This is a genomic window from Ralstonia psammae (assembly GCF_958405935.1).
GTDB lineage: Bacteria > Pseudomonadota > Gammaproteobacteria > Burkholderiales > Burkholderiaceae > Ralstonia > Ralstonia psammae.
Genome location: NZ_CATZBU010000005.1, coordinates 340,193 through 386,929 on the forward strand (window position 1 = coordinate 340,193; position 46,737 = coordinate 386,929).

The window sequence follows — 46,737 nt, forward strand, 5'->3', positions numbered from 1 at the left end:
TTCTTCAGCGGAATCAGTTCGGTCTCGCCGGCCACGGGCGTGTCGATCGACGCGATGATGCGGCCGATGCGGCGCAGGTTGTCGGCGTAATCGGTAATGACCAGCGTGTTGTTGGCCGGGTAGGCGGTGATCGTGTTGTTGGGCGCGATCATCGGGCGCAGCACCGGCACCAGGTTGTTGGCCGATTCATGCTGCAGGCGGAAGACCTGGGTAACGACCTGCTCCCCGCCGCGTGAGCCTGCCGCGCCCACGCTGGTGGGCGAGCCCTGCAGCTTGGCGTCGGCTTCCGGCACGACCTTGGTGAAACCGTTGCCCTCGACAATCGCGTAGCCCTGCATGCGCAGGATCGAGCCCAGCGATTCCAGCGCCTGCGAGCGCGTCACCGGCTTCTCGGTGACGAGGTTGACGGTACCCTTCACGCGCGGGTCGACGATGAAGTTCTTGCCGGTCGCCTGGCCCACGGCCTTGACCACAGACTCCAGATCCGCGTTGACAAAATTCAGCGAGACCTCATCCCCTGGGTTGCCGGCGGTACCGTTCTGGGCAGATGCGGCGCTCGGCGGGGCAGCAAAGACTGGCATCGAGCCGGCCACCATTGTTGCGCAGCATGCCAGGACGATGGCGCGAACGGTGAGTCGGGAAGAGGCGTTGTACATGGTCTCGTTCATGGTTGTCGGCACACTGGCTCGCGCGCCGGCTTGAGGATCAAAAGCGGAGTCGATGGTGCGACCCGTCGCGCGGGCCCAGCAGACTCAACAGGCCAATCAATTGCGGTTCCGACTCCGGCGTGGCACTGGCCACTCCGTCAAAATGCGCGCTGGGCCCCAGGGTGCCCTGGCCCTGCAGAGTGAGCGGTCCGGCCAGCGTCGACAGCGACAACTGCATCGGTGCGCCGCTCACGCCGCCAAACGACACCACGGCCCGGTAACTGCCCAGCGGCCGTACCCGGCTGAGGCTGGATGATACCTGCTCAAGCGTGACAGTCAGCGCGCCCTGCGCGGTGTCTGGTTGGCCTTTTCCAAGGCCGAATTGGCCCGAGAGCGGCGTCCACTGCGCCCGCAGCCGGCCGTCCATCTTGAGCGTGTTGAACGGCGCGCCAATACCTTCCAGCAACGATGCCGGCAACGCGACCGTGCCCGCCTCTGCTTCCCAATGCTCCGGCGTGACCGTCAGCATGACCGGCTTCTCCAGCGCGCGATCGTGCTCCAGGTGCGCGCGCAGCGTGCCGGTCAGCAGCGGCAGCATGTCGATCGACCACGACAGCCGACCGGGCAGCACGGTCGCATCGGCGCCCCCGTTGCCGGCGGTCAGCGCCAGTGTTGCGCTGCCATGCCAGATACTGCCCTGGCTGTCGGCCAGCAACACGCGGTGCCCGGTGGCCGCGGCGACGCGCTCGGCCGCCCACGCAGCCGGATATTGCGCCACCACGGTCACGCCCACGGCCAGCAGCGCCACGCCACACCACAACACGCGCCAGCCGAGGCTCGTGCGCTCGTCGGACTCGGCACGGCGGCGCAGGCGCAGCGGCGGCAGCGATTCAATCCCCATCGGCACGATCGGACCCGTCAGCGGCCCGTGGCGGCGGGGCCTTGCAGCGTCGCCGTCACGTTGACCAGGGCCGTCGCGCCCACATACTTGATGTTCGTGTCGATCACCTTCATGCGCTGCGCCTGGCGCACCTCCTGCAGCCATTCGGCGACGGCGCCAAAGGGCACCTTGTCCAGTTGCACCTGCACGCTCTCGCCCGACATCGCCATCCGCGTGGCCTTCAGGCCGTGGCTGGTGAGGCTTGCGTTGAGCGCTTGCTGCAGTTCCGCGCCGCGCGGTACGGGCGCGGCGGCAATGGCTGACAGGCCGCGCGCTTCCTGGCCCAGCGTTTCCATCTCGGCGAGTTGGCTGCGCATCTGCGGCAGGGCTTTCTCGATGCGGCGCTGGCCTTCAAAGGCCGGCTCCCATAGCGCCAGGTAGACGATCACGAGCAACAGCACAACGCTGCCACCAGCCAGGATGCGGCGTTCACGCGGTTCGCGCTGCATCCAGAACGTCGTGGCCGCATCGCGCACCGAGTCCGGCACGCCAATGCGCGGCAGGCGGCGGGACGACGATCGGGAGGAGGGGGAGGAAGTCGCCATGGGGGAGTCGTTATTGGGCGATGGAGACCGTCCAGCGCGAGCCGGGTACGGTGGCTTCAGCGCCGCGTGGGGCCTCGGCGGTGTCCATGTTCAGGCCGACATTGCGGGCGGCGGTGCGCAGGCTGGCGGTGTCGGTGCCATCCTTGAGCGTGACCGTGAGCGCGCGGCCGTGGTAATCGAGCGCGAGCAGCGCATCCGGCGCAAGGCTCGTGGCAGCCTGGGCAAAGCGATCGGCCAGCGGCAGGAAGTCTTCCGGCGCCGACTTGCCAGCGGCCAGGCGCAGCTGCTCAACCTGGCGGCGCATCTGCGCGGGCGGGTCGAGGATCACCGGCGTATTCGGGAATGCCGTCTGCAACTGCGCGCGCATGGCGGTATCGAGCCGCTTCTGCTCGGCGCGCAGCGTGAGCCAGCGCGCGTTCATGCCGATGAGTTGCACGACCACCAGCAGCACGGCCAGTGCGATCGGCAGGCGCCAGAGGCTCCAGTCCATGCTGGCCACGCCGCCGCGCGCAAAGTCGAACTGGCAGAGATCGGCCTCGCCAGAGGCCAGCGCGTCGCGTGCGCCGGCCGCCCAGGTGGACCAGTCCAGCGTAGCGGTCGCGGGGTCTGCCGACAGACCAGGCGCCAGCTCACGCAGCGCGGGCGAGACCATCAGCGTGGCGGGCGTGGGTGCAATGCCGAGCCAGCTGCCGACGTTGGCCGGCAACAGCCGCAGGCCATAGCCCTCGGCGCGGCCGGTGCGTACGGTGATGTCGACGGCCACGGGCGCGTCCGGGTCGGACGGTGGCGCAGCGTCGAGCGCGATGGTTGCCGGTACGACCGCCCCCCCGGTTTCAGCAACAGGCGCTTCGGCTGCAGGTTCAGCGGAAGCATCGAGCGACGGCTCCGCACGTGCGATGTCGTTGATCGATTCCGCAGTCGGTACTACGGCAGCGGCAGGCGTTTCAAACGGCACGCAAAGCTGTGCGGGCAGCAGATGGCAACTGCGGTGCTTGTGGCCGGCAAAGGTATCGAGAATGAAGCGGACCCACGCGCGGTCGGCGATCATCAGCGCGCGCGATTGCGGCTCGCGGGGTGCACGCCAGCCACGCGCCGGTGCCTCTCCCAAGCGCGGGCCGAGGGCGATGTGGCATTGCTGCGCGTCCTGCACGAGGCGGTCTTCCACCAGGTTGGGCAGGGCCAGACGCAGTTTGGGCAGCGCCAGCGGCGGCACGTTGGCCGGCACCAGCAGCACATCGGTGGCGGGCAGCAAGAGGACCAGGCGATCGGCCGCGGGCAGTTCGTCGGTGCGCGACGTGCCTTCGCGCTGGACGCGTTGCGGCCCGTGCGCGCCTTCTTCACGCACCAGCGCGAAGGGCACGGAGGCGAGCGCGCCCGCCGACCAACGTTCGGGCGATTGAATGGGCCGGTGCGGCAGGCGCACGTACAGGGAGGTCGTCAAACCGCTCCTCTATTGATCTTGAGAGTGTGAATGCGAACTGCCAACGGAAGCGCCGGATTGCGCAAGACCCGCGATGCTGAACGATGCGGATGACAATACGGCGAAGGCCAGGGTCTGTCTACAAGCGGCACGTCCGCACGTAGAGGGGTGTTGCGCCGCCGTCATGACGGAATCTCGTCAACGCGGCGGACCCAGACGATGCGGGTCGCATTATTGTTGATCGGATCGCCACGTGAAACAAGCGCCACTTCCCCGATGCGGGCGCGCTCGTGGCGGGCCATGCCGTAGACCAGAAAATAGTGGGTCTGCACGTCCAGCAGGTTGGCCGCCGCGGTGGTGTCGACCCCGGGCGCGATGCCGCGCAACTGGTTGGTAACGTCGCCGATGTTGCGAAAGTACGCGCGGTCGCGCGCCTGCACCAGCGCGCGGGCGCGGTCCAGGCTCAGGTTCGGGATGACGGCGGCCAGCACTTCGGCGCTGGCCGTGTTGGCGTTGATCTGCGTGCGGGTCGGCAGCACGACCACATAGGGGCGCAGCTTGGCGACCATGTCCGCCGTGTAGCCGGGAATCGTCAGCAGGCTGGCCACGTCGTCCAGCGGTCGTGGCCCGTTGCTGTTGCCCCCGCTACCCCCGGTGCTGTCTTCGCCGCCTTGCTGGCCGCCCTGCATGCCTTCGATCGACTGGAAGCCCCCCAGCATCTGCGCCAGGTACGTCGCCGTGACATTGGCCAGGCTCGGGTCGATGTTGAGCGACTGCAGCAGCAGACCGTAAGCCTTGATGGCGTCCTTGTCGCGGCCGGTAATGAGGGTGCGGGCGCCCAGCGTTTGCGCCGTCAGAAGGTTCATCAGGTTGAAGCGTGCCTGGGCATCGAAGATGCGGCCCGACAGGTATGACTCTTCGCCGGCCGTGTCCGTGCGCAGCGAGCTGCCGAGGAAGTCCGACAGCTTGGTCTCCTGGATCGGTACGGCCCAGATTTCCCCCAGGTGGTCGACGGCGCCGGTGCGGCGCTGGTCGTCGCGCAGGATGAGGCGCGCCCAGTCGATCCCCGCCCGCGCGATCCACGTGGCCTGCGCTTTCAGGCGCTGGTTTTCCACCGCGCGGATCTCCACCTGCTGGCGCCACAGCATGCCCGACACGATCACCACGGCCAACGTCACCACCAGCAGCGCCGTGATGATGGCCGCGCCGCGCTGGCGCGCAGTGCGTTGGGCAAGTCGGCGGGAGCATCGCGTCATGTCAAAGCCCCGTCATGCAGATGCGCGTGAAGCGCTGCGGCGTGCCCTGCGGCGTCATGCGCACGAGCAATGCCAGTTCCACCGCGCGCACCGAGGCGGCCGGCACCACCACGCCCGGGCTATTGGCCGACGGCGCCGACGCGCTGGGCGTGGACGCCGACGGCAAGCCTGTGAGGGTGGTGGTGTTGCTGCCGGCGGGGAACAGTGCCGCCGACAGCGCGCCCGTGTTGTCCATCCAGCCACCGGGTTCGATCCAGGCCCGCGCGCTGATGCTGTCGACGTTGGTGGCGAGCAGGTAGCGCGCGGCGCCCACGCCGCCCTGGCGCAGGTTGTCTAGTGCGTTGCGCAGGTCGCCGCGGTTGGTGATCGGTTGGGTTTGGAGGCGTTCAAGCCGGCCATCGACGATGCGATAGAGCACCACTTGCCACGCGGGGGGCTGGCCGTCGTCGCGGCGGTCGCGCACCATCAGCACGCGGTTGGCGTCCACCTCCACGGGCGAGCGCGACAGCGTGTTCGGATCGGCCAGCTGAGTGCAATCGGCATCGAACTGGGCGTAGGCGGTCTTGAGGGCTTCGATGCGTTCGTCGCGTTGGGCCAGCGCCTCGTGCGTGCGGGTCATGCTGTCCAGCCCGCGCCAGGCGATCACGGCCAGTATGGCCAGCAGCGTGATCGCCACCAGCAGTTCGAGCAGGGTGAAGCCGCGCGCCGAACGATTAGAAGACATTGCGCGCATCGTTCGGCAATAGAGTCACGAGCCATGCCAGCCGCACGGATTTGGACGCATCCGGATAGACGGACACCTCCACGCGGCGGAACACCGGGTTTGGCGTGGTCGCGATGGTCTCTTCGCACCACAGTTGCGTATCGCCTTGCGGGCAGGCAAAACCGCGCGCGCCAGGGTCGGGGAAAGTCCGTGCCAGGCGCAGGTTGGCCAGATGGTTCTCGGCGCTCCAGGTGGCGATCATGCTCGTCTGCAGGGAATCGCTGGCGGTGGTCATGCTGCCCATGGCGCGCATGGTGGCGGTGAGCGCCACGGCCACGATGGTCAGCGCCACCAGCACCTCGAGCAGGGTGAAGCCGCGCGCGCGTGCGGGGCGGAGGAGGTGGCTGCGCGTCATTGCGTTTCCGTCTGCGTCAACACGCGCGGGCCGCCGTCGGACACCACGTCCACGCGCGAGCCCTGCGAGGTCAGCGCCACGCGCCACGGCAGGCCGATCGCCTCGCGGCCGAACACCAACCGCTGCGGCGCGCCCGGCACTGCGGCGGCACCGGCGACGATCTGTACGGTGTCCATGCCTTGGCGCCAGTGGCCCGGCGCCAGTACGTCACGCGTGAGCAGGCGCCAGCCGGAGGGCGTTGATTCGTAGAAGCGCCAGCCCTGCGCATCGCCTTCCCACGCCACGGGGCGCGAGGTGAGCTGCGCCTCTTCCTGTGCCAGTTCGATCAGGCGGGCCAGCTTCTGCGCGTCATCGGCCAGTTGCGAGCGCGGGTTGGGCGTCGCGTTCACGGCCACCACGGCCAGCACGATGCCGATGATGACCACCACCACCAGCAACTCCAGCAGGGTGAAGCCGGGAGCCTGCCGGCAGCGGCGCGGATGGCCGAACATGGCGAATGGGCGGGCGGCTGGGGTGACTGAGGCGGCTTAGTTGTCCCAGTTGCCGATATCGGCGTCGTTGCCCGTGCCGCCGGCCTGGCCGTCGGCGCCGAAGCTGAAGACGTCCACTTCACCGCGCACGCCCGGGTTCAGATATTGGTACGGGTGGCCCCACGGGTCTTTGGGCAGGCGTTCCAGATAGCCACCGCCCTTCCAGTTGTTGGGGATCGGCTCGGTGGTCGGCTTGGCGACCAGCGCACCGATCCCCTGTTCGGTCGTGGGGTAGCGGCCGTTGTCCAGGCGATAGAGCTTGAGCGCCTGCGAAATGGAAGCGATGTCCTGTTTGGCGGCGATGATGCGCGCCTCGTCAGGGCGGCTCATGATCTTCGGCACCACCAGCGCGGCGAGGATGCCCAGGATCACCACCACCACCATGATTTCGATCAGGGTGAAGCCGCGCGCTGCTTGTCGGGCGAGGGCGTGCTGGCGGAAGGAGGAGCGAAGTTGGCCTTGCATCATGGCGACGGAGTTGGCAATAAGGGGAGGAGACACAGTATATCCGTGACATATGACCATATATCGCGTGGCGGGGTCATGCTGCGTTGGGTCTAGAGCCGCCCCTCCAAGCTGTTCACCGAACCGGCATGAAGGGCGGATAGAATCGGCGTATTCCTACGGTGCCTTGCCCCATTTCATGAACGCTCGACAGTCGTCCCGCCTGCTCAGCCTTGTACTGTTTGCTGCCCTGTGTGCGCTCCTCACGCACTGGGTGCTGACGCTGTCGTCGCTGCGCTCGCTGGGCGCGCCGCGCGAGGCGCGTGTGGCGCAGACCGATGCGCTGGAGACCGGCGCGGCCGTCACGCTCTTCGGCGGTGGCCCGCAAAACGGCCCGCGCGATGTGCAGGTGATGGGTGTGGTGGCCGATCTGGCCGATGGTTCCGGCGCAGCCATCGTGTCGGTGGACGGTGGCGCACCGCAGGCCGTGCGGGCCGGCAAGTCGCTGTCGTCCAACCTCAAGCTGGTGGAAATCAGGGCGCGATCGGTGGTGATCGAGCGTAACGGCACGCGCCAGGAGATTCCGTTGCCGGCCAGCGCCGTGGCGGGGGTGTCGCCGGCCAATCGCAATGCGCCGCCGATGCCGCTGCCGCCTGCAGGTGCCGCAGCCCCGCTATCGACTCCCGCCGCGCCACCCGCGCCGCCAGTTGCCAACAACCCCGCCAATACCGCCATGCCGGGGGCCATGCTGCCCATTGCGCCCGCGCAGATCAACACGGGTGACGAGCCTGCCAACCAGGGCGGCGGCATCGTCGGGCCGCGCCACCGTGCCGCCGCCGCTGCACGCAAGGGCGATACCCCCCAGCCGGGCGCCGACCAATAGGCAGTTAGCGCTCTGCCATGCGTTGGCTGGCGCATATTACAGCGGGTGTCATCGGGGTAACAGCGTGTAAAAGCCGGCAACGCGCCGGCATTGTGGGGTTCTAATCCGCTACACAGTCCATGTGAAAAGGAGCTGACCATGACCAACAAACGTGCTGTCCAAGCCTTCCTCGCCACCTCGGCCCTGTTCCTGGCCATGTCTGGCATGAACGCCCGCGCCCAGGATGCCAGTGCCCCCGCCGCCAGCGCACAGGCGCCGGCCACCGCCACGGCACCGGCTGCGCCGCAAAGCAACGCCCGCGCCGGCAGGCCGGGCCACCACGGTGGCTTCAAGGCCATCGATACCAACGGCGACGGCCAGGTCTCGCGCGACGAGGCGAAGGGCCACGCGTGGCTTGAAAAGAACTTCGACCAGATCGATACCAACCACGACGGCCAACTCAGCAAGGACGAACTGGCCGCTTGGCACAAGGCCCACAAGGGCGAGATGCATGAAAAGATGGCGCAACGCTTCGACGCCAAGTTCAAGGCGGCCGACAAGGACAACGACGGCTCCCTGACCAAGGACGAAGTGCAGGCTGGCATGCCGCGCCTGGCCAAGAGCTTCGACCAGATCGATGCCAACCATGACGGCAAGATCACCGAAGACGAGATCCGCGCCTACATGAAGGCCCGTCACGATGCCCGCAAGGCGCAGAAGAACACCCCGGCAGCCGCAGCCATGCCGGGCGGCCCGTCGGCGACCAAGGGCGAGTGAACCTCCGCACCCGCGGTTTCTGTTGCCAGCGAGCGGCGCCTTCGGGCGCCGTTTTTGTTGCTCGCGCCCACATCATTCATCAGGCGCAAGACCGACGTGGGTCGGTTTTGCGCTACCGGGCCATGTCAGTGCAGCACGCGACCAGGCCGCACAACGCCCATAAAGAAACACCCCGATGGCGAACCATCGGGGTGCGGGTACAGCTTGCCTGAAGTTGAGGGCGTCAGGCGGGCTGATCGTCGGCCTTGAGCACGCCGCGGCGCATCTGGTCGAGTTCGATCGACTCGAACAGCGCCTTGAAGTTGCCTTCGCCAAAGCCTTGGTTGCCCTTGCGCTGGATGAACTCGAAGAAGATGGGCCCAAGCTGGTTCTCGGAGAAGATCTGCAGCAGCAGATCGCCCGGGGCACCGTCGATCAGGATCTTGCGCTTCTTCAGTTCCGCCACGTCTTCGCCATGGCCGGGGATGCGCTTGTCGACCAGCTCGTAGTACGTGTCGATGGTGTCCAGCAGCGTGATGCCCTTGCCGCGCAGTGCGTCCACCGTGGCGAGCAGATTGGTCGAACCCAGCGCGATGTGCTGGATGCCCTCGCCGTGGTACATGTCCAGATACTCCTGGATCTGACCGGCCTTCTCCGTCCCTTCCTCGTTGATGGGGATGCGGATGTTGCCGCACGGGCTTGTCATCGCCTTGCTCTTCACGCCCGTGACTTGGCCTTCGATGTCGAAGTAGCGCACTTCACGGAAGTTGAAGAAGCGCTCGTAAAACTCGGCCCATTCCTTCATCCGGCCACGGTAGACGTTGTGCGTGAGGTGGTCGATGTAGGTCAGGCCGTGCCCGGTGGGGTTCGGGTTGGCGCCCGCGATGGGCACGAAATCGACGTCGTAGATGCTGATGTTGCCGATGTCGCCAGCCTTGGCGTCGTTCTTGCCGGTCCAGCGGTCCACCAGGTAGATCAGCGAATCGCCGATGCCCTTGATGGCCGGAATATTCAGCTCCATCGGGCCGCTGTGGGTGTCGAAGCCCCAGGCGCCCAGCTCCAGCGCGCGCTTGTAGGCGAACGCGGCGTCTTGCACGCGAAACGCGATCGCGCAGATCGACGGACCGTGCAGACGCGCAAAGCGCTGGGCGAACGAATCCGGCTCGGCGTTGATGATGAAGTTGATCTCGCCCTGGCGATACAGCGTCACGTTCTTGTGGCGGTGCTTCGCGATGGCGGTAAAGCCCATGTTCTCGAACAGCTTGCCCATGGCAACGGGGTCCGGCGCGGCGTACTCGATAAACTCGAAGCCGGCGGTGCCCATCGGGTTTTCCCAAGGCGTGAATTGCATGGCGTGTCTCCTGCGGGGGCGGGCGCTGTGAGGCGCTCAGGTCTTTGACGATCCTCGCAGTGTAGGAGTGTCCATCCAAGCAAAAATTGCGAAGTTGTGCCCACCTTGCTAAATTTGCGCAAGAAAATTGCCGAATTAATTGGTGCGGAGCAACAAAATGAATAAAGTGGAACTCGACAAGATCGACCGCAAGATCCTGGAAGTCCTGCAGAACAACGGCCGCCTCACCAACCTGGAAGTCGCCGAGCGGGTGAACCTGTCGCCCAGCCCGTGTTTGCGACGCATCCGCCGCCTGGAGGAATCCGGCGTGATCCGCCAATACGCCGCGCTGCTCGACCCGACCAAGATCGGGCTGGGGCTTTCGGCGTACATCAACGTGCGGCTAGAGAAGCAGGGCGGCGCGCCCAAGGGCAAGGGGCCGTCAGACATCTTCCGCGCGGCCGTGGCGACGTGGCCCGAGGTGGTCACGTGCTACGCCATGACCGGCGAGATGGACTACCTGCTCAAGGTGTTCGTGGAAGACATGGAGCACTTCGCGCGCTTCATCCGCGATCAACTGCTCGCGCACCCGGCGGTGATCGATGTGAAGAGCAGCTTTGCGCTGGAGCGGATTAAAGATACGACGGCGTTGCCGGTGGTGATTTGAGTGAACGTGATGCCTGCAATGTTCTTGCTCAACCTGCAGGTGAACGAATTCGCTTATTGCGTGGACCATCTGCTTGCCCAGGGTGCGCGCGCGTAGGTGCTTCATTCCTTAGGGAAGAACCTGACACTTGGGGCAAGGGCGTTTGATCCCACTTCTTCGCTGAACTAGATGCCTGCCTCCGCCATCACCAGATTCGCATCCCGCACCAACCGCGACTTCCCATCCGCCTCTTTCCGCAGAGTCGTCAGCGTCTGGCCCGAGCGCCGCATCGCCTTCCCATCGGGCGTTGTGATGACGATGCGCAGCGCGTTGCGCAGATAGGCGATGTCGCCAAACAGCTGCACCTCCTGAATATCGCTCGTGCTGTCGACCTGCATGTCCTTCATGCCGCGGGCCATCTTGGCCAAGGCCTCCTTGCCGAAGGGCAGCTGGCCGGGCGTGAGAAACAGCACGTCGTTGGTCATGAGGCCGAGCACGGTATCCACGTCGCCGGTCTTGCTGGCGGCGAACCAGGTGTCCACTACGTTGCGGATGGCACGTTCGTCGTCGGGCATGGCGGTGCGGGTGTCGGTGAAAGAGCGGCCTTTCACGCTACACCGCGGGCTCGACCGGTGGCGCCACGCGGCGCTTGATGAAGACCGCAGGCGATAACACCGGGATATGCCTGGCACGCAGCGTGACCAGCCAGTCGCCCACGGCGTCTTCGCAGGTGAGGCGGAAATGGTTTGCGTCGAGCCACTCGACGTCGTCCAGCCAGAACGTGTAGTACGCCGCGCCGATGGTGCCGGTGCTGACCGCGCGTGAAAGGTCGGGCGCGATGAGTGTGATGGAGACCGCCTCTTCAAACGGACAGTCGTAATTGGTGATGAGGACGAAGCCGAGGTCGGTCTGGTACTGCCGCAGCAGCTCGTAGCCGGGGATGGTGAGTGTGGGGTGCGGCACGCCGTCGACGATCACGCGCGTGCGCATGGGCCACTGCTCATACGGGCCGCTGTGTTTCTCCAGGGCGAAGCGTTGGAGCGGCTGCATGGCGGCGGCGCGGTACGTGCGTTATTCCTTGCGCATGCCGCACAGGGCGACCTGGCGTGCGGGGTCGGCGGAATCCTTCCAGCCGGGTTCTTCGCACTTCTGGTAAGCCTCCATCGTTTGGTAGCCCTTCACGCTCCAGGAGAACTCGCTGTAGTGCGAGACCTCGATGACGGCGAGCCCGCAGCGCTTGCGGTGGTCTTCAATCTTGAACGCCGCGTGCGGGTGGTCGCCCGACAGGTCCTGCTCGATCACCCTGTAGCGCGTTGGGCCGCACTTGAAGAAGCTGGCATTCCACTCGATGGTCTTCGGCCGAAGGAACAATGCTCCGTAGCAGGCACGGCCATCACCGCGAAAGGTTCCGGTCAGGGCATCTGCAGCCATGGCCGATTGCGCGGCCAGCAGCGACACGGCGATGAGGAGGCGACCTACTTGCATGCAGCGGTTCCGATCTTTGGGATGAGCGTGAGCACGTAATCGAGCTTCCGGATATAGGCGGCGTCGCCCTGGTTGTACAGCACGGCAATGTTTTGCATCGTCACCGGCCGCCAGCCGGTAATCACCTTGCGCATGGCGGCTTTGCGGTATTTGAGCACCTGTCCGGGTTTGAGTGTTGCGGCAGTCGGATTGAGCACGCGCATCTCCGCCAGGGTTGAACCTTGAGCGCGGGCGATCTTGTCGAGGCTGTCGCCCGCTTTGACGCTGACCTCATAGATCTTCTCGTCGGCATCGCGCACGCTGCGGACGTCGAACTTTGCCATGCGCGTGAGCAGGTAGCCGACACCCGCACGAATGTTCCAGGCCGGCACCGTTCGGGCCAGGGCGGCATTTAACCGAGTGCGGATGGTCAGCGGCAGGATCAGGTCGCTGCCTTCCTCGCCGCGCAGCAGGGTATTCAGGCCGGGGTCCCCCAGGTTGCCGATCTGCATGGGCTTGGTCGGCCACGCCTCCGAACCCGGTCCGGTCTCGACCCACACCATCGCCTTGACGATCTGCCAGTCCAGCGGCAGATAACCGGCGTTGCCCATCAGGTAGCGGTTGTATTCCGCCACGGCAGACCGGATATCGCAGTCGTAGCCGTTCCAGCGGTCGGGGTGCTGGGCGGAGGTGTTGACGTAGTCCTGCCAGCGCTCGAAATCGGTTTTCGGTTTGGCTTGGGCCTGGGTGACCATGTGCCCCTCCGTGGTTGCTTGACCTGTGGAGGGGCATGGTAGCCAGCGCCGGCTGGCCGCGTGTTAACGGCTGTTGATGTACCTTGCCGGCGGCTGGCGATCATCAGCGGTGGCGGGGCAGGCGTTACTGCTTGGGCGACGGGTCGTCCTGCGGGTTGACGTATTTGACGTCCAGCGGCCCCGTGCCATGAATCTGCACCACCGTCGCCGTTTTGGTGAAGGCGTAATGGTGCATGCCGCCCGGCAGGTTATGAAAACCGCCGGTCTTGAGCGCATGCGCGGCGCCCATATCCATGGTGTCGCCGCTGCCGAGGTAGAGCGTGCCCGAGATCACCGTAAGGTTCTCGGTCTGGGTGTGCCAGTGCGGCGGTACCTTGTAGCCGCCCGGTGCTTTCAGGCGGATGACGTAGGGGCCGTCCTTGCCGGGGTCGCCGTAGAGCACCGCCAGCTTGGCGCCCTTGGGCAAGCTGGGCGGTGCGTCGACCCACTTCAGGGCGGATGGGTTGATCATCGACATATCACCCATGGCCGCGTCCTGGGCGGCAGCGGGTGCGGCGCCCAGGCAGAGCAGCATGGCTGCTGTCGGCAGCATCAATTGCACAGATGGTGTCTTCATCGTCGTCTCCTTCGTGCCTCGGCATCGGCTCGCGGGCAACGCAGATGGCCGCCGCTGGAGAGCGAGGGGTGCCTCATCCTCATCGTAGAGAAGGCACCCGTGCGGCTGACAAGCACGCAATTGCCCTAGGCGGAGCTAGTCCGCAACTTCAAACGCAGCCGGGTCAGCCAGTGCCTCCAGCCGATGCGGGGCCGCGGGTTTGGCCGCCGCCGTCATCGCTTGCAACATGAGCCGCTCACGCAGGCTGCCCAGAAAGTCAGCGCGGTGGCGGCGCAAGACGAAATCACGGTAGTTGTCGGCTTCCAGCGCACGCCACGCTGCTTGGCGGGCCGCTTCGGAGTGCATGCGCGCGGCTTCCAGTGCGCGGGTTTCGATCTGGGCGTTGGCGGCCGTCAACGGGGCATAGCCGTAGCGGGCCATGTCGTCGCGCGCCAGGGTTTCGATGAGCGTGATCTCGTCCATCGACAGCTGCTGGTGGAACTTGTCGATATTGGCGGTGATGGGCGCAAAGCAGTTGGACGTCCACAACGCTGACAGCCGCGAAATCTGCCGCGCTTCGGCCGAGCGCGAGACATCCAGCATCTGCGGGAGGAAATCGATCTCCAGGAAATCGCATACGCGGCGCAACGTGGCTTCCTGATCGATCAGGAAATCTTCATAGCGGATGGTGCACGTGCGCTCCGGATGCCGGGCGACGAGCGCGTTGGCGGCGCGGTGCGCGGCCACCCAGGTCTGGGCGTTCAGCAGCGTGTCGAAGTCGTGGATGATCGCGCGGTTCATTGACGCGACTTGCGCGCGCGGGTCCCGCACCACGTTCAGGAAGCGCATGTCCGGAAACAGTGTCATCAGCTCGGCGGCGTAGTGCACGCTGTCGAGCGATTTGTCCATGACCACGCGGGCGCCGTGCCGTGCGCCCGCCCGCAGCAGCAGTTCCCAAACCGCGCGATGCACGCTGCGCGGTTGGTCGCGCAGGGCTTCGAACACTTCCACCGGATCAAACACCATGTCGGGCCACTTCACCATGCTCGCTGCCTGCAGGCCGATCACGTCGGTCACGAGGCGGAAGTAGGCGCGATCGTCCTGCAGGTTGCCGTACAGCGGCACCAGCGGCATGAAGTCGACAATGTGCAGCGGGTACGGCGCGTAGAACGCGGGGTTGAAATTCAGCCGCAGGCGCAGCGCGTGGCTGCCGCAGCGGCGCAGCGGAATCATCAGGACGGGGCGCGCAAGGGCGGTCATCGAACGGTCTCCGGTTGACGGGTGTCGAGCCAGGCAGACACGTGCTCGTGCAGCGCCGCCGTGGCCGCCAGCAGCGGCATGGCGGCGGTATCCAGCCGCAGCGACGGCGCTTGCGGCGCTTCATATGGCGACGACACGCCGGTGAACTGCGGGATCTGCCCGCCGCGTGCCCGGGCGTACAGCCCCTTCGGGTCGCGGGCCTCGCACACATCGAGCGCGGTGCAGACGTGCACTTCCACAAATCGGTCTGCGCCGATGATCTCGCGCGCCATCTCGCGATCGGCACGCAGCGGCGAGATGAACGCGGTAACGACGATCAGGCCGACGTCGTTCATGAGGCGCGCCACTTCGGCGGCGCGGCGCAGGTTCTCGGTGCGGTCGGCTTCGGTAAAGCCGAGATCGTGGTTCAGGTGGTGGCGTAGGTTGTCGCCATCCAGCACGGCGCAGCGCTGGCATGTTTCATACAAGCGCTTTTCCAGCGCATAGGCGAGGGTGGATTTGCCCGCGCCGCTCAGGCCCGTGAGCCACAGCGTGAGCGGTGCATGGCCGAACTGATGCGCGCGGGCTTCGTCAGCCACGGTACCAGCATGCCAATACACGTTGCGTGCGGCGGGGCTCGCACAGGAAGAGAGGGCAGATTTCATCGCGGCGTCCTCCGCATCAGGCCGGCAACAGGGCGGGCGCGTGGTAGCCGATGCGCGGTGCTGGGGCTGATGCCATCGCCTGGTTTGCCAGCTTGAACACGCTAACCACGCCCACCAGTCGGCTCGACTGCTCGCGCATCGATTCCGCCGCGGCAGCGGCTTCTTCAACGAGTGCGGCGTTCTGCTGCGTGACTTCGTCCATCTGCGTGATGGCACGGTGGATCTGGTCGATGCCGCTGGCCTGTTCGTCGGTCGCGCCCATGATTTCGGTCACGATGGCGGTTACACGGTGGATGCTGGTCACCACGTCCTGCATGGTGGTGCCGGCTTGTTCGACGAGCGTGTTGCCCGCGGCCACGTGGTTGACCGAATCGCCGATCAGCAGCTTGATCTCCTTGGCGGCGGCAGCCGAGCGCTGTGCCAGCCCGCGCACCTCGCTGGCGACCACTGCAAAACCGCGCCCCTGCTCGCCCGCGCGCGCCGCTTCCACGGCCGCATTGAGCGCAAGGATGTTGGTCTGGAACGCAATGCTGTCGATCACGCCGATGATCTCGCTCACCTTGCGTGCCGATTCGCTGATCGCGCCCATCGTGTCCACCACGCGTGCCACCACCGTGCCGCCTTGCGTCGCCACCTCGGCTGCCGTGGCGGCGAGCTGGTTGGCGTGCCGCGCGTGCTCGGCGTTCTGCTTGACGGTGGCGTTGAGTTCTTCCATCGACGCGGCGCATTCCTCCAGCGCGGAGGCCTGTTCCTGCGTGCGCGTCGAGAGGTCGAAATTGCCGGTGGCGATCTGCTCCGATGCCGTGGCAAGCGTGTCGGTGCTGGTGTGCACCTGTTCGGCAATCGTGGCGAGGCTGTCGCGCATGCGCTTCATGGCGTGCATGAGGCTCGCTTCATTGTCGCTTCGCGTGGGGATGGCCACGGCCAGATTGCCCCCCGCGATCTGGCTGGCAATGTCGGCTACCGTGCCGGGCTCGCCGCCGAGCTTGCGCAGCAGTCCGCGCGTGATTAGGGCGCTGGCCGTCAGACTCACGAGCAGCGCCAGCCCGCTCAGGGCGAGCAGCCAGTTGCGGCTGTCGACATAGCTCGATTTGGCCTTGGCGGTGTTTTCATCGTTGAGCTTCTCTTCAAACGCCTGCAGCTTGCCGAGCAGATCCCACCAGGCGCGCTGCACGGGGCGGAATTCGAAACGCAGCACCTTGTACGCCTCTTCCTTGCGGCCGGCCGCGATCAGCGCCTTGACGCGTGTTGCGAACGGCGCGGCCAATTCAGCCTGCTGCCGGATTTGCGCGAGCAGCGTTTTTTCTTCGACGGTGGTGTCGGCCAACGTGTCGAACATGCGGCCGAGCTTGCCGTCGGCTTCGCTGTACAGGCCCTCCTGCTTTTCAACGCGGCTCAGCTCGATCTGGATTTCGTCATGCTGCTCCAGCAGCACGATATTCCGATAAGCCAATGCCCGTTCGGTGACGCTCGAATACATTTTTGTGGCGAGCTTGGCTTCCACGGCGTTAATTTCCGTGGTGTCTTCCAGCAGTCGCCGAAAATCCGACATGCGCTGCAGGCTGAATGCCATGAGCAGCACGAGCAGCCCCATCGTTAAGCCAAAACCCCACGCCAGTTGGGTGGCCACCTTCATTTGAGAGAAGCGCATGGTTGTCCCCGTCTTAATCGATAACGACTGCTTTATCGAGCGAGATGGAGAGGGCTTGAGAGATTTAATTCAAATTACTCAATCCGTGTAATGGCGCGTCGAATGGGCATCACAAAATTAAGGGAAGAAAATCGATGCGGCTTTTTGCAGATATTATTTTGATGAAATGGCTTGCACTAAATTGCGGGCAATCAAAACGCGTCACGCAAAACAAAAACGCCCGGTGGAAGCCAGGCGTTTCTTGCGGAGCGCGATGCAATCACACGGTGCGCTTTTGCGGCACCAGCGAGCGCCAGAAGCGCTGGCCGAACCGGCGAACGTCGCGCAGGTTGCGCTTGAGCATGTAATCGAGATCAGCGACTTGTTCGTCGATGGCTTCCGTCAGCAGGCTCATCGTGTCGGCCGGGGGCAATTCGAGGTAGGCATCGGCCTCGCCATAGGCGTACTGCACGCGCATGCCGGCCTTCTTGGCGATGTGCATCATGGCCGCGTTGCGCGACAGGCAGTGCATGTACAGCGTGCGCACCTTGGTGTTCTGGCCGTGCATGGCCGCACGCTGGAACAGCGCGCTGCCCACCCCCTTGCCGCGTGCCGATTCCGACACCGACACGCCGAACTCCGCCACGCGCCCTTGCGGGTTGTCGCGCAGGTAGGCCAAGTGGCCCACGCCCGTCAGCTCCAGGCGCTCGTTGTAGACGCCAAAGACCTTGTCGTGGTCAAAATCGATGCTGTCGACGTACGCTTCGATGACGTGATCCCGCACCACCTGGCCAAAACGCAGCAGGCGGTCTTCCTCGCCCAGGGCGAGCAGGTGTTTGAGCAGGCGCGACCGGTGGTGCGCGGCAAGCTCGCGCACCAGCACGGTGGAACGCGGCGCACCTTGCGCGGCTTCCGTTTTGTCGATGTCGTCCTGGGTGACGACGCCGATGGCCTTGCTCAGTTCGAGCGGGTTCACGACATGGTTCCTGTTCTGATCGCGCCTTCAGTGGAGGGCGGCGAAGTGATGAGTCGGAGGTGCGGATGGCACCTCCGGGGCACTCAATCGGGTGCAACTGAGTGTTGTGCAATGCACCATAGTATTGTAGTGCAATCAGGGTTTCCCCGTAAGTCTGGTGTCAGACTTTCCACGGGATTTCCCAATAAATCATTGATTTAGCACAGCCGAGCCCGGCTTCCAGGGTTGTGGCGTGGTAACAACGCAGATGCTGCGCTGCGAAAAAGCGCGGCAAGAAGCGCTTTTCAAGTGCCGCGTGCGTTGCATCACGCCCCGAACTGCGATCCCGTTCGTCGCGCCGCTCAACAATAGCCGTGCGAAGATGCGCCATCAAGACGCCCCAGCCTCCTGATTTTCCATGACGCCCTCGCGCATTCTTGTGATCTACGCGCATCCTGCGCCGCGCCGTTCGCGCGCCAACAAGCCGCTCGCGCGTGCGCTGGCCAGCTTGCCCGGCGTGGCCATGCACGACCTGTATTGGCACTATCCGGATTTCGACATCGACGTGCGTGCTGAGCAGGAGGCGGTAGAAGCCGCAGAACTGATCATCTTCCAGTTTCCGGTGCAGTGGTACGCCACGCCGTCGCTGCTCAAGGAGTGGATCGACGTGGTGTTGGAGATGGGCTGGGCGTACGGGCCGGGCGGCACGGCGCTGCGCGGCAAGCATCTGATGGTGCTTGCCACCACGGGCGGCCGCGCGCATTCCTACAACCCGGATGGCGTCCACGGCCACGCGTTCGACATGTTCCTGCTGCCGCTGCAGCAGACCGCCGCGCTGTGCGGCATGCAATGGCAGCCGCCGCACGTGCTGCACGACGCCGACGATGTGTCCGCCGAGATGATCAACGCCCACATCGAGCAGGTGCGCGCCGCGCTCCAACCCTGGCTGCCGACCGGCGACGACTCCGTCGCCTGACGTTTCTGATTGATCCCTTCCTTGCCCATGCAATCGCACGATCTGCTCGTCAATTTTGTCATCTACCTGGCTGCGGCCGTGGCGGCGGTACCGCTGGCGCGCCGGCTGGGCCTGGGCTCGGTGCTCGGCTATCTGTTGGCCGGGGTGATCGTCGGGCCGTGGGGCTTGCGGCTCATCACCAATGTGCAATCGATTCTGGATTTCTCCGAATTCGGTGTGGTGCTGATGATGTTTGTGATTGGCCTGGAGCTGGAGCCGGCGCGGCTGTGGTCGCTGCGGCGCAGCATCTTCGGCTACGGCGGGCTGCAGATCGCGGTGTGCGCGTTGATGGTGGGGCTAGCCGTCATGGCGGTGGGCCACCCGTGGCGGGCGGCTGTGGTGGCGGGGCTGGGGCTGGCGCTGTCGTCCACGGCCATCGCGCTGGCCACGCTCTCCGAGCGCAACCTCATGCGCACGCCGGCGGGCACGGCCAGCTTTGGCATTCTGCTGTTCCAGGACATTGCGGCCATCCCGATGATCGCGCTGCTGCCGCTGTTGGCGCCCGAACCCGGCGATGCTGCGGGCGGCGACCACTGGCTTGCGGCGCTCAAGGCGGTGGGCGTGGTGGCAGCCGTGATCTTTGGCGGGCGCACCGTGCTGCGACCCGTGCTGCGCGCTATCGCCCGCACCAACATGCGCGAGATGTTCACCTCGTTCTCGCTGCTGCTGGTGGTGGGCATTGCGCTGCTGATGCACAGCGTGGGCCTGTCGATGGCGCTGGGCGCCTTCATTGCCGGCGTGCTGCTGGCCGATTCCGAATACCGTCACGCGTTGGAAACCGACATTGAGCCGTTCAAGGGGCTCCTGCTCGGCCTGTTTTTCCTGGCCGTCGGCATGTCGATCGACTTTGGCGTGCTGATGCGCCAGCCGCTGGCGGTGATCGGCCTGGTCGCGGTGTTCCTGGCGGTGAAGATTGGTGCGCTGCGCCTGCTCGCCACACGCTTTGGCATTGCGCGCGGGCAGGCCTGGCTGTTTGCGTTCCTGCTGTCGCAGGGCGGTGAATTCGCGTTCGTGGTGTTTGGGCCGGGCGTGGCGGGCAACGTGCTGGGCGCGGAGACGGCCGCGGCGCTCAACCTCGTGGTGGCGCTGTCGATGGCCGCGACGCCATTGCTGCTGCTTCTGCACGACAAGGTGCTGGTACCGCGCCTCATGGATGCCAAAAAGCGCGCGCCCGACGCCATCGAACCGCAGGAGAACGAGGTCATCATCGCCGGCTTCGGCCGCTTCGGGCAGATTGTCGGCCGCATGCTCTACAGCCAGGGCTATAGCGCCACCGTGCTCGACCACGACCCGGACCAGATCGACATGCTGCGCCGCTTCGGCTTCAAGGTCTTCTACGGCGACGCCACGCGCATGGACCTGCTGGAAACCGCCGGCGCCGACAAGGCCCGCATGATGGTGGTCGCCATCGACGACATGGAGACCAACCTGGAGGTGGTCGACCGCGTGCGCGAGCGCTTTCCGCACCTGAAGCTGTACGTGCGCGCGCGCAACGTGTCGCACGTGTACCAACTGCGCGACCGTGGCGTCGAGGTGATCGAGCGCGAGATGTTCGAGGGTTCGCTCATGCTCAGCCGCCGCGTGCTGGAAGGCCTGGGCAAGGAGCCATACGAAGCGCACCGCATCGCGCAGACGTTCCGCCGCCACACGCTCAATTCAATGGAACAGGTCTACCCGGTTTACCGCGATCAGAAGAAGCTCGTCTCCCTTGCGCAGCAAGGGCGCGACGAACTGGCCGAGATGTTCCAGCGCGACCGCACGCAGCGCAAACGCCTGCGCGAATCCGGCATGCCGTGGGGTGAGGGCGATGTCCACAGCGATGAGGAAGGCTCGCCGCCCGACGCCGATCTTGCCAATGAAGTCGACGTCCCCGTCGATTGCCCTGCGCGCGCTGGCATCCGCCGAGACGACTGACGCGCGCCGCGTGAACAAACAAAAAGGAGCGCTTTCGGCGCTCCTTCGGGCAGATCGGCAGGATTGCGCGGCGCTTACACGGCCACGCTCACATTGCGTCGCAGCTCGCAGGTGCTGAGCGAATCGGCCTCGCCGCGCAGCAGCAACTGGCCGTTGCCGACCAGTTCACGGCAGCGCCAGAAGACGAACCAGTCGCTGGCGAGCAGCCCGTCGATGGCGCCCATGATGCTGCTGACCACATCCCGTGCGCTGGCCCAGTCGGTGGGCACGTGCTCCAGGATCACTTCATCCACCGTGCCATACGACACCGGCACCAGCGTGTTGCCCTTCCACAGCCGCGTATCGGCGTTCTCGCGCACGGTCTGCTGCCATTCGTAGGCCAGGCGGCCGATGCGCAGCACCGACACCGGTGCGATGGTCGAAAACCGCCGCGCGAGGCGGGCGCCCGAATACATGCCGATGGTCGTCAGCGGCCCCTGACCGTTGGGGGCCTCAAGTTCTCGCACGTCCATGCCGACTTCATTGATGCGCTGGGGCGATTGGTGCAGGTGGAACGCGACGCGGCGCAGCATGAGCTGGTCCGATGCGCTTTGGCCGTGCCAGATAGCGACTTCCGTGGTGGCATCGCGCAGGTCGGCGAGCGACGCGAGTGCATCGCGCATCTCGGCGGCGAAGTCGATATTGCTGTTGGGCGCCACGCGCTGCCAGAAGCCGGAGCGCGCCATGGCGACACTGTCGACGTCGACCAGCGGCCCGACGGCGAGATCGTCGCGCAGCACCACTACGGAATCGGGACGGCCAGCCTGTGCGAGCGCCTGCTTGAGCGTGGCGCCGGCAACATCGCCGTTGACGACATGGATGTATTGCATGGCAGCAATTGTAGCGAGAGTGTTAGCCCCGCGCTTTCGTTTTACGCATGTCTATCAGTATTCCTTTGCCCGGTGTCATGCGCCTATCCAAAGGGGGGATAGCCTCGGGCAATCCTCAGGCGGGCGTGCGAAAATCGCCGGTTTGTTGCAGACCATAACTAAGAACAGGTGAGGAAACATTCATGAGAGCCCCGTTGTTGCCCAAGGGCATGCGCCCCCCAGTGCTGGCCGTCGTCGCAATGGTGGGCGCGCTGGTGGCCGGCCAGGCCGCCGCCGTGCCGCCCGCTGAAATCTACAAGCGCGCCCAGCAGGAAAAACCCGCGCTGATCGACACCATGAAGACTCTGGTCTCGATCGAATCGGGCAGCAAGGATATCGAAGGCCTGGACAAGATTGCCGGCGTGATTGCCGAGCGCCTGCGCGGCATGGGCGGCGACGTCAAGCTCGTCGATCCCAGCGACCATGCCTACCGCATGGCCGATACGCCCGAGAAGATCGGCAAGATGGTGCTCGCGCGTTTCAAGGGCGAGGGCAAGCGCAACATCATGCTGATCGCGCACATGGATACCGTCTATCTCAAGGGCATGCTCGCGCAGCAGCCGTTCCGCATCGACGGTGACCGCGCCTACGGCCTGGGCATTGCCGACGACAAGAACGGCGTGGCGGTCATCCTGCACACGGTGTCGATTCTGCAGGCCGTCAACTTCAAGCAGTACGGCACGCTCACGGTGCTGATCAACGGCGATGAAGAGATCAGCTCGCCCGGCGCGCGGGCCATGCAGGCCAAGCTGGGCGCCGAGCAGGACGCCGTGTTCTCGTGCGAAGGCACGCGTGTGACCGCCGACAAGCTGTCGCTGGCCACCAGCGGCATCGGTGCGATCCTGCTGGATGTGAAGGGCAAGGCTTCGCACGCGGGCGGCGCGCCGGAGCAGGGCCGCAACGCGCTGTACGAGCTGTCGCACCAGGTGCTGCAGATGCGCGATCTGTCCAAGCCCGAAACCGGCCTGAAGGTGAACTGGACGGTGGCGCAGGCGGGCACCAACCGCAACGTGATCCCGGCCGTGGCCAGTGCCCAGGCCGATGTGCGCCTGCTGCGCGCGGCCGATGCCGACAAGCTGGAAGACACCGTCAACGAGCGCATCAAGAACAAGCTGATTCCGGATACGCAGGTTTCGGCCAAGTTCGAACGCCGCCGGCCACCGCTGGAAGCCACGCCGGCGTCGCGCGCGCTGGCCGAGCACGCCCAGAAGATCTATAGCGAACTCGGGAAGACGCTGGAGATTGACGATAAAGCCGAAGGCGGGGGCACCGATGCCGCGTTCGCCGCCTCGAAAACCAAGGCACCCGTGATCGAGCGTTTTGGCCTGGCGAGCTTTGGCGCGCACTCGAACGACGCCGAATATGTTGACCTGAACTCCATCGTGCCCCGCTTGTACCTGCTCACGCGCATGGTCATGGATGTGTCGCGCGACCGCGTCGGCCTGGCCAAGTAACATCACTGCAACGCGGCGCGTAAGCGTTACACGCGCCGCAGCAAATCTCCTGCGCGAAGCCACGGTTCTGTGGCTCCCCCCTCGCCCGGGTGCCGGGTATTTCGCGTGCTCCCTCCGACGCATGTCCCTAGCTACGGCCACCCGGCCGGTGGAGCGTGCGCCATGTCCGAACATCCGTGCGCAGATCACGTGCCCGTCAACGCCGATGTGCCCGACATCGATATCCTCGCACTCGACGAGGTGGACGCGCATATCAACCCGCAGGGTGCCAAGGGCATTGGTGAGATCGGCATCACTGGCGTGCCGGCAGCCATCGCCAACGCCGTCTATCACGCCACCGGGCGGCGCGTGCGCGAATTGCCGATCACGCTCGACAAGCGCATCTGAGCGCGCATGAAAAAGCCCCGCTGGCGCATCACCAGCGGGGCCAGAGTGGGCCAAGAGGCGGAAAGCGGAGGATGCCTGGAGACCGGCCCGTAATTGATCAATGCGTGACGAATACGGTGAATGCCGATCAGCGCATCAATTCGGAACCGGATACCCATAGACCGTACCGCCGCCGTCGCGGGAGCGGCCGGCCGGGTCGCTGCGCATGCCGTCCGAATACGGATCGAATCGGCCGCTGCGTGCGCCTTCTGTATACGTGTCAAAGCGTCCGGTGCGGGCGCCGTCGCTATAGACGTCAAACCGTTCGGCACGTGCATCCTGGCCGAACACTTCCACACGGCTGGCCTGCGCCCAAGCGCTGCCCGCCGCGAGGGCCCCGACCGCCAGCATGGCGGCCAACCCCATTTGCTTGAGTCGCATGGCGAACTCCTTCTTCAACTGATTTTCGGTGTTGTTCGTGGTCATTTGATGTCCTGCCACGGTCTACAGCCTAGGTCAGGGGGCATATCGTATCCACGGTGGTGCGACGAACGGTTTGTTGTCGGCGCCGAAATGATGCAAGTCAGCGTGAATGGCGCTGAAAGACGCGCCAATGGCGTAACGCCCCCGGCAATCCCCCAACCTTTTTGTCTAATCAAGAGAGCGGTTGAAAGCCGGCGGCCGGCCTTGGTGCACCACAGCAGGGCGCTGCCAGCTGGCAAGCCTTGTGGCAGGCCGATTTGGTGCGGCGCATTAAGAGCGATGCGCGCTTACCACACTTGGTAGAACGATTCCGTGAATTGCTTTGCCGCGCATATGGGCTTTTGTTAAATTTGCGCGGCACTTCCGACACGGAAGTTAAGGAAACGGAGGAGCCCAACCTCATGCACACGGGGTCGGGCGGTTTGAGACAACTCTTTTATTACGAGCCCACATGAAAAAGTCTGCCATTCTGGTCGCAGTTGGCGCCCTGTTCGCAGGTTCTGCCTATGCCCAATCGAGCGTGACGCTGTACGGTATTGTCGATACCAGCATTCACTACATCAACAACGCCAACCAAGCTGGCAACAGCGTGACCCAGATGGAAAGCGGCGCTGTGTCGAACAGCCGCTGGGGCCTGAAGGGCTCGGAAGACCTGGGCGGCGGCAACAAGGCACTGTTCGTGCTGGAAAGCGGCTTCAACTCCGACTCGGGCCGCATGAGCAGCTCGGGTACGCTGTTCAACCGTCAATCGTTCGTGGGCCTGTCCAACAAGGACCTGGGCACTATCACGCTGGGCCGTCAATACAACTTCGGCTTCACGACGGGCGGCAACTTCGACCCGCTGGGCGTGGGCAACTACGACGGCAACTCGTGGATGTACTACGGCCTGACCGGTCTGCGTGAATCCAACATGCTGAAGTACGAAGGCAAGTGGAGCGGCCTGTCGGTCGGCCTGGCTTACGGCTTTGGCGAAGTGGCTGGCGCTGCAAGCCAGAACTCGTACGTTGGCGGTACGGTGGCCTATGAATTCGGCCCGGCCTACATCGGCGCCTTCGCACAGCAGCACAAGGACGTCGCTGGCAACAAGCAAACCGTGTGGGGTATCGGCGGTAACTACACCATTGCCGCAGCCAAGCTGTTCGCAGGCTACATCGACAGCAGCGACGCCACGGGTTGCGTGAACAGCTCGGCAAACTGCGTCGGCGGCAGCGCTTTCGGCCTGAACATCTACGGCAACGCCACTTCGGGCGCTGGCCTGACCCCGGGCGCCACGAAGCGTCGTGACCACGTCGGCATCCTGGGCGTGACGTACAACATCACCCCGGCCCTGGCTCTGACGGGCGCGTTCTACTACGACAGCATCAAGAACGCTGCTCTGACCGCCGGCAACGACGGCAAGCGCTACACCGGTGTGCTGCTGGCTGAGTACGCTCTGTCCAAGCGCACGCAAGTGTATGGCACGGTCGACTACAACAAGGTCAAGGACGCAGCTCTGCCGGAACTGTCGGGTGGCGGCAACGCAACCGGCACTGGCAAGTCGAACCAGACCAGCGTTGGCGTGGGTATCCGCCACATCTTCTAATCGACGCTGTCACTCGATTGGGAACGGAAAGGCGCCTTCGGGCGCCTTTTCTTTTGCCTGCTGTTTTTGTACGTCGCCAGGCGAGCTTGCCTGGGCATCCGCCTACAATGTGGGCTCCCGTCTCGTCCATCTGACATTGCGCCATGACTTCCGCACGTACCGCCCGCCGTCGTCTGATTGCCTCTGCCGCGCTGCTGTGCGCCGGCCTGCCGCTGCTTGCCGCCGTGCCGGCGCACGCGCAGGACTATCCGGCCAAGCCGATCCGCATCATCGTCGCGTACCCGACCGGCGGCATTTCCGACAACGTGGCGCGTGCGCTGGGCGAAAAGCTGTCGTCGCAACTGGGCCAGCCGGTGGTGGTGGAAAACCGCGCCGGTGCCGGCGGCAGCATCGGCATGGACGCCGTGGCCAAGGCGCCGCCCGATGGCTACACGCTGGGCTTCTCGTCAGTCAGCCCGCTTACGCTCAACCCGCATTTCAGCAAGCTGCCGTACGACCCGCAGAAAGACATCGCGCCTGTGGCCAATGTCATGTACGCACCGATGATCCTGCTGGGCACGCCATCGTTCACGGGCAAGAGCTTTGCCGACATGCTGAGCCAGTCGCGCACCAAGCCGGGCTCGATCCGCTGGTCGACATCGGGCCTGGGTACGGTGGGGCATCTCGCGCTGGAGCAGATCAAGTCGCAGGCGCGCGTGGATATCACGCTCATCCCGTACAAGGGCGGTGGCCAGCAATTGACGGACGCGCTGGGTGGACAGGTGGAAGTCATGTCGACCAACGTCGGCCCGACCCTGATGCAACACATCACGAGCGGCAAGCTGCGCCCGCTCGCGGTGGGTGCGCCGCACCGGCTCGATGCGCTGCCGAACGTACCGACGTTCACCGAGCTGGGTTACGCCAAGGCGAACATGGCATCGACCTTTGGCGTGTTCGCGCCGGCCAAGACGCCCGCGCCCGTGATTGCTCGGCTGAACGCAGAGATCAACAAGGCGCTGGCTGCGCCCGATCTGCGCGAGCGCCTCATGCAGGCCGCCGTGGTGCCGGCCGGCGGCACGGCCGAGCAGTTTGCCGCGGCCATCCGCGCGGAATACGACAGCAACGGCCGCATCGTGCGCGCCGCGGGCATCAAGGAACAGTGAGCCGCGCTTGACTCCGTTTAAGCCCGCCTAAGCGGTAAAGCGGTACCCGACACCGACTTCGGTCAGCAGGTGCTCGGGCCGCGCCGGATCGCGTTCCAGCTTGTGGCGCAGATGGCCCATGTAGATGCGCAGATAGTGGCTGCTGTCGGAATGCGCGGGGCCCCAGACTTCGCGCAGCAGTTCGCGGTGCGTCATCACGGTGCCGCGGCGGCCGAGCAGCACTGCCAGCAGCCGGTATTCGATCGGGGTGAGATGCACGGCCTCGCCGCTGCGGCTGACCAGGCGGCGCGCCAGGTCGACTTCCACCTCGCCGAAGCGGATGATGCTCCCGCCGTCTTCGCCGCGCTTGGCGTGTCGCCGCAGCAGCACGCGCAAGCGCGCAACCAGCTCGCCCACGCCGAAGGGTTTGGTCAGGTAATCGTCCGCGCCGGCATCGAGCGCGTCGATCTTGTCGCGCTCATCCACGCGGGCCGAGAGCACGAGCACCGGCACTTCCGTCCAGGTGCGCAACTCGCGAATCAACTGCATTCCGTCGCCGTCGGGCAGACCGAGATCGAGGATCACCGCATCCGGCTGACGCGTGCCCGCTTCGATCAAGCCGCGTTCGACGCGGTCGGCTTCATGGACTTCGCAGCCTTCTTCCTCCAGTGCAGCGCGGACGAAGCGTCGGATGTGCGGTTCGTCGTCGATGACGAGAACGGTGGGCGTGAATGAGAACGGCATGGCACGCATTGTAGAGCGAGCGCCCATGAAAAAACGGACCCCGGAGGGTCCGTTTTTCATGGGCGCGATACTGCTTCGCTCAGGCCTTCTTTGCCCAGGCGCTGCACCAGCCCTTGTTGGCGACGTCTTTGCCGGCGAACAGCGGGCAACCGCCTTGCGCTGCCGTGCCGCCTTGATACAGAGCGCAGTTGCCGCAGTGCTGATCCGGCGTGTGCTTCGGGAACTTGGCCTTGTCGGCCTTGGTGGTGTCAGCCACGTAGCCCAGCGCCTTGGCTTGCGGGTCGGCTTCCGACACCATCGGTGCAGCCAGTGCCAGGTCCGACATCGACATGACGGCGCCCGCGGCGGCCACGATGGGGATGCTCTTCAGGAATTGACGACGATTGGACATGCTGATTCCTTTTGTGGGAGTGTGTTGTGTGGCGTCCCGTGCCGCCCGCGTAGTGCTCAGGCTCGCCCTAGGGGACAGCGGACGGCGTCGGCGCGCCGTTTACCCGCTCGTGCATTCTGGCACAGCAATCGGCCGGCAGCATCTGCGTACGGTCAATGTTCCGCATACCTCAGTGCAGCAATCGCTTGCGTTCGTGGCCTTCGATCCACACGGTGCCATGGCGCGGATGCACCGTGTGGTCAGGGACGGCAGCCACCTGCGCGGGTGCGGTCCCCCAATGGCTGGCCGACCCCGGTGGCAATTTGTCGCACACGCGTACGTGCTTACGCCAGCAGGCCCTGCAGCGCCTTTAAGAATGCGTCGCATTCATCGTCGGTGCCGACCGTGATGCGCAGATGTTGATCGATGCGCGCGAGCTTGAAGTGACGCACGAAGATGGCCTGCTCTTTCAGGCGAGCCGTCAGCGTTGCGGCGTCGTGGGCGGGATGCCGCGCGAAGACAAAGTTCGCCATCGATGGCACGACCTCGAACCCCAGCGACTGCAGCGATTGCGTCAACCGCGCGCGGCTCGCAATCACGCGCGCACACGTGGCGCGGAAGTACGCATCGTCTTCGTAAGCGGCCTGAGCGGCCGCCTGCGCGAGGCGATCCAGCGGATACGAGTTGAAGCTGTCTTTCACGCGATTGAGCGCTTCGACCAGTGCCGCGTGCCCGAACGCAAAGCCCACGCGCATGCCGGCCAGCGAGCGCGACTTCGACGTCGTGTGCACAACGAGCAGATTCGGATAGCGGTCGATGAGCCCAATGGCGGACGCCGCGCCGAAATCCACATAGGCTTCATCCACCACGACGACCGATGAGGGGTTCGCAGCGACGATCCGTTCGATCTCCGCCAGCGGCAACGCGTGGCCGGTCGGCGCGTTTGGGTTCGGGAACAGCACGCCGCCTGCGTCGCCAAGATAGTCATCGGCGCGGATGGAGAAGTCGTCCGCCAGCGGCACCACTTCGCACTGCACGCCGTACAGCCGCGCGTAGGTCGGATAGAAGCTGTACGAGATGTCGGGGAAGCGCAGCGGCTTGTCGTGCTTGAGCAGCGCCTGGAAGACGTGCGCCAACACTTCGTCCGAACCGTTGCCAGCAAAGACCTGCTCGGGCTTGAGGCCCACCTGGGCGGCCACTGTCTCGCGCAACCGGCGCGACAGCGGATCGGGATAGCGGCGCAGGGTCTCGCCCGTCTCCCCCAGCTCTGCCGAGATTGCCGCTACAACACGCGGCGACGGCGGGTATGGGTTCTCGTTGGTGTTTAGCTTGATGGGTCGCGCGATTGCCGGCTGCTCGCCCGGAACGTAGGGCACAAGTTGCTGAACGATATCGCTCCAGTAACGGCTCACGGCTCGACTCCTGACGGATGATGATTTCAGCATGCCCGCGGTGCGGTCGAGGGACCGAAAAATGCAGGGGGCTGAACAAGGTTCGGAAATAGGCAAACCGGTACGTTGCGGCAGAAGCGCGGTTCTGGCGGGGAAAAGCCGTACAAGTTCGGGTAAATCTTTGATTTTTGGCGCGCCCGGCTGGGATCGAACCAGCAACCCCTGCCTTCGGAGGGCAGTACTCTATCCATTGAGCTACGGGCGCATATCGGCACAGAACGCACCGAAAGAGAAGCCACGCAGGATAGCGCATTTGGCGGCAAGCGTCCATCGCACGCCCATGAACGCACCGGTACGAGGCGTGCTGCTGCGACGTTTCGTTGGGTTTTTGACGCAGGTCGAAAAGCGGCGCCTAGGGCTGTCCCGCGTGTCAAAGGCCTAGGCATTGCGGATATAATCGCGCGTTATTTGCCAGAAGAAAGACGGGGACAGGTCTATCTGGGCCGACGCGGCAATTGAATTGCCATGGTCTTCCTGCCCTCATCGCGATCCAATGCGGCCCCCACGCACTGCCGGCGATGCTCGTGACCTTGCCGGCGGCGCTCTGTGGGCTCCAAGAGCGGTTCCACCATCCTGAGAGTTGAGCATGAGCGACGCGCAACACGACGAACACGAGCCTCTGATCAAGACCCCCAAGCAGCTGATTATCGCGGTGATCGCCGCCTTTGTCGTTCCCATCCTCATCATCATCCTGCTGGCCAATTACGTTGGCCTGGGCGCCAAGGAGGGTGCGGGCGGTTCCGGCATGTCGGAAGAGGCCGTCAACGATCGCATCAAGCCCGTTGCCCAACTCGAACTGAAAGACCCGAACGCACCGCGCGTTTTCAAGACCGGCGAGCAACTCTATAAGGAAGTCTGCGCGACCTGCCACGCGGCAGGTGTGGCCGGTGCGCCCAAGTTTGGCGACGCGGCAAGCTGGGGGCCGCGCCTGTCGCAGGGCCTGGATGGCCTGACGAAGGTGGCGCTGGCCGGCAAGGGCGGCATGCCCGCACGCGGCGGCACGTCGCCGGATGACGTGAGCGACTACGAAATCGAACGCGCCATCGTCTACATGGCCAACTCCGCTGGCGGCAAGCTGCAGGAACCGGCTGCACCGGCGGGCGCGGGTGCAGCCCCGGCTGCAGCATCGGCATCGGAAGCTTCGGCTCCAGCGGCCGCCCCGGCTCCGGCGGCTGCTGCGCCGGCACCTGCTGCAGCGCCGGCCGCTGCTGCTGCACCGCAAGCCTCGGCGGGGGAGGTTGGCAAGAAGGTTTACGAGTCGACTTGCCAGATGTGCCACGCCGCCGGAGTGGCTGGCGCGCCCAAGTTTGGCGACAAGGCCGCCTGGGCGCCGCGCATTGCCCAAGGCAAGGCCAAGCTGTATGACTCCGCGCTGCACGGCAAGGGCGCGATGCCGCCCAAGGGCACTTATGCCGGCTCCGATGACGACGTGAAAGCTGCCGTTGACTACATGGCCGCCGCTGCCAAGTAAGCCGTCCCGCATCTCCGAAAAAGCCCGCCCCGTGCGGGCTTTTTTGTTGCCTGCCGCGGCAGTGGCACACGCGGGGCATGCCGTTTGCTACGCCTAGTTCGGATGTGCGGAGAACGATGCAGCCAGGCTGCTTCGCCCCGCATACGTCTGTGCAATGAGGCAAACGGAGGTTGCGATGCGAACGGAACGAACGACGCTGATCTACTGGGTGGCCGCTGTGCTGGCAATCGGTGGCTCGACGGCCATGGCGGCCGACAACTGGGTCAAGCTGGCCCCGCTGGCCGACAACGCCGGCTCGCTCTATCTGGACAAGGACTCCATCGAGCACAACACGGATGGCACCGTGCGTGCCACGGCGCGGGATGCCTATGACGTGCCGCGCAAGCTCTCAGACGGCAAGGCATATCAATACGACACGCGCACGTCCGTCTACGACTGCAAGGAGGGGCGCATCCTGCCGGTCAGCGCGCTGATCCAGGATAGCCAGCACGGCACGGTGCTCGCCAAGAGCATCGACAGCCCCCGCTGGGAGGCCGTCGTGCCGCGCTCAGAGGGCGAGGCGATCCTGCATGCTGTCTGCCAAAAGTAGTGCGCTGGCGACGGTGTTACTGGACGGCCGCGGCCGGTGCGAGGTCGACGCGCAGTGTGCCGTCCGCATCCATGCGCGTGGTGCCGCGCGCGGCGGCCTCGCGGTAGTGGTACAGGTCGAATCGCAGCGGCCCGCGCGTTGATGTATCGGTGACGAGCACGCGGCTGTTGGCCACGAGCACGTTGTACATCTTCAGGTCGCCGGACTGGATCCAGATGCGGCTGGCGGCGTCGGTTGGCGCGGACGCACACATGGCCGGCGCGGGGCCGAAGCTGAGCACCAGCCCGTCGGGCGTGACACGCGCCGTCTTCATCTGACCGATCAGGCGCGGCGGCGGAAACACCGTGTATTGGTCCAGCACCATGTCGTTGCCGTCCAGCTTGGCGCCGTTGCGATTGAGCGGCGCAAGCTGCGACAGCTCCAGCCCCATCCCCTTGAGCAGCGCCAGCGTCTGGATGCCCATCACGCGTGCCTCGGTGGGCGTATAGACGAGGTAGCGCGATTCCTTGAGCGCCAACGTGCCGCGCATGCCGAATGGCAGCCATACGCCAGGAAAATGATCGCGCAGCTTGAGCCCGCCCGACACGTCGAGCACGCCGTCGCCCGGCGTGAGCGACAACGCATTGAGCGAGCGCGGCGAATAGTCGAGCAGATATCGGTTGAACAGCGCGTCGAGGGAATTCTTGGGCACCGTCACTTCCCCGCCGAGGATGCGGATGTCGAACTGGCCCGGGTCGTCCATGTCGACGGGCTGCCCGGGCTTGTGCGGCACGAGTTGCGCGGTGAGTTGGTGCACGTGGAAGCCGATGTCGCCGGTGATGCGGAAATCCACCTCGCGCATCTGCACGACGGGCGGTGCGGTGCCCGAGTCGCGCGCGACGGCGGGGCCGCTGGCGTTGGGCGCGCCGGAGGACGGATCGCAGCGCTGCGCCCATTGCTGGCGCACGGTGATCAACTCCTTGCGCTGTGCGCTGGCCATCGGGGGCTCGCCGGCGCGGGCGAGCGCGCTGACAAAGAGGCTGGCCAGGCCGAGCGCCACCAACGCCAGGCGCAACATCACAGCGGCGAGAGCGAAGGCGGGGGCAATCATGGTGCGATCCTCTTGGCGAGTTGCAGGGCAGGTTTGCCGGCCTTGGCGACTGCAGTTGCCTTGGCGGCCTTGGCAGCGGTGAGCGTGTCGAACGACGGCATCAGCACGCAGATGCCGCCATCGGGCGAGAAGCGCAGCGACCCCGCCACAAGCTGATCGCGATAGCGGTACAGGTTGAACACGAAGGGCTTGGCCGGATCGGCCACGACGATATCGATGCGTGCGTTCATCGGCATCGAGCGCATGAAGCGGATGTCCCCGCCGCGGAAGAGGATGTACGGGCGCTGCGCGTCGGCGGCGTTGGCCAGCGGCGGCATCTGCGGGTTGCCATCGCCGATCTGCATGAGCAGCCCGTCACGCGTGATGCGGATGGCGGAGAGCTTCAAATCCAGCGCTGGCGGCGGAAACAGCTTGGGCACCTGCATGACGATCTCGCTGCCCGCCAACTGCACGGCGGGTGTTGACACCGGCAGCAGATCGGCCAGCTCGATATGCGCGGCGCCCATCAGCGCGCTGGCGTCCTGGCCGCGCACCTTGACCACGTTGGGGCGGAACACGATGGTTTGCGGATCGCGCAGTACCAGCGGACCACGCAGCTCGATCGGCACCCACGCGCCGCGCCGATGCATCTCGGCGCGCATGTCGAGCGAGCCGTCGTCGAGCGAGAAGCTGAAGTTGCGCAGCGGCGGATCTTCCCCAGGCCCGCGCGCAAAGACCACCGTATTGAACAGCGCGCTCATGCTCTGCGCCGTGACGCGCACCGAACCGTTCACCGGCTGCAGGCTGTAGGACGACACATCGTCGAGCCACACCGGGTCGCCTGGTGCGCGTGGCACCATGCGCAGCGCGAGCTGATCGACCAGAAACCCGACGCCACCATCGAAGCGGAAATCGACATGACGCAGATACGAGATCGCATCGGGCTGGCCGGAATCGCGCAGCGTGACCGGCCGCACCTCGCGCGTGGCGAGGTTGCCTGACTGGAACGGCGCACGCGCTTGGGTTCGTGCGTCTTGGAGCTGCTTGGCCTTATCGGCCTCGATGGCGCCGTGTCCGTCGCCGGCGGTGGCGCAGCTTTGCAGCAGCAGCGCCGCCACCACCGCGCCCGCAGCCCGGAACGCGCTATTACGATGACGCAAGGTCAAGTCCCACATCGACGGTCTCCTCGTCGCGAGAAACGCACCGGAAACGTTCCGGTAACCGACGCAGTCTGTCGCCGCGCTCGTGTAGAATTTTTTGCATGCCCGCCCGCAAACCAACCGGCGATGCCGGTCCGCCCGCTACTCCGCCTGCCCGCGAGTTCACCATCGATGAACTGGCGCGCGCGGCCGAAACCACTGTCCGCAACGTCCGCTCGTATCAGGACCGCGGCCTGATCGATCCGCCCGAGCGGCGCGGCCGCGTGGGCATCTACACGCAGGCGCATCTGGGGCGACTCAAGCTCATCAATCACCTGCTGGGGCGTGGCTACACGCTCTCCAACATCCAGGAACTGCTCAAGGCAATCGTCGAAGGCCATGACCTGCGCTCCATCCTCGGGCTCGAATCCGCCATTGCCAGCCCGTGGTCGGATGAGTCGCCCAAGCACTACTCGCTCCTGGCGCTGGCCAAGCTGTTTGGCCGCGCCATGTCGCGTCAGGCGCTGGCGCGGGCCATCTCGCTTGGCTTGCTTGAACCCGATGGCCTCGGCTATCTGGCACGCAGCCCGAAAGCGCTGCTGGCCGGCGCGCAGATGGCAAAGGCCGGTTTCCCGCTCGTTGAAGTGCTCGACATCATCGAGCGTGCCCGGCCGCATACGCAGGCGGTGGCCGACGATCTCGTGTCCATGGTCGTGCGCGAACTCGACAAGTACGGCAGCGATCTGCCGCCGGTCGAAGACGTGCCGCGTCTGGTCGACGTGATCTGGCGCATCCGCCCGCTGGCACTGGTGGCGGTCGAAGCCGAACTGATGCGCGCGCTTGAGACGGCCGCCAACAAATACCTGGGCGACCGCGTGGCGCAGGTCATCGAGCACATGCACGAACCGCCGGGCAACGCGCCCGGGCCGGACAAAGGCTAATGTCTCCGGCGCGCCCATGCGTGGGGCGCGCCTTATCTATTTCTAGTTTGATCCCAACGCCGCTGCGTTTGGCAATGACGGCAGGCGTTTTGAATGCCTGCTCAGGATCCGGCTGCACCTGCCGTCGACAGCTTGCGGCGGATCGAGGGCGACGGCGCTTCGCCATTGGCAGCCGCGTAGGCTTCGATTTCCGAGATCAGCTTGGGCAGGCGTTCGAGTGCATCACGATTGTCTTCATCCCACGGGTGGAATGAGGGTCGGAAAAAATCGAAGAACTCCGGAATGATCTTGCGCAGCGGGGCCGGGTGGATCCACAGGAAGTGGAACGCCTTGCCCAGGCCGAAGAACTTGTTCTTGCAGGTGCGATCCGCAAAGATCAGCCGCAGATGCACGTAGAACACCATCGACCAGAACATCAGTGTGGTCAGCAACATCGTCGAGGTGCGCAGGATATAGCGGCGCAGGCCGGGCTTGATGGCGAGATTCCAAACGTCGTAGCTGACCGCCTTGTGCTCGGTCTCTTCCATGGCGTGCCACAGCCAGACCTGGCGATAGCCCGGTTCCGAGCTGCGGCCCAGACCATCTTCATGTGAAAGCACCTGGCCGGCCAGCATGGCGGTGTAGTGCTCCAGCGCCACCGTCACGGCCAATTGGTGCGACTTGGGAGTCCACTTGCGCAGCACGTTCAGGAATTTGCCGACAAAGCGGTCGATACGCGTGGCGGGCAGGCCTGCGCGGTCGAGCAAATCGTTGTACAGCACATGCTCGCGCGTGTGCATGGCTTCCTGACCGATGAAGCCGGCCACGGCCTGCTTGAGTTCGGGGTCGGTCACCAGATGGCGGTAGTTGCGCACGCTGTCCATGAAGAAGCGCTCGCCGGTCGGGAAGAAGATCGACAGCGCGTTCAGGAAGTGGGTGACGTGCGTGCCTCGCTCGTGCCAGTTGCTGATGCGATCAGCCGGCAGGTGAGGATGCACGTCGCGGCGGACTGGCATCATGGGCGGTTCTCCTGGAATGTGGTCATTGGGGCACGCGTCGAAGCGCGCCCTTGATCGAGAAATGCACAGAGGTCGGTCCCCACGCGTACGGGGTCTTCCTCCATCGGGATATGGCCGAGTGCCGGATACATGCGCAGCGTGGCGCCGGGAATGCGGCGGGCAAATTCACCGGCATGCGCGGGCGGGATCCACCGGTCGCGCTGGCCCCACAGGATCAGCGTGGGCACTCGGATCGAGGCCAGCCCGCTGGTATCGACATCGTCAAAGCGGAACTTCGGCACCATCTTGCCGATGGCCTGTCGTGCACCGTCGGCGTAGAAGAAATCGGCGTAGCGGCGCAGCGTCGGTTCCGACACGCGCGACGGGTCGCCATACACATCGCGCGTGGCGGCGCGGATGATGCCCTCGGGCAGCATCCACGGCGACGTCATCCGCACGCTCAGGTGATTGAACAGATCGATGTAGATCGGCAGCTTCATCGGAAATCCGGCCGAGTCGATCAGCACGAGTTTTTCGACGCGGCCCGGGTGGCGCACGGCAAAGTCCCACGACACCATGCCGCCCAGCGAGTTGCCGATCAGCGTGAGTTTCGACAGGCCGAGCGTATCGACAAACGCGTCGATGAAGTCGCGATACAGCGGCAGCTCCATCGTGCGCGGGCGGCCTTGCGCATCGCGCAGCGGGCCGGTGATGCCGAACGGCGGCAGGTCCAGCCGGATGACGCGGTAGCGCCGCGTGAGCTGCGGCAGCACGCCGTCCCACGTGTGCAGCGACGCGCCAAAGCCGTGGATCAGCAGCAGCGTCCCGTCTGCGTTGGCGGCACCTTCATCGGTGTAATGCACGCGCGTGCCCAACAGCGGCAGGTAGCGCGATTGCGGTTTGGCGTAGCGCGCGATCAGCACATCGCGGCCGATGCTGCGCAGGCCGATGCGGCCGGGGCGCAGCATGGCACGTGCAACGTTGAGCAGGTTCGCGCGCGGGGGGCTGGCGAACAGTTCGCCGGTGGTGGCCGTGTTCATCGGCGGCCTCCTACTTTGCGCGCACGGTGGCCGGCGCGGTGTCGTCGCGCAGCGCCTTTTTGCGCGTGCGGCGGGCCTCGCGCACGACCAGCGCCTGGTAGGCGGCGGGCAGCACACGGGCCATCACATCTGCGGCGTACGCGTCAGGGCCGATCAGCACGCGGCGCTTGTTCTTGCGCACGCCATCCAGGATGACCTCTGCGGCCTTGTCCGCCGTGGTGATGAAGAACTTCTCAAACGCTTCCTTGCCCTGCTGTTCGTCACGCACCAGGAAGCCGTTCATGCTCGGCGAGACACGGCTCGACTTGGCGATGTTGGTCTTGATGCCACCCGGGTGCACACACGTGGCTGACACACCGCAGTTCATCAGATCCAGTTCCTGGCGCAGGGCTTCGGTGTAGCCGCGCACGGCGTACTTGCTCGCGTTGTAGGCGCCCATGCCGGGCTGCGCGAAGATGCCGAAGATGCTCGACGTGTTGATGATGTGGCCGTTGCCTGTCGCCTTGAGCAGCGGCAGAAACGCCTTGGTGCCGTGCACGACGCCCCAGAAATTGATGTTCATGATCCAGGCAAGCTCGTCGTCTTCCATGCCTTCGATCGTGCTGGACAGCGCCACGCCCGCGTTGTTGAAGATCAGGTTGACCTTGCCGTGTGCGGCGGCCGCTTCTTCGGCCCAGCGGTACACCGCGGCACGGTCGGCTACGTCGACCGCGTGCGTGGTCACGCGGATGCGGTCGCCTTCATGCGCGCGCACCAGTTGCAGCGTCTGCGCAAGCGCCGCTTCATTGCGATCGGCCAGCGCGAGGTGGCAGCCTTCACGTGCGAGCTGCAGCGCCAGCGAGCGGCCCATGCCCGACGCGGCGCCGGTGATGGCGGCAACCTGGTTGTTGAAAGACTTCATGGCGGGGTCTCCTTGGGGCTGGCGCGTGTCAGACGCGGTCAAGCGCTTCTTCGTTGGTGGTGTGTTGAGCAGCGGGCACGGTGCGGGCGGGTACGCGCAGGGGCACACCCTTGGGTACGGCCATCGGGCGCGTGCGGTAATCCGCCAGCCGGAAGTGCGCGGTGGCGCGGCGGAACTGCCACGTGAATCCCGGCCACAACGTCGTGTTCTTGCCGGTCTTCGGATCGAGGTACCAGCTCACGCAGCCGCCGGCTGACCAGATCGCATTCGACAGCCGTTTCTGGATGCCGTCGTTGAAGCGGCGCTGCACGTCGGGGCGTACGTCGATGGCCGCCACGTTGTGCGCGCGCATCGACTTCAGCGCGTCAACGATGTACGCCACCTGCGACTCGATCATGAACACCATCGACGAGTGGCCGAGCCCCGTGTTCGGCCCCACCACCATGAAGAAATTCGGGAAGCCCGACACGGTGGTGCCCAGGTAGGCCTCGGCGCCGTGCTTGTCCCATGCATCGACAATGTCCACGCCTTGGCTGCCAAGCAGCACGCCGCGCGGGAACGGGTCGGTGGCATGAAAGCCCGTGCCGAAGATCAGGCAATCAACCTCACGCCGCGTGCCGTCGGTGGTGACGATGGCGTTGGGTTCGACACGTGCGATGCCGGAGGTGATCACGTCGACGTTTTCGCGCGTGAGCGCCGGGTAATAGTCGTTCGAGATCAGGATGCGCTTGCAGCCGATCGTGTAGTTCGGCGTGACCTTCTCGCGCAGTACGGGGTCGGCAATGCGGCGCTTGATGTGGCCGCGCGCCATGCGCTCCACTGCCTTCATCAGCTTCGGATGCATCACAAAACCGAGTACCCGTGACTCGAGCATCCAGTAGATGCCGGTGCGCATGAGCTTTTGCGTGAACGGCAGGTGGCGGAACAGCCAATGCTCGGCGCGTGAGACCTTCCGGTCGGGCTTGGGCAGAATCCACGGCGGGGTGCGCTGATACAGGTCGAGGCGGCCGACCTTGGGTGCAATCTGCGGCACGAACTGGATGGCCGAGGCACCTGTGCCGATCACGGCGACGCGCTTGCCGCGCAGGTCGTAGTCGTGTTCCCACAGTTGCGAGTGGAATGCCTTCCCCTGGAAGGTTTCGATGCCAGGAATGTTCGGCCAGGCCGGACGGCTCAGGCCACCCATGCCGGAGATCAGCGTCCGGGCGCGGTACCGGCGGCCGTCGGCCATTTCCAGATTCCACACACCAGCGGCTTCGTCAAAGGCCGCGCGCACCAGCTCGTGGTTGAAGCGCACATGTGGGCGCACGCCAAACTCATCGGTGCAGCGCTCCAGATAGGCACGGATTTCCGGTTGCGGCGAATACATGCGCGACCAGTCCGGATTGGGCGCGAATGAAAATGAATAGAGATGCGATTGCACATCGCACGCGCAGCCCGGGTAGTGGTTGTCACGCCACGTGCCACCCACAGACCCCGCCTTTTCGAAGACCAGGAAGTTGTCGATGCCGTTCTGCTTGAGCTGGATCGCCATACCCAGGCCGGCGAAGCCCGTCCCGATAATGGCGGCATCGACGAGGGCGGGGGCGTCAGGGCTGTGCGAGGCCGGCGCAAGGGCGTCGGCGCGCGGAAAATCGGTCCGTGCGTTCACGTGGTGTCTCCGTGGGCACCACCTGGGCGCCTCTTAATGTGACATTGATCGATGTCATCGTAGGAGGCGGCCTGGACCGAGTCAATCGACCGATTGGAACGGTTCATCTAAAAGCGATGCATCGATCGCTTGAAACGGATTTCCCTTATGAATCCGTCATTTGCATGCGTCACCCAACCTGGGCGGATGCCGGTACGAAGTCGCTTAACAATGCGTTGAGGTGCGCAAGAAGCCGCATGACACGCATCCCGGCGACGCGGATGCCGCGCTGGCTGCCATTCTGCACGGCATGGCGGAAGGCTTCCGCCACGGCGTCGACGCTTGGGCTGTGCAGCAGCGCCAGTGCGCCGCTGGTGCGATGGACCCACTGGCGCAGCGCCGGGCGGTCCATCGCGTCCAGCAGTGGCTGGAGCCGCTTCGCATCATCGGCCAGCGACGAGAGGAAGACCTGCGCCAAGCCGGCCGCGGCGGGGTCGGTTCCGAGCGCGGCGTGCAGATCGTCAAGCGACAGGGCGAAGGGTTCCTCCACGGTGGCTTCTGCGGCCGCGGGGGCACCAGGGCTCCACAGCGCAGACAGCGCTTCCTGCAGCGTGGCGAGTGTGGTCGGCTTCAGCAGGCTCGCGTCCATTCCCACGGCACGGCAGCGCGCATGCTCCTCGGCGAGCGTCGTTGCCGTGATGGCGATGATGGGCAGGCGGGACCCGCCGCCGCGCTCTTCGTGGCGAATGTGCCGGGCCAGGTCGAAGCCGTCCATGCGGGGCATGTGGCAGTCTGTGAGCAACGCGTCGAAACGGTGTTCGCGCAGCCGCTCGAGCGCGACGACGCCGTCTTCGGCCAGCGTGACCCGATAGCCCAGCAGCCGGAGTTGCTTGGCGATCAGTTCGCGGTTGATCGGATGGTCTTCCGCCACGAGGATGTGCGCACCGGGCGCATCACTGGGCACGGCGGCGGGGGGCGTGCGTACCGTCGCGCTGGCCGCTTGCATGTGTTCAGCCTGCGGGAGCGCACGCTCGCACGCCTGCACGAACGCGTGCCAGCTCAGCGGATTGATGCTCAGCGCGTTACCCGGTTCGGCATAGCTGGCGTCGGTGATGCGGATGGCATGCTCCGGTGCCTGCGCCGTCGTGGCCAAGAGGATATCGGCGTCGGGTGCCTCGGCAGGTTGCAGCCCGGCCGCCATCGCAAGCTGCGCGAGGCTGTGCCGCACGACCGGGTCGTCCACGGTAATGGCAACGCTGCGGCCCGCCAGCCGCGGCAGCGCATACCGCGCCGCAAGAACCGGTACGGCCAGTTGCAGCGTGACGGCGGTGCCGTGCCCGGGGGCGCTCTCCATGACGAGCTGGCCGCCCATCAGACCGGCAAGCTGGCGAGAGATCGCCAGGCCCAGGCCCGTGCCGCCATAGCGGCGCGTGGTCGAGCGCTCGGCCTGCACGAACGGCGCGAACAGCGTGGCCTGCACCTCCGGCGAGATCCCGATGCCCGTATCCGTGACGCTGATGGCGAGATGCGCCGTGTCGTCCGTGATCTGCGTGCATTCCGCCGAAAGCCGCACGCTGCCGGCGTCGGTGAACTTGATGGCGTTGGAGAGCAGGTTGAACAGGATCTGCCGTAGGCGAATGCTGTCGACCGAGACGCTGGCCGGCACGTCGGCGGCCACATCCACGTGCACGGTGAGCGACTTCTCGTGTGCGCGGCTTGCCAGCAGGCCGACCGTGCCGTCAAAGACCTCGCGAAGGTCCGTGGCCGCCGGCGAGATATCCAGACGGCCGGCCTCGACCTTTGCGTAATCGAGGATGTCATCGAGGATATGCAGCAGGGCCCGCCCCGAATCCTGCACCAACGAGACCATCTGTTTCTGCTCGCCCTCGAGCTTCGTCTGCTGCAGCAGTTCGACCAGGCCCAGCACACCGTTCATGGGCGTGCGGATTTCGTGGCTCATCATGGCCAGGAAACGGTCTTTGGCGTGCAACGCCGATTCCGCCGCGTTCTTGGCCGCCTCGAGCGCGTCGGCCTGCTCGCGCTCCGTGGTGACGTCGCTCAGGTAGCCGTTCCAGACCGTGCGGCCGTCGGGTTCGCGATGCGGGATCGAACGCGCGTGCAGCCAGCGCACCGCGCCGTCTTCGCAGACATGGCGGAATTGCTGGTCAAACGGCGTCAGTTGCTGCGCCGAGACGAGCACCGTGTCGAGCATGCGCTGCCGGTCCTCCTCGTGAATGAGCAGCGCCGGCGTGGACAGATAGTTCAGCAGATCGCGAGGTTGGACCCCGAGCGTTTCGTGGGCCTTGCCCGCCACGTATGTGATGCGCCCCTGGGTATGGCCCGGTTGCAGTTCAAACTGATACACCAACGCCGGAAGCGATTCGGTCACCTCCCGCAGGCGCTGTTCCAGGCTCAGTGCCCGCGCTTGCGCTTCGCGGATCTCGCTGATGTCGACCATGGAAGCGACCGTGCCGGCAGGCAGGCCGTCCGGCAAATGGAACGGCTCGATCCAATACAGCACATTGCGCGATTGCCCATCGGGCGTTTCGATCACCATTTCCTCGCGTGCGCTCTCACTCGTTTCCACTGCCCGTTGATCGATTTGGAAGAGGCTTGAATTCTCGTGCGCGGAATACAAACCAAGCTGGCTGGGTGTGCAGCCCAGCAGTGACTCGCGTGGCCGCCCGAACATAGTGCAGAACGCGGCATTGACCGCGACGTATCGATGCTCGGCATCTTTGGCGACCAGGGGGAACGGCACGGCTTCCATCAGGGCACGCTGAAAGCGGAGCTGTTGCGCGAGCGATTGCTCTGCAAGACGCCGTTGCCTATTTTCGCGCCGCAACTGCATTTGCTTGAAGAACAGAGTCACAAGGGCGACCAGCATGAGTGCCGCGGCAGGCGCGAACTTCGTGAGGATGGCCGAAGCCGAGGGTCCGAGCTGGTAACTGACCGTCAGCCACTTGTTGCGAATACTGACTTGCTCGCCCTCGGGCATGGCGAACAACGCTCGATTGATGAGCGGTAGCAGGGCGGCATACCGCGCCGAGACACCCACACCGATGTTCTCGACCGTGTTGGCGGACCCCGTGACTTTTAGCTCCCCCGGGAAATGGTGGCGGATCAGCGCGTCGGCCACGGGCAGGTTAACGATGGTGAAATCGGCCTGGGTGGCGGCCACCATTGACAAGGCATCGTGCACCGACGCCGCCGGAATGATGCGGATCTTCGGCACGTTCTGATGCAGCAGATCGGCAAGCGTGTCGCTCGCCGGCAGCGCGACGGTTTTACCTGACAGTTCGGGTAGCGCCGCCACCGTGACGGCGTTGTTGCGGCCCACGATCACCATGGGCGTGGTGTCGATGGCTTGACTCAGTGCGAAGCCGGCCGGTGCGGACTCCTGGTCTGACATGCCCAGCAGGATATCGATCGAACCGGCGCGCGCCTTCTCGATTGCCTCGGACCAATCCTGAACGGCGACCCGCTCAAACCGGAGTCCGAGCGTGCGGGATAGGAAGCTCTGATACTCCGGCACCATACCGATGACATCCCCACCCGGCTCACTGAATGTGTATGGCATGTAGTCCGGGTCGGCCGCGTAGCGCAGCGGCGGCAACGATGCCAGCATGGTCCGTTCCCTTGCAGAGAGCTGAGGCCCGGCGCCGAGCGTGCCCGCCGGGGTGATCCAGCGCGCGCGAAGCTGGCCCATTGTGGCGTCCGGCAACTGGGCAAGATGGCGGTCGAGGTAACGGATCAGCATTGCACGGTCGCGTGGCGCGGCGAAGTGCAGCGCATCCACCTGCTGGTTCACGAGCTGCACGATCGAGAGGGGCCTGTAGCGTGACTGCGACATCAGCTCGCGCGTCGTGTATGTGACTCCGACGTAAGCATCTGCCGCCCCGTGCAATACAGCGTCGAGGGCGTCGGCTGCCGTGGGCGTGCTGACGATGCGGATGGTCGGGTACTGCTTCGCCAGCTCGTCTTCGAGCGAGGAGCCCTGCTCGACGGCGATCCTCGTTCCTGTGGCAAAAGGGTTCTGCGCCAACTCGGTCTGGTCGTCGCGCGCCACTACCGCGATGGGGCGCTCCAGGTAGGGTGCCGAATACATCAGGCAGTGATCGTATTGCGAGCGCGGCGCCACGCTCATGACGATGTCGACTTCCCCATTGCATGCCGCCCGGAGGAGCTCGTCTCGCCGTGTGAATATGTGCGGCACGATGCGTACCTGATCCTGCGGAATCAGGTGCATCAGCAAATCGCCGGAGAAGCCGCTGAGGTGGTCTGCCTCCACGCCCTCCAATGGCGTCATCGCGTCACCGATCACGCCTACGGAAAGCTCAGACGGAAACTGGTTCAGGCGCTGGACCGATCGTTCCGCACCCTCCGCCTCGGCTTCGCGCGCGTTTCCCAGCCAACACAGTGCGCCCGCGCAGACGAGCAGGCCTGCACCTATAGCGATGCGCAGCCGGGTCGCGGTCGAGAGGCGAACACACGCTTTCATGGGTTCAAACCTCGCCGCTGCCAAGCAGCCCGTGGCGCACGGCAAAGTCGAACAGCGCCGCCTCGGTGCCAAGCTCGAGCTTGCGCATGGCCGTCTGCTTCTGCGAGCTGATGGTCTTGACGCTGCGGTTGAGTTGCACGGCGATCTCGCTGACCGTCTTGCCGGTCACGTACATGCGCAGCACTTCCAGCTCGCGTTTGCCGAGCTTGCTGACCGGGTCGTCCTTCGTGGGCTGTGGCTCGCCGGTGCGGCAGAGCAGCTTGGCATTGAGCAGCGGCGAGAGATAGATGCGTCCGTCCACCGCCGCCCGCATGCCTTCGAGAATGTGCTGCGGCTCGTCGGATTTGCTGACGATGACCTTGATGCCCGCGCGCAGGATGTTGCTCATCAGCGTGCGGGTCTCAAGCATGGTGAGCACCATCACGCGCAGGTCCGGGTGACGGCGCACGAGGAATTCGAGCAGGATGATGCCGTCGCCATAGCGGCTGCCGGGCATGGCGTAGTCAGTGATGGCGAGGTCGCAGCGCACGCGGCCCAGCACGGCGAGCAGCTCATCGGCGCTGCTGGCTTCGCCCACCACCTCGAAGCCGTCGACTGCCGAGACGAGGCGCCGCACGGCAGCCACCACGCCCGGGTGATCATCTGCAATGACGAGTTGGATGGGGGCTTGCATGTCGACGAATCTCCGAGCGTGTAACGTCCGGCAACCTGTTTGCCGGATTGCTGAGAATCGCCGAAGCCGCAAGCGCGGAACATCGGAAAACTCCTATTAGTACGCCCCGATCTGCGCTCTTGTGGTGCAAATTTGTCGCGGCGCGTTGTGATCGCAGCCATGCGTCCGGAGCAAGGGGGGGCGCTTCGGTGCGTGGCACAATGCTCGCGATTGCTTCGCACGCTTGAACGCACCGATTTCCCATGACGCCCACTTCTCCGACAGTACCTTCTGCGGCCGCGCGCCGGCAGAGCGCCGAACGCTCCACGCTGGTGAGCGCGGGCGTCAATTGCCTGCTCTCGGCGGGGCAGATTGCGGCGGGGCTGTGGTCGCATTCGCAGGGCCTGGTGGCCGACGGGCTGCATACGCTGTCGGACTTGATCGCCGATGGCATCGTCTTCATCGCCAACCGCAACAGCCACAAGGGGCCGGACGAAGACCACCAGTACGGCCACGCACGCTACGAGAACGCTGCGTCGCTGGGGCTGGGGTTGCTGCTCGTCGGGGCGGGCGCGGGCATGATCTGGGCCGCGGTGGAGAGCCTGCGCTCGCCGCAGGGGCCGGCGCCGGTGCATGGTCTGGCGCTGGTGGTGGCGCTGATCGCGCTGGCGGCCAAGGAGGGGCTGTTCCGCTACATGCTGGCCGTGGCCAAGCGCATCAACTCACGCATGCTGATTGCGAATGCGTGGCATGCGCGTTCCGATGCAGTGTCGTCGTTGGTGGCGGCCATTGGCGTGGCGGGCAACCTGATGGGCTATCACTGGCTCGACCCCGTGGCTGCCTGCGTCGTCGGGCTGATGATCGGCCGGGTGGGCGTGCGCTTTGGGTGGGAAGCGCTCAATGACCTCATGGACCGGGCCTTGCCGCCCGCGCAGGTGGAGGCGATTCGCGCCAGCCTGGAAGCCACACCCGGCGTGATCAACGTGCACGATCTGCGTACACGTGTGACCGGAGACCAGGCATTGGTGGATGCGCATATCGAGGTGGACCCGCGTGTCTCCGTGAGCGAAGGCCATGCGATTGCCGTCCGCGCCCGCACCAACGTACTGACTGCACATACGGCCATGGCGGTGCTCGACGTGCAGATCCACGTCGACCCGCGCGAGCACATCGCGACCGACCCCGTCCCGCTACCCGACCGCGATGCGCTGCACGCCGTGCTGGCACAACTGCTGCCACCCGGCACGCCGCTGGACGCGCGCCACTGCGTCCTGCATTACGTCGACGGCGCGGTGGAGGTCGACTTGATCCTGCCGCCTGCACTGGCCGCCGAACTCGCCCGCATTGCCGATGCCATCCACGCCAAGTGGGATGGTCTGGTACGCCTGCGCGTGCTCGTGACCGACGCTTGAGCTTTTCGCGCTAGCGGCACTGGTCGACCGCGTTGGCCGGTTGCGCCTTGGTGGGGTCGAAATGCAGCTGCTCCAACCCCTTTTCCGTGAGCGACATCCAGTCGATTGCGCCCGACGTGCGCAGCAAACCGGTGCTGCCCACCGGGCGCCATTGCACGCGCTGGCCGTCGGTGTTCATCAGCGTGGCAGATAGGGTGAGCGAATCCGGCTCTGCCTGGAGTTGCAGCAGACGGCCATCGGCGGCCGGCGTGTAGGCGGTATTCTGGTTCACCGCAATGCCTCCCTCGCGCACCGTTGCCGGCATGCACGGAATGGACGCGCGCACCTTGCCCGTGGTGTCGATCAGATCGGCAAAGCCGTTGCCCTTGGCCACGCCCACCAGCAGGAAGCGTTCGACAGCCGGTAGCCACGCGACGCTGTAGGTGTAGTACTGCAGATGCTTGTGCAGAAGCTGCTCGCCGGTCACGCGTGCGCTGACCGGATCAAAGATGGCGATCTTCAGATTGGCTTCGGTCTGGCCTGGCACGAACTGCTGCCAGGCGAGCAGCGCATGGGTGCTGCCGCCTGCCACCATGGGCCACCATTCGCGCCGGCCATCGGCAACATCGACGTTGTGCAGGCGGCGGCCGTGCCCGTCGTAGACCTTCAGGTAGACGCCGTTCCCGCTGCCGAGGTTATCGACGCCGCCGCCGGTGATCCAGCCGTCGGAATAGAACACCACGAAGCGGTCGCCCACGGCGGTGATATGGCCCGAGTGCCCGCCTGATTCCACCAGTTGCGGATACGGCTTGATGGGCCGCAGCGCGGTGTCGTAGATGCCGAAGCGCTGGTTGACGTTTTCCGGCGCATTCCAGCCGTCTTCAAACGACACCATCACCTGGCCCGCGCGGTTGCGTGCCACCGTCACAGGCTCCTGTGCCTCGGGCTTCTGGATGAAGATGCGCGGGGCATCGAGCACGCCCGTGTCTGCATGCCATTGCGCGACATAGACGTCATGCGGCCAGCTGCCGCTGCGATCGGCACCCCGTGGTGGCAGACCCGAGGCACTGAAGAACACGTTGAAGGTGTTGGCCGTTGCGCCAGGCACCGCACCGATGCCATGCATGTATTGACGCGGGTCGGGGGGGGGGGGGGGGGGGGGGGGGGGGGGGGGGGGGGGGGGGGGGGGGGGGGGGGGGGGGGGGGGGGGGGGGGGGGGGGGGGGGGGGGG

At 65.4% G+C, this 46,737-nt stretch carries 46 protein-coding genes, 1 tRNA gene and 1 pseudogene (1 of these 48 running past the window's edge); 13 read left to right on the forward strand and 35 right to left on the reverse strand.

Going from position 1 to position 46,737, the window contains the following annotated elements; all coding sequences use genetic code 11:
* From gspD to gspG, 9 genes are all read right to left on the reverse strand, one after another.
* Positions 1 to 668, reverse strand: partial view of a type II secretion system secretin GspD gene (gspD, locus tag R2N16_RS13675; protein ID WP_316666280.1) — the 5' end (the start) only. Its footprint begins 1,747 nt before the window's first position; 668 of the gene's 2,415 nt are visible here — the first part of the coding sequence; it begins with the start codon at positions 666 to 668; its stop codon lies off the left edge, out of view.
* 37 nt (positions 669 to 705) lie between these two features.
* The gene (locus tag R2N16_RS13680; RefSeq protein ID WP_316666281.1) at positions 706 to 1,548 is read right to left on the reverse strand and encodes a type II secretion system protein N; all 843 of its coding nucleotides are present in this window, start codon (positions 1,546 to 1,548) and stop codon (positions 706 to 708) included.
* Positions 1,549 to 1,565: 17 nt separating this feature from the next.
* Positions 1,566 to 2,132 (reverse strand): type II secretion system protein M, encoded by a 567-nt coding sequence (locus R2N16_RS13685; RefSeq protein WP_316666282.1) that lies wholly within the window; start codon positions 2,130 to 2,132, stop codon positions 1,566 to 1,568.
* Positions 2,133 to 2,142: 10 nt separating this feature from the next.
* A complete protein-coding gene (gene gspL / locus R2N16_RS13690; RefSeq protein WP_316666283.1) occupies positions 2,143 to 3,573 on the reverse strand; it encodes a type II secretion system protein GspL in 1,431 nt (476 codons plus the stop codon).
* Between the two features lie 161 nt (positions 3,574 to 3,734).
* Positions 3,735 to 4,808 carry a type II secretion system minor pseudopilin GspK gene (gene gspK / locus R2N16_RS13695; protein WP_316666284.1) on the reverse strand — a complete coding sequence of 358 codons (1,074 nt, stop codon included), beginning with the start codon at positions 4,806 to 4,808 and terminating at the stop codon, positions 3,735 to 3,737.
* A 1-nt stretch (position 4,809) separates the two neighbouring features.
* Complete coding sequence (locus R2N16_RS13700) at positions 4,810 to 5,541, reverse strand: PulJ/GspJ family protein (RefSeq protein ID WP_316666285.1); 732 nt, start codon at positions 5,539 to 5,541, stop codon at positions 4,810 to 4,812.
* Entirely contained in the window at positions 5,522 to 5,926 is a 405-nt protein-coding gene (gene gspI / locus R2N16_RS13705; RefSeq protein ID WP_316666286.1) for a type II secretion system minor pseudopilin GspI, read from the reverse strand. Before gspI ends, R2N16_RS13700 begins: the two co-directional genes overlap by 20 nt.
* Complete coding sequence (locus R2N16_RS13710; RefSeq protein ID WP_316666287.1) at positions 5,923 to 6,417, reverse strand: GspH/FimT family pseudopilin; 495 nt, start codon at positions 6,415 to 6,417, stop codon at positions 5,923 to 5,925. The genes gspI and R2N16_RS13710 overlap by 4 nt, the downstream gene beginning before the upstream one ends.
* Positions 6,418 to 6,453: 36 nt before the next feature.
* Complete coding sequence (gene gspG, locus R2N16_RS13715) at positions 6,454 to 6,924, reverse strand: type II secretion system major pseudopilin GspG (protein WP_316666337.1); 471 nt, start codon at positions 6,922 to 6,924, stop codon at positions 6,454 to 6,456.
* A gap of 175 nt (positions 6,925 to 7,099) precedes the next feature.
* Here gspG and R2N16_RS13720 point away from each other — a divergent pair, with 175 nt between their 5' ends.
* Both R2N16_RS13720 and R2N16_RS13725 read left to right on the forward strand, forming a co-directional pair.
* A complete protein-coding gene (locus tag R2N16_RS13720; protein WP_316666288.1) occupies positions 7,100 to 7,783 on the forward strand; it encodes a type II secretion system protein N in 684 nt (227 codons plus the stop codon).
* Between the two features lie 138 nt (positions 7,784 to 7,921).
* On the forward strand, positions 7,922 to 8,539 hold the full coding sequence (locus tag R2N16_RS13725) for an EF-hand domain-containing protein (RefSeq protein ID WP_316666289.1): 618 nt from the start codon (positions 7,922 to 7,924) through the stop codon (positions 8,537 to 8,539).
* A 223-nt stretch (positions 8,540 to 8,762) separates the two neighbouring features.
* Here the strand turns inward: R2N16_RS13725 and hppD are convergent, their stop codons facing one another.
* The gene (gene hppD / locus R2N16_RS13730) at positions 8,763 to 9,869 is read right to left on the reverse strand and encodes a 4-hydroxyphenylpyruvate dioxygenase (protein WP_316666290.1); all 1,107 of its coding nucleotides are present in this window, start codon (positions 9,867 to 9,869) and stop codon (positions 8,763 to 8,765) included.
* Positions 9,870 to 10,026: 157 nt separating this feature from the next.
* Between hppD and R2N16_RS13735 the strand changes: the two genes are divergently transcribed.
* Positions 10,027 to 10,515 carry an Lrp/AsnC family transcriptional regulator gene (locus R2N16_RS13735; RefSeq protein ID WP_316666291.1) on the forward strand — a complete coding sequence of 163 codons (489 nt, stop codon included), beginning with the start codon at positions 10,027 to 10,029 and terminating at the stop codon, positions 10,513 to 10,515.
* Between the two features lie 164 nt (positions 10,516 to 10,679).
* Here the strand turns inward: R2N16_RS13735 and R2N16_RS13740 are convergent, their stop codons facing one another.
* The 10 genes from R2N16_RS13740 to R2N16_RS13785 all read right to left on the reverse strand — a co-directional run bounded on the left by R2N16_RS13740 (position 10,680) and on the right by R2N16_RS13785 (position 18,188).
* Positions 10,680 to 11,069: an SgcJ/EcaC family oxidoreductase gene (locus R2N16_RS13740; RefSeq protein WP_316666292.1), complete on the reverse strand. Its 390-nt coding sequence runs from the start codon at positions 11,067 to 11,069 to the stop codon at positions 10,680 to 10,682.
* A gap of 37 nt (positions 11,070 to 11,106) precedes the next feature.
* The gene (locus R2N16_RS13745) at positions 11,107 to 11,544 is read right to left on the reverse strand and encodes a hypothetical protein (RefSeq protein WP_316666293.1); all 438 of its coding nucleotides are present in this window, start codon (positions 11,542 to 11,544) and stop codon (positions 11,107 to 11,109) included.
* 21 nt (positions 11,545 to 11,565) lie between these two features.
* Positions 11,566 to 11,979, reverse strand: a complete 414-nt coding sequence (locus R2N16_RS13750; RefSeq protein ID WP_316666294.1) for a hypothetical protein — start codon at positions 11,977 to 11,979, stop codon at positions 11,566 to 11,568.
* Positions 11,970 to 12,713, reverse strand: coding sequence for a LysM peptidoglycan-binding domain-containing protein (locus tag R2N16_RS13755; protein ID WP_316666295.1), 744 nt, complete (start codon positions 12,711 to 12,713; stop codon positions 11,970 to 11,972). The genes R2N16_RS13750 and R2N16_RS13755 overlap by 10 nt, the downstream gene beginning before the upstream one ends.
* Positions 12,714 to 12,837: 124 nt before the next feature.
* A complete protein-coding gene (locus tag R2N16_RS13760; protein WP_316666296.1) occupies positions 12,838 to 13,329 on the reverse strand; it encodes a cupin domain-containing protein in 492 nt (163 codons plus the stop codon).
* A gap of 135 nt (positions 13,330 to 13,464) precedes the next feature.
* Positions 13,465 to 14,568 carry a sulfotransferase family protein gene (locus R2N16_RS13765; protein ID WP_316666297.1) on the reverse strand — a complete coding sequence of 368 codons (1,104 nt, stop codon included), beginning with the start codon at positions 14,566 to 14,568 and terminating at the stop codon, positions 13,465 to 13,467.
* A complete protein-coding gene (gene cysC, locus R2N16_RS13770; RefSeq protein ID WP_316666298.1) occupies positions 14,565 to 15,212 on the reverse strand; it encodes an adenylyl-sulfate kinase in 648 nt (215 codons plus the stop codon). Before cysC ends, R2N16_RS13765 begins: the two co-directional genes overlap by 4 nt.
* A 16-nt stretch (positions 15,213 to 15,228) precedes the next feature.
* On the reverse strand, positions 15,229 to 16,863 hold the full coding sequence (locus R2N16_RS13775; RefSeq protein WP_316666299.1) for a methyl-accepting chemotaxis protein: 1,635 nt from the start codon (positions 16,861 to 16,863) through the stop codon (positions 15,229 to 15,231).
* A gap of 259 nt (positions 16,864 to 17,122) precedes the next feature.
* Positions 17,123 to 17,818 carry a GNAT family N-acetyltransferase gene (locus R2N16_RS13780; RefSeq protein ID WP_027680412.1) on the reverse strand — a complete coding sequence of 232 codons (696 nt, stop codon included), beginning with the start codon at positions 17,816 to 17,818 and terminating at the stop codon, positions 17,123 to 17,125.
* A gap of 160 nt (positions 17,819 to 17,978) precedes the next feature.
* The gene (locus R2N16_RS13785) at positions 17,979 to 18,188 is read right to left on the reverse strand and encodes a hypothetical protein (RefSeq protein ID WP_316666300.1); all 210 of its coding nucleotides are present in this window, start codon (positions 18,186 to 18,188) and stop codon (positions 17,979 to 17,981) included.
* Positions 18,189 to 18,215: 27 nt separating this feature from the next.
* On the opposite strand from R2N16_RS13785, the gene kefF reads away from it, so the two are divergent.
* Together kefF and kefC are read left to right on the forward strand one after the other, a co-directional pair.
* Positions 18,216 to 18,773 (forward strand): glutathione-regulated potassium-efflux system oxidoreductase KefF, encoded by a 558-nt coding sequence (kefF, locus tag R2N16_RS13790; protein ID WP_316666301.1) that lies wholly within the window; start codon positions 18,216 to 18,218, stop codon positions 18,771 to 18,773.
* A 27-nt stretch (positions 18,774 to 18,800) separates the two neighbouring features.
* Positions 18,801 to 20,726: a glutathione-regulated potassium-efflux system protein KefC gene (gene kefC, locus R2N16_RS13795; protein WP_316666302.1), complete on the forward strand. Its 1,926-nt coding sequence runs from the start codon at positions 18,801 to 18,803 to the stop codon at positions 20,724 to 20,726.
* Between the two features lie 74 nt (positions 20,727 to 20,800).
* On the opposite strand, the gene R2N16_RS13800 is transcribed toward kefC, so the two are convergent.
* Complete coding sequence (locus R2N16_RS13800; RefSeq protein ID WP_316666303.1) at positions 20,801 to 21,595, reverse strand: DUF1835 domain-containing protein; 795 nt, start codon at positions 21,593 to 21,595, stop codon at positions 20,801 to 20,803.
* Positions 21,596 to 21,777: 182 nt separating this feature from the next.
* Here R2N16_RS13800 and R2N16_RS13805 point away from each other — a divergent pair, with 182 nt between their 5' ends.
* Together R2N16_RS13805 and R2N16_RS13810 are read left to right on the forward strand one after the other, a co-directional pair.
* Complete coding sequence (locus tag R2N16_RS13805; RefSeq protein WP_316666304.1) at positions 21,778 to 23,088, forward strand: M20/M25/M40 family metallo-hydrolase; 1,311 nt, start codon at positions 21,778 to 21,780, stop codon at positions 23,086 to 23,088.
* Between the two features lie 186 nt (positions 23,089 to 23,274).
* Positions 23,275 to 23,475: pseudogene (locus tag R2N16_RS13810) on the forward strand (hypothetical protein); the annotation flags it as partial.
* A 135-nt stretch (positions 23,476 to 23,610) separates the two neighbouring features.
* Here the strand turns inward: R2N16_RS13810 and R2N16_RS13815 are convergent.
* Positions 23,611 to 23,895 carry a hypothetical protein gene (locus R2N16_RS13815; protein ID WP_316666338.1) on the reverse strand — a complete coding sequence of 95 codons (285 nt, stop codon included), beginning with the start codon at positions 23,893 to 23,895 and terminating at the stop codon, positions 23,611 to 23,613.
* A gap of 493 nt (positions 23,896 to 24,388) precedes the next feature.
* Here R2N16_RS13815 and R2N16_RS13820 point away from each other — a divergent pair, with 493 nt between their 5' ends.
* Positions 24,389 to 25,519 carry a porin gene (locus R2N16_RS13820; RefSeq protein ID WP_316666305.1) on the forward strand — a complete coding sequence of 377 codons (1,131 nt, stop codon included), beginning with the start codon at positions 24,389 to 24,391 and terminating at the stop codon, positions 25,517 to 25,519.
* A 143-nt stretch (positions 25,520 to 25,662) separates the two neighbouring features.
* On the forward strand, positions 25,663 to 26,661 hold the full coding sequence (locus tag R2N16_RS13825) for a Bug family tripartite tricarboxylate transporter substrate binding protein (protein ID WP_316666307.1): 999 nt from the start codon (positions 25,663 to 25,665) through the stop codon (positions 26,659 to 26,661).
* A gap of 27 nt (positions 26,662 to 26,688) precedes the next feature.
* Here the strand turns inward: R2N16_RS13825 and kdpE are convergent, their stop codons facing one another.
* The 4 genes from kdpE to R2N16_RS13845 form a co-directional block, all read right to left on the reverse strand.
* Positions 26,689 to 27,393, reverse strand: coding sequence for a two-component system response regulator KdpE (gene kdpE / locus R2N16_RS13830; protein ID WP_316666339.1), 705 nt, complete (start codon positions 27,391 to 27,393; stop codon positions 26,689 to 26,691).
* A gap of 70 nt (positions 27,394 to 27,463) precedes the next feature.
* Positions 27,464 to 27,775 (reverse strand): high-potential iron-sulfur protein, encoded by a 312-nt coding sequence (locus R2N16_RS13835; protein ID WP_316666309.1) that lies wholly within the window; start codon positions 27,773 to 27,775, stop codon positions 27,464 to 27,466.
* 323 nt (positions 27,776 to 28,098) lie between these two features.
* Positions 28,099 to 29,166: a histidinol-phosphate transaminase gene (hisC, locus tag R2N16_RS13840; protein ID WP_316666310.1), complete on the reverse strand. Its 1,068-nt coding sequence runs from the start codon at positions 29,164 to 29,166 to the stop codon at positions 28,099 to 28,101.
* Positions 29,167 to 29,334: 168 nt separating this feature from the next.
* Positions 29,335 to 29,410 (reverse strand) — tRNA-Arg (locus R2N16_RS13845).
* Positions 29,411 to 29,791: 381 nt separating this feature from the next.
* On the opposite strand from R2N16_RS13845, the gene R2N16_RS13850 reads away from it, so the two are divergent.
* On the forward strand, positions 29,792 to 30,676 hold the full coding sequence (locus tag R2N16_RS13850; protein ID WP_316666312.1) for a c-type cytochrome: 885 nt from the start codon (positions 29,792 to 29,794) through the stop codon (positions 30,674 to 30,676).
* Between the two features lie 175 nt (positions 30,677 to 30,851).
* Entirely contained in the window at positions 30,852 to 31,265 is a 414-nt protein-coding gene (locus R2N16_RS13855; protein WP_316666314.1) for a surface-adhesin E family protein, read from the forward strand.
* Between the two features lie 16 nt (positions 31,266 to 31,281).
* Here R2N16_RS13855 and R2N16_RS13860 read toward each other — a convergent pair whose 3' ends face one another.
* On the reverse strand, positions 31,282 to 32,355 hold the full coding sequence (locus R2N16_RS13860) for a DUF2993 domain-containing protein (protein WP_316666315.1): 1,074 nt from the start codon (positions 32,353 to 32,355) through the stop codon (positions 31,282 to 31,284).
* Entirely contained in the window at positions 32,352 to 33,509 is a 1,158-nt protein-coding gene (locus R2N16_RS13865; protein ID WP_316666316.1) for a hypothetical protein, read from the reverse strand. The genes R2N16_RS13860 and R2N16_RS13865 overlap by 4 nt, the downstream gene beginning before the upstream one ends.
* Before the next feature lie 86 nt (positions 33,510 to 33,595).
* On the opposite strand from R2N16_RS13865, the gene R2N16_RS13870 reads away from it, so the two are divergent.
* Positions 33,596 to 34,414, forward strand: a complete 819-nt coding sequence (locus R2N16_RS13870; RefSeq protein WP_316666317.1) for a MerR family transcriptional regulator — start codon at positions 33,596 to 33,598, stop codon at positions 34,412 to 34,414.
* Between the two features lie 101 nt (positions 34,415 to 34,515).
* On the opposite strand, the gene R2N16_RS13875 is transcribed toward R2N16_RS13870, so the two are convergent.
* The 6 genes from R2N16_RS13875 to R2N16_RS13900 form a co-directional block, all read right to left on the reverse strand.
* Complete coding sequence (locus tag R2N16_RS13875; protein WP_316666318.1) at positions 34,516 to 35,412, reverse strand: metal-dependent hydrolase; 897 nt, start codon at positions 35,410 to 35,412, stop codon at positions 34,516 to 34,518.
* Positions 35,409 to 36,431 carry an alpha/beta fold hydrolase gene (locus tag R2N16_RS13880; RefSeq protein ID WP_316666319.1) on the reverse strand — a complete coding sequence of 341 codons (1,023 nt, stop codon included), beginning with the start codon at positions 36,429 to 36,431 and terminating at the stop codon, positions 35,409 to 35,411. The genes R2N16_RS13875 and R2N16_RS13880 overlap by 4 nt, the downstream gene beginning before the upstream one ends.
* A gap of 10 nt (positions 36,432 to 36,441) precedes the next feature.
* Complete coding sequence (locus tag R2N16_RS13885) at positions 36,442 to 37,332, reverse strand: SDR family NAD(P)-dependent oxidoreductase (RefSeq protein ID WP_316666320.1); 891 nt, start codon at positions 37,330 to 37,332, stop codon at positions 36,442 to 36,444.
* A gap of 28 nt (positions 37,333 to 37,360) precedes the next feature.
* A complete protein-coding gene (locus tag R2N16_RS13890; RefSeq protein WP_316666321.1) occupies positions 37,361 to 38,983 on the reverse strand; it encodes a flavin-containing monooxygenase in 1,623 nt (540 codons plus the stop codon).
* Between the two features lie 169 nt (positions 38,984 to 39,152).
* A complete protein-coding gene (locus tag R2N16_RS13895; protein ID WP_316666322.1) occupies positions 39,153 to 43,463 on the reverse strand; it encodes an ATP-binding protein in 4,311 nt (1,436 codons plus the stop codon).
* Between the two features lie 4 nt (positions 43,464 to 43,467).
* Entirely contained in the window at positions 43,468 to 44,136 is a 669-nt protein-coding gene (locus R2N16_RS13900) for a response regulator (RefSeq protein WP_316666323.1), read from the reverse strand.
* 242 nt (positions 44,137 to 44,378) lie between these two features.
* Between R2N16_RS13900 and R2N16_RS13905 the strand changes: the two genes are divergently transcribed.
* Positions 44,379 to 45,527 (forward strand): cation diffusion facilitator family transporter, encoded by a 1,149-nt coding sequence (locus R2N16_RS13905; RefSeq protein WP_316666324.1) that lies wholly within the window; start codon positions 44,379 to 44,381, stop codon positions 45,525 to 45,527.
* Positions 45,528 to 45,537: 10 nt separating this feature from the next.
* Here the strand turns inward: R2N16_RS13905 and R2N16_RS13910 are convergent.
* Positions 45,538 to 46,737, reverse strand: a 1,200-nt coding sequence (locus R2N16_RS13910; protein ID WP_428984129.1) for a hypothetical protein, incomplete at its 5' end; no start/stop codon positions are given.

Bases quoted from the DNA above. Each gene is read 5' to 3' on its own strand.
- R2N16_RS13680 (WP_316666281.1), bottom strand. From the start codon at position 1,548: ATGGGGATTGAATCGCTGCCGCCGCTGCGCCTGCGCCGCCGTGCCGAG.
- R2N16_RS13685 (WP_316666282.1), bottom strand. From the start codon at position 2,132: ATGGCGACTTCCTCCCCCTCCTCCCGATCGTCGTCCCGCCGCCTGCCG.
- gspK (WP_316666284.1), bottom strand. From the start codon at position 4,808: ATGACGCGATGCTCCCGCCGACTTGCCCAACGCACTGCGCGCCAGCGC.
- R2N16_RS13700 (WP_316666285.1), bottom strand. From the start codon at position 5,541: ATGCGCGCAATGTCTTCTAATCGTTCGGCGCGCGGCTTCACCCTGCTC.
- gspI (WP_316666286.1), bottom strand. From the start codon at position 5,926: ATGACGCGCAGCCACCTCCTCCGCCCCGCACGCGCGCGCGGCTTCACC.
- R2N16_RS13710 (WP_316666287.1), bottom strand. From the start codon at position 6,417: ATGTTCGGCCATCCGCGCCGCTGCCGGCAGGCTCCCGGCTTCACCCTG.
- gspG (WP_316666337.1), bottom strand. From the start codon at position 6,924: ATGATGCAAGGCCAACTTCGCTCCTCCTTCCGCCAGCACGCCCTCGCC.
- R2N16_RS13720 (WP_316666288.1), top strand. From the start codon at position 7,100: ATGAACGCTCGACAGTCGTCCCGCCTGCTCAGCCTTGTACTGTTTGCT.
- R2N16_RS13725 (WP_316666289.1), top strand. From the start codon at position 7,922: ATGACCAACAAACGTGCTGTCCAAGCCTTCCTCGCCACCTCGGCCCTG.
- hppD (WP_316666290.1), bottom strand. From the start codon at position 9,869: ATGCAATTCACGCCTTGGGAAAACCCGATGGGCACCGCCGGCTTCGAG.
- R2N16_RS13735 (WP_316666291.1), top strand. From the start codon at position 10,027: ATGAATAAAGTGGAACTCGACAAGATCGACCGCAAGATCCTGGAAGTC.
- R2N16_RS13740 (WP_316666292.1), bottom strand. From the start codon at position 11,069: ATGCCCGACGACGAACGTGCCATCCGCAACGTAGTGGACACCTGGTTC.
- R2N16_RS13745 (WP_316666293.1), bottom strand. From the start codon at position 11,544: ATGCAGCCGCTCCAACGCTTCGCCCTGGAGAAACACAGCGGCCCGTAT.
- R2N16_RS13750 (WP_316666294.1), bottom strand. From the start codon at position 11,979: ATGCAAGTAGGTCGCCTCCTCATCGCCGTGTCGCTGCTGGCCGCGCAA.
- R2N16_RS13755 (WP_316666295.1), bottom strand. From the start codon at position 12,713: ATGGTCACCCAGGCCCAAGCCAAACCGAAAACCGATTTCGAGCGCTGG.
- R2N16_RS13760 (WP_316666296.1), bottom strand. From the start codon at position 13,329: ATGAAGACACCATCTGTGCAATTGATGCTGCCGACAGCAGCCATGCTG.
- R2N16_RS13765 (WP_316666297.1), bottom strand. From the start codon at position 14,568: ATGACCGCCCTTGCGCGCCCCGTCCTGATGATTCCGCTGCGCCGCTGC.
- cysC (WP_316666298.1), bottom strand. From the start codon at position 15,212: ATGAAATCTGCCCTCTCTTCCTGTGCGAGCCCCGCCGCACGCAACGTG.
- R2N16_RS13775 (WP_316666299.1), bottom strand. From the start codon at position 16,863: ATGCGCTTCTCTCAAATGAAGGTGGCCACCCAACTGGCGTGGGGTTTT.
- R2N16_RS13785 (WP_316666300.1), bottom strand. From the start codon at position 18,188: ATGGCGCATCTTCGCACGGCTATTGTTGAGCGGCGCGACGAACGGGAT.
- kefF (WP_316666301.1), top strand. From the start codon at position 18,216: ATGACGCCCTCGCGCATTCTTGTGATCTACGCGCATCCTGCGCCGCGC.
- kefC (WP_316666302.1), top strand. From the start codon at position 18,801: ATGCAATCGCACGATCTGCTCGTCAATTTTGTCATCTACCTGGCTGCG.
- R2N16_RS13800 (WP_316666303.1), bottom strand. From the start codon at position 21,595: ATGCAATACATCCATGTCGTCAACGGCGATGTTGCCGGCGCCACGCTC.
- R2N16_RS13805 (WP_316666304.1), top strand. From the start codon at position 21,778: ATGAGAGCCCCGTTGTTGCCCAAGGGCATGCGCCCCCCAGTGCTGGCC.
- R2N16_RS13815 (WP_316666338.1), bottom strand. From the start codon at position 23,895: ATGCGACTCAAGCAAATGGGGTTGGCCGCCATGCTGGCGGTCGGGGCC.
- R2N16_RS13820 (WP_316666305.1), top strand. From the start codon at position 24,389: ATGAAAAAGTCTGCCATTCTGGTCGCAGTTGGCGCCCTGTTCGCAGGT.
- R2N16_RS13825 (WP_316666307.1), top strand. From the start codon at position 25,663: ATGACTTCCGCACGTACCGCCCGCCGTCGTCTGATTGCCTCTGCCGCG.
- kdpE (WP_316666339.1), bottom strand. From the start codon at position 27,393: ATGCGTGCCATGCCGTTCTCATTCACGCCCACCGTTCTCGTCATCGAC.
- R2N16_RS13835 (WP_316666309.1), bottom strand. From the start codon at position 27,775: ATGTCCAATCGTCGTCAATTCCTGAAGAGCATCCCCATCGTGGCCGCC.
- R2N16_RS13850 (WP_316666312.1), top strand. From the start codon at position 29,792: ATGAGCGACGCGCAACACGACGAACACGAGCCTCTGATCAAGACCCCC.
- R2N16_RS13855 (WP_316666314.1), top strand. From the start codon at position 30,852: ATGCGAACGGAACGAACGACGCTGATCTACTGGGTGGCCGCTGTGCTG.
- R2N16_RS13860 (WP_316666315.1), bottom strand. From the start codon at position 32,355: ATGATTGCCCCCGCCTTCGCTCTCGCCGCTGTGATGTTGCGCCTGGCG.
- R2N16_RS13865 (WP_316666316.1), bottom strand. From the start codon at position 33,509: ATGTGGGACTTGACCTTGCGTCATCGTAATAGCGCGTTCCGGGCTGCG.
- R2N16_RS13870 (WP_316666317.1), top strand. From the start codon at position 33,596: ATGCCCGCCCGCAAACCAACCGGCGATGCCGGTCCGCCCGCTACTCCG.
- R2N16_RS13875 (WP_316666318.1), bottom strand. From the start codon at position 35,412: ATGATGCCAGTCCGCCGCGACGTGCATCCTCACCTGCCGGCTGATCGC.
- R2N16_RS13880 (WP_316666319.1), bottom strand. From the start codon at position 36,431: ATGAACACGGCCACCACCGGCGAACTGTTCGCCAGCCCCCCGCGCGCG.
- R2N16_RS13885 (WP_316666320.1), bottom strand. From the start codon at position 37,332: ATGAAGTCTTTCAACAACCAGGTTGCCGCCATCACCGGCGCCGCGTCG.
- R2N16_RS13895 (WP_316666322.1), bottom strand. From the start codon at position 43,463: ATGAAAGCGTGTGTTCGCCTCTCGACCGCGACCCGGCTGCGCATCGCT.
- R2N16_RS13900 (WP_316666323.1), bottom strand. From the start codon at position 44,136: ATGCAAGCCCCCATCCAACTCGTCATTGCAGATGATCACCCGGGCGTG.
- R2N16_RS13905 (WP_316666324.1), top strand. From the start codon at position 44,379: ATGACGCCCACTTCTCCGACAGTACCTTCTGCGGCCGCGCGCCGGCAG.